This window comes from Kitasatospora sp. NPDC001159 (genome assembly GCF_053598235.1).
Genome location: NZ_JBSFJV010000044.1, coordinates 1 through 56,675, shown reverse-complemented (window position 1 = coordinate 56,675; position 56,675 = coordinate 1). Strand labels below are relative to the sequence as shown.

Here is a 56,675-nt window from a genome sequence, read left to right as displayed (position 1 = left end):
TCGCCGGCGCTCCAGCGGGTGTGGGACGACGTCGCCGCCTACGCGCCCTACTACGGCAGCGTGCACCGCGGCGCCGGGTACCTCTCCCAGCTGTCCACCGACCTGTTCGAGCAGAGCCGCCGCACCGTCGCCGAGTTCCTCGACCTGCGCGGGGGCGACCAGGTGGTCTTCACCCGCGCCACCACCGACTCGCTCAACCTGCTGGCCTCCGCCGTTCCGGCCGGCACCCGGGTGTTCGCCTTCGAGACCGAGCACCACGCCTCGCTGCTGCCCTGGGCGCACGCCGGGCTGGAGGTCGACTACCTGCGGGCGCCGCGCTCGCGGGCTGAGGCGGTGGCCGCGCTGGACGCCGCACTCGCCGGGGCGCCCGAGGGGCCGAAGCTGCTGTGCGTCACCGGGGCCTCCAACGTGACCGGCGAGCTGTGGCCGGTCGCCGAACTGACCGCGACCGCGCACCGGCACGGCGCCCGGGTGGTGCTGGACGCCGCCCAGCTGGCCCCGCACCACCGGGTCTCGGTGCGCGAGCTGGACGTCGACTGGATCGCCTTCTCCGGTCACAAGCTGTACGCACCGTTCGGGGCCGGGGTGCTGGCCGGGCGGACGGACTGGCTGGACGCGGCCGACCCGTACCTGGCCGGCGGCGGGGCGACCCGGACGGTGGCGCGGGAGGTGGACGGCTCGGTGGCCGTCCAGTGGCACACCGGCCCGGCCCGGCACGAGGCCGGCTCGCCGAACGTCATCGGCGCCTACGCGATCGCCTCGGCCTGCCGGGCGCTGACCGAGGCCGGCTTCGACGCGCTGGAGGCCCGGGAGCGGCAGCTGGTCGAGCGGCTGACGGCGGGGCTGGCGGAGATCCCGCAGGTCAGGGTGCTCAGCCTGTTCGGCGCGACTGGTGACGTTCAAAGCGCCGCCCGGGTGGGCGTGCTGTCCTTCGTCGTCCAGGGCTGGAACAGCTCGCACTTCTCGGCCGCGCTGTCCGCCGAGTACGGCATCGGGGTTCGCGACGGACTGTTCTGCGCCCACCCGCTGGTACGCACCCTGCTCGGGGAGGAGTCTGGGGTGACACCCGGTCCAGTCCCCGTGTGCGGGGCGCCCGAGCCCTCGCTGCCGGGCGAGCGCAGCCTGAACGCGATCCGGGTGAGCTTCGGCGCCGGGACGCCGGACGAGCACATCGAGCGCTTCCTGACCGCCGTCCGCGAGCTGGTCACGGACGGCGCGGCCTGGAACTACCGCAACGAGGGCGGCCGTTGCGTCGCCACTGTGCAGATCGACAGGGGCCGTCGCGAGGGCTGAGTCCTACTCGTCCAGGCCGAGGGCGAAAGCCGCTTCCAAGTCGTGCTGCGAGTAGGTGCGGAAGGCGATCTGGGTCTCGGTGTGGGCCACGCCCGGGACCTTGTTGAGCCGGCCCGGGATGACCTCGGCCAGGTCGTCGTGGCGGCGAACCCGGACCATCGCCACCAGGTCGTAGCCGCCGGTCACCGAGTACACCTCGCTGACGCCCTCGATGGCAGCGATGGCCTCGGCGATCTCCGGGATGCGGTCGACACTGGTCTTGATCAGGACGATGGCGGTGATCACTGTTCGGGCTCCTTTGTGGGGTGCGGCCAGGGTATCGGGCCTCAGTCGGGGCGTCTCGGGGGGCGGCCGACGACGGTGCACGCGTAGAGGAAGCCGGCCGAGAAGCCGATCACGTGGACCAGGTAGGCCACCCCGGGCCCGGCCGAGTGCACGGACCACCACTGCAGGGCGAACCAGAGGCCGAGCACCAGCCAGGCCGGGAAGCGCAGCGGGAGGAAGAGGAGCAGCGGGACCAGGGTGGTCACCCGGGCGCGGGGGTGGAGGCGCAGGTAGGCGCCGAGCACGCCGGAGATCGCGCCCGAGGCGCCGATCAGGACCCGGGTGGAGCCCGCCGAGTGCGCCTCGGCGAGCGCGAAGCCGTACGAGGCCAGGCTGCCGGCCGCCAGGTAGAAGAGGAGGAACCTGGCCCGGCCGAGTCGACGTTCGACGGTGGGGCCGAATACATAGAGGAAGAGCAGGTTGCCCAGCAGGTGCAGCCAGCCGGCGTGCAGGAAGAGCCCGGTGAGGGCGGACACCGCCGGGTGCTTGCCGGGGGTGGGGGCGACCGGGCAGCCGGGGACCGGGTCGGGGGCCTCGGCCAGCTGTTCGGCGGTCAGCGGGTGTCCGGCCAGCAGTTCGGCCGGGACGGCGCCCCAGCGCTGCTCGTACCGCTGTTCGGCACAGACCCGCGCCTGACCCCTGCTGTACAGCGGGTTGAGCCCGGCTGCCGGGCCGAGCAGGAAGACCAGGGTGTTGACCGCGATCAGGGCGTAGGTGACCGCCGGGGCGGTCACCGCCGGGCGGCCGTCCCGCGCGTCGGTGTGGTCGGGGGCCGCGAGTGCCATGGGGCCAAGCATCCCTCCGGATGCTGCAGGTGACACGGCGGTTTACGGCAGGTGGACTACCCCTCGTGTTCCGGTAACCGGTGGTCGTGGTGGTTGCCCCAGGCAATAGGCTGGGGGCGGGCATTCCCGCCTCCCGCCGCCGACGCCGGGGCTCCGGGGGGAGCGCCTAGCCCACCCAGGGACCAGCCGAGAGGATCCCCGATGACTGTCCCCGCTCTGACCGCCGAGACGCGCTGGCGCTGCACGCTGTGCGGCAACCTCACCCGCTTCGACGTGACCCGCACCGCGCGGGTGACCGAGTTCCTGCACTTCGACCTGGCCGGCGAGTCCAAGGTCGAGGAGACCGAGGTGCTCAGCGAGACGATCGAGTCGGTGCGCTGCCGCTGGTGCAACGCGGTGGACCAGGTCGAGCTGGTGGCCCGTCCGGGCGCCGAGGGCGCGGAGGCCCACGCCGAGCAGGGCTGATCCCCGCCGGTGCGGTGGGCGGTGCGCGACGCGCCCGTCCGCCGCACGGGACAATACAGACAAGACGCACGGAGCGTGACGACAGGGGCGGCCGCGGCCGCACCCGCTGGACCAGGATCGGAGCCGAGGACGTGGTGGACGCAGCGAAGGAGCCCGCCGAAGCGCAGGGGCTTCAGCCCGCTGCGCCGATATCGGAGCCGGCCGCCGAGGCGGCCCCGTCCGGGGCCCCCCTCCCGGAGGGGGCTGACCCGGAGACCGCCGGTTCCGGTGAGTCCGGAGCCCCGGACGCCGCTGCGGAGCGTGTGGTCGAGAAGCTCGACCGGCCGCTGCCCGAGGGGGTGCGCCGGCGCGTGGTCGGGCTGGCCTCGGACGCGCTGGGCGGACTGCCGTCGGCGGAGCTGCCGCAGAGCCTGCGTCAGTACGTCAAGTTCACTCCCGCGCGCCGGGCCAAGTACGCGGCCACGGCGCTGGCGGCGGCGCTGGAGTCCGAGCCGGCCTTCCGGGGGCGCATAGCGGAGCGGCTGCGACTGGGCCAGCCGGACCTGGTGAAGGCGCTGGAGTCGGGCACCGTTCCCAGCGCCGCTGATCCGATGGACGTCGCGGCCGCCGCCTACCTGGTGCGCTCGGTCGGCTGGAGCCGACTGGTCACCGAGGCCGGCGAGGAGGCCGAGCGGGCCGGCGCCGAGGACGCGGCCGCGGAGGCCGGCCGACTGGTGGAGAAGCTGCAGGCCGAGCTGGCCGAGGTGCGGGCGGCCGCGCGGGCCGACCTGGACCGGCAGCGCGCGGAGTTCGAGGGCGTCCGGCGGGAGGCCGAGTCGCTGCGCAAGAAGGTGCGCTCGCTGGAGAGCGACACCCGGCGGGCGCAGGCCGAGACCCGGCGGGTGGCCGGGGAGTTGGAGGCCGCGAAGGCGCAGGCGGCGAGCGAGCGCGGCGCGGCCGAGAGCGAGGCGCGCCGGCTGCGGCACCGGGTCTCCGAGCTGGAGAACGTCGTGGAGCAGGGCCGCCGTTCGGCCCGCGAGGGGCGCAGCGTCGAGGACATGCGGCTGCGGCTGCTGCTGGACACCGTGCTGCAGTCGGCGCAGGGGCTGCAGCGGGAGCTGGCGCTGCCGGTCTCCCAGATCCGCCCGGCGGACCTGGTCGAGGCGGTGGTGCCGGGGGCGGCCTCACCGCACGACGTGGCCCGGCGCGGCCTGGCGGAGGACGACCCGGCGCTGCTGGACCAGCTGCTGGCGATCCCGCAGGTGCACCTGGTGGTGGACGGCTACAACGTGACCAAGACCGGCTATCCGACGCTGCCGCTGGAGCAGCAGCGGATCCGGCTGCTGGGCGGGCTGGCGATGCTGGCCCAGCGCACCCAGGCGGAGGTCACCTGTGTGTTCGACGGGCAGGACCTGGACGTTCCGGTGATCATGGCGCCGCCGCGCGGGGTTCGGGTACGGTTCAGCCGGACCGGTGAGACCGCGGACGAGCTGATCCGTCGTCTGGTGCGTGCCGAGCCGCAAGGCCGTCCGGTGGTGGTGGTGTCCACCGACCGGGAGGTGGCGGAGGGCGTGCGCAAGGCGGGCGCGCGCCCGGTTGCCTCGGTGCTGCTGCTGAACCGGCTGGCCCGGCCCTGACCTCGGTCCGGGCGGGGTGACACCTGGTCATTGCCCGTTTTGCGAGGGTGTGCGGATCCCGTGAAGTCAGCGTGGGAACCGGACTTCACGCCTTCGGGGGAGTGGCAAAACGGATAGATCTTCACTAGGGTCTGGCGTCAAACCTATTTTCCGGAATCTCACCCGATCTGGTGAGTCCGTTGGAAGAAGGAGCCGGTCCCTTGGCCTCCCACCGCCGTCCCAAGCAGCCGAGCCGCGCGCGGGTCTCCGTGCTCACCGCTGCCGCTGCGACCGCGGTCGCCCTTTCCGCCCAGGTGGCCGCGCACGCCGCGCCGCAGCCGAACAAGGCTGACGTCAAGGCGCAGATCGACCAGCTCCAGGAGGAGCAGGAGCAGGCGGCGGAGAAGTACAACGGCGCCAAGGAACGGGCCGACCAGCTCCGCAAGCAGGCCGACCAGCTGCAGGACCAGGTGGCCCGCAGTCAGGAGCAGATGACCCAGCTGCAGACCGGCCTGGCCGAGGTGGCGGGCGAGCAGTACCGCACCGGTGGCATCGACCCGTCCGTCCAGCTGATGCTCTCCTCCGACCCGTCCGGCTACCTGCAGAAGGCCTCCAGCGTCCAGCAGGCCAGCGCCAGCCAGACCGAGGCGCTCAAGGGCCTGCTCGACCAGCAGCGCCGACTGGACCAGGAGAAGGCCGAGGCCGCCGCGGTGCTGGCCTCGCTGGACTCCACCACCAAGGACCTGAACCAGGCCAAGGCCGACGTCAACCAGAAGCTGCAGGCCGCCCAGGACCTGCTGAACTCGCTCAGTGCCGCCGACCGTGCCGCACTGAAGGCCCAGCAGCAGCAGGACGACCGCGCCTCGCGCGGCAGCGCCCGGGTCGACCTCAGCAGCCTGCCGCCGGCCAGCGGCTACGCGGCCGTGGCCGTGGCCAAGGCGATGAGCAAGCAGGGCTCGCCGTACGTCTGGGGCGCCACCGGGCCGAGCACCTTCGACTGCTCGGGCCTGATGCTCTGGTCGTACGCCCAGGCCGGGGTCTCGCTGCCGCGCACCTCGCAGGAGCAGGGCAACGTCGGCACCGCGGTGCCCTCGCTGGACCAGGCTCAGCCCGGCGACCTGGTCATCTACGGCAGCGACCGGCACCACGTCGGGATGTACATCGGCAACGGCATGGTGGTCCACGCGCCGCACACCGGGGACGTGGTGAAGGTGATGAAGGCCGACGCGATGCCGATCAACACGATCCGCCGGGTCTGACGACCCGACACGCCCGAAGGGCCGGCTTCCGGCCCTGTGATCCGCGCCACCCTCCGACCGGGGGTGGCGCTTCGGGTTTACGGGTTCAGCGTCCGGCTGGTGAGAACAGATCAGCTTTGTGTGCAGCAGCGATCACCATCGGTCATTTTCACAAAAGAACATGGGCAATCTTCCGACTTTTTTCTGACAAGGATTTGAACGGATCACGGTTCAGTTACTAGGGTCGTGCCCCGAACCACCGCACTGTCGATCACCCAGCCTGGGTGGCGGCGGTGGTTTCCGTCGAGTTCGCGAAACAGCGGGGCAGGTCGAAGCGACTGTCCGGCAGGGGAGCCCAGTGGTCGGGGGCGCTGCGGAGCGGAGCCGGGGAACCACGTTCCTCCGGGGTGAATCGGCGCCAGGCCGGCCGGTGGAACGGCCGTGAGGCGTCGTAGGGCATGCTTCCGGCCCGAACCCGTCAGCTCACCCGGTAGGCGGACTAGGAAGAAGGAGTCCGCCTTCGTGGCGTCCCATCGTCGTCCCAAGCCCGCCAGCCGCGCCCGTGTCTCGATCCTGACGGGTGTCGCCGCGGCAGCCGTCGCCCTCTCCGCGCAGTCCGGCGCGCACGCCGACCCGCAGCCGACCAAGGAGCAGGTCAAGGAGCAGGTCGACCAGCTCAACGAGCAGGCCGAGCAGGCGACCGAGAAGTACAACGCCGCCCAGGAGAAGCAGCAGGCGCTGGAGAAGCAGGTCTCCGGCCTGCAGGACCAGGTGGCCCGGCAGCAGTCCCAGGTGACCGACCTGCAGGGCGGGCTCGCCGAGATCGCCGGGGAGCAGTACCGCAACGGCGGCATATCCCCGACCGTCCAGCTGATGCTCTCGTCCAAGCCGGACAACTTCCTCAACCAGGCCGGTGCGCTGAACCAGGCCGGTGACACTCAGAAGAACCAGCTGAAGGAGCTCCAGGAGCAGCAGCGCAAGCTCGACCAGGACCGCACCGAGGCCCAGGGCAAGCTCGCCGAACTGGAGTCCACCACCCAGCAGCTGAAGGCCTCCAAGGAGGAGGTCCAGAACAAGCTGAAGGCCGCCCAGGACCTGCTCAACACCCTGACCGAGCAGGAGCGCCAGGCGATCCGCCAGGCCGAGGAGAAGGCCGCCGCCGACGCCAAGGCCCAGGCCGACGCCGCCGCGAAGGCCGCCCAGCAGCAGGCCGCCTCGGACCGCGCCTCGCGCGACAGCGGCCGCACCGACATCAGCTCGGGCTCCTCGTCCTCGCCGGTCGTCAAGCCGGCCGCGCCCGGCAGCTCGCACGGTGCCGCCGCGCTGGCCGCCGCCGCCAGCAAGGTCGGCAGCCCGTACGTCTGGGGCGCCACCGGCCCGAGCTCCTTCGACTGCTCCGGCCTGATGGTCTGGGCGTTCAACCAGGTCGGCGTGTCGCTGCCGCGCACCTCGCAGGAGCAGGCCGGCGCCGGCACCCGGATCGGCTCGGACATCTCCCAGGCCCAGCCCGGCGACCTGCTGATCTTCTACAGCGACGCCCACCACGTCGGCATCTACGCGGGCAACGGCCAGGTGCTGCACGCGCCCAAGCCGGGTGCCTCGGTCCGCTACGAGGCGGTCTCCAACATGCCGCTGGCCTCCATCGTGCGGGTCTGATCCCCGCCCGGGCCGTTCCGGGCCCGGTCCTCCATCACGGAGGGCCGGGCCTGCGGCTTTTCCGGCGGCTCGGGCGAATGTCCGATTTGGGGTCAAATATTCGAGTAGGCGGGGGTTTGGACTCACTTGCCCGGACTCGCTAACGTCTGCCACCGGACTCCCGCTCGACGGCCGCCCGCTGGGGCGCGGCCGCGGGCCGCGCCGCAGGATTGGAGCCGCTGCCGCCATGCCCGTGCACCGCCGTTCCCAACTGCTCGCCCGTGCGCTGGTACTGACCGCGGCCGCCACCACGGCCCTGGGCGTGGCGACCTGCGGCAGCGCCCAAGCCGCTCCGGGTGGGCCGGACACCCCCGACCGCAGGGGCGTCAAGGCGCAGGTCGAGCGGCTGTACGACGAGGCCGAGCAGGCGTCCGAGAAGTACAACGCCGCACAGGAGGCGCAGAAGCGGCTCCAGGGCGAGACCGCCACCCTGCAGGGCGAGGTGGCCGCCGCCCAGGACCAGCTCAACCAGTTGCGCGGGGACCTCGCGACCGTGGCGGGGGCCGAGTACCGCGGCGGCGGGATGACCCAGACCGCCCAGCTGATGCTCTCCAGCGACCCCGAGTCCTACCTGGCCCGCGCCCGCACCCTCGGCCAGGCCGCCGAGCGACAGCAGGAGACCCTGCGTGAGCTGGTCGGCCGTCAGCGCCGACTCGACCAGCGCCGCGCCGAGACCGCGGGCAAGCTCGCCGAGCTGGACCAGGCCCGGCGCTCGCTGGCCGAGAACAAGCAGCAGGTCCAGCAGCGGCTGGACACGGCGCAGAAGCTGCTCAACAGCCTGGACGCGGCCGAGCGGGCCCGGATGGTCGTCCAGGACGCCAAGGACGCCGAGCAGCGCGCCACCCGCGGCACCGACCGGCTGGACCTCGGCACCACCCCGCCCGCCTCCGAGCGCGGGGCGGCCGCGCTGGCCGCCGCGGTCCGGATGATCGGCTCGCCGTACGTCTACGGAGCCACCGGGCCCCGCGCCTTCGACTGCTCCGGTCTGATGTACTACAGCTGGCGGCAGGCCGGAGTGACCCTGCCGCGCACCTCGCAGGCCCAGGCGTACGCCGGGCAGCGGGTCAGCCTCTCCGAAGCGCGGCCGGGAGACCTGGTGATCTTCTACCGGGACATGCACCACGTCGGGATGTACGCCGGCGGCGGGGTGATGGTGCACGCCCCCTACCCGGGCGCCAAGGTGCGGTACGAGAGCGTCAGCGCGATGCCGGTGTCGGGGGTGGTCCGGCTCTGAGCGCGACGCCCTCCGGTCCGGCCGAGCCCCGCTCGGTAGACCCGGCCCGCTGCGTGCTGTCCCGGCGCGGCGCGCTGCTGTTGGCGGTCGGCGGGCTGGCCCAGCTGTCGCTGCCCCCGGCCGCCCCGGCGGCACCCGCCAGGCGGGCGGCGGACCAGCGCGCCGAAGTGGCGGAGCTGCTGGTGGCGCGGGCGCGCTCACTGCCCGCGTGGTCCGGGCTCACGGGGGCCGGGGCGCTCTACCGCAACCTGGTGCTGTCGCCCGATCAGGGGTCTTCGGCGGCCGACGGGCCGGACCGGCTGACCGCCTCCGCCGAGCTGGCGGTGCGGATCGCCGGGTACGACGAGTACCCGGTGGTGTACCCGCGCCGGATCGCGCTGGTCCGGGACGCGGGCGGCTGGCGGGTCGAGCGGGAGGAGGCCGCGAGCGGGCCCCCGGCGCTGTGGGACCTCGGCCCCGCCCGTACCGCTCCCGGAGAGCACTGCCTGGTGCTCGGCCTGGCCGAAGGGCCCGACCCGGCCGGGCTGGTGGCGGTCGGGGACAAGGCGGTGCCGGCCGTCAGTGCGGTCTGGGGCGGTGGCTGGCCCGGTCGGCTGCTGCTCGAACTGCCCGCCGACGAGACCCAGTTCGCCCGGCTGCTGGAGGCCGACCCGGCAGGCTGGACGGGCATGGCGGCGGTCACCGTGGCCGCCCCCGGCGCGCCCTGGCACACCCCGGCGGACCGGGTGGTGGTCAACCCCGAGGCGTTCGGGCGGCTCAGCGACTTCGGCCGGCAGGTGGTGGTCACCCACGAGGCCACCCACGCCGCGACCAGGGCCGACACCCGGGCCTGGACCCCGCTGTGGCTCTCCGAGGGCGTCGCCGACTGGACGGCCTACCGGGACTCCGGCCGCCGCGCCCAGCAGATCGCCCCCGAGCTGGCCCGGGACGTCGCGGCCGGGAAGCTGCCCACCGCGCTGCCCGCCGACCGGGACTTCACCGCCGGCGCCACCGGCATCGCCCAGGCCTACGAACAGTCCTGGCTCGCCTGCGACCTGATCGCCCGCCGCTGGGGGCCCGACCGGCTGGTCGCCTTCTACCGGGCGGTCGGCGCGGGCGACGGGCAGAGCGAGGACCGGGACCACCGGATCGACCGGCTGCTGCGTGGTGAGCTGGGCGTCGGGGCGGCCGAGTTCACCACGCTCTGGCTGACCGAGGTGTCGACGCTGAAGGGCTAGGGCCTGTCCGAGAGACGGGCCCTAGCGTCCGAGAGGCGGGCCCTCAGCGCCCGGCCGGGCCCGAGGGTCAACGGCCAGCCGGGTGGTCGATGCCGTCCAGCAGGTCCTGTTCGTACGCGATGCCGGGGCGGACCGGGTAGGAGGAGGCGGACGGCAGCGCCGGGGTCTCGCCCAGCACCACGGTGGGCGGCAGGGCCGCCGAGGCACGGGTGGAGCGCCAGAGCCGGATGCCGGAGAGCACGGCGGCGGTCAGCAGCAGCAGGTTGCGCAGGGTCAGCACCGTGATCGCCAAGGGGTCGCTGGCGAGGATCTGGGTGAACATGGTCGGGAACTCGACCAGGGTCAGCGGACAGGCGATCAGGATCAGCAGGGCCACCGGCCGCTGGCTGGTGCCGCGTACGGTCAGGCAGACCGCGGCGACGCCGATCAGCCAGACCAAGTACTGCGGGCTGATCACCCGGCTGGTCACCACGAAGATCAGCAGCGCGCACAGCGCGGCGTCGTACATGGTGGCCGCGTTGCGGCGGCGGGCGGTGAAGCGCCACAGCAGCAGCCAGAGGAAGCCCAGCACGGTGCCGGCCATCATCACCTTGCTGATCACGCTGACCCACGGCCCGAGCATCTCGGGGGAGCCGTAGTTCATGGTGACCCTGCCGTCCCAGGCCCCGGCGATCCGGGCGAAGTGCAGCGGCAGTGCGCCGACGGACTCGACCTCGATGCCGCGGTCCGCCTGGAAGGTCAGGAAGTCGAAGGCGCCGTTCATCCCGGCGGCGAGCAGGAAGCCCACCGAGACGGCGGTGGCGGCGGCCAGCGTCCAGGAGCGGCGGGTGCGGCGGCCGGAGGGGGTGCCGATCAGGCCGATCAGCGGCCAGATCTTGACGATGCCGCCCAGGCCCAGCAGCAGCCCGCCGACGGCCGGGCGGCGGACCAGCGCCAGCAGCCCGGCCAGGGCGAGCGCGGTGACCAGGATGTCGAAGCGGTTGTAGATCATCGGGCCGAGCAGCGGCACGCCGGCCACCCACATCCAGGCGCCGGTCAGCGCCCGGCCCTTGCGCAGGCCGGTGCGGACCAGCAGCGCGGCCGCGGCGGCGTCGGCGATCCCGCAGATCACCCAGAAGGAGACCAGGTACGACCAGGGCAGCAGGCCCGGCAGCAGGATGATCAGGGCGGCGCCCGGCGGGTACTGCCAGGTCACGTCGTCGAAGGGGAAGGTGCCGGTCTGCAGCACCCCGTACCAGGCGTGGTAGATCATCCACACGTCGGCGGTGACGTCGCCGCCGGGCGCCTTCAGCACGCCGGTCATCAGCAGCACCAGCAGGGTACGGGTGGCCACCCAGGTCGCCCCGAGGGCGGCGAGCGCCCCGATCGGGCGGCCGAGGCGGCCGCGCGGAGAACCGGGCTCGGTGGCCGGGGCCAATTCCACTGCGCTCCCTCGTTCGTCTCGGACGTCCTCACCGGAGGCGTCGTACTGACGGACGCCCGGGCCGCCGCGTCGCGGCCTAGGTACTAGGACTGACCCGGGGGTCAAACGGTTGCCGTGCGCGGTTCCGTTCCCGGCGGGTCATGGTGTTGACCTATCGTACGGATCACCCAGCGGTACACCGAGCACCCCCCGACCGAGCGAGCCGTGGCCTGATGCACAGAACCTTGATCGTCACCAATGACTTCCCACCCCGCCCGGGCGGCATCCAGGCCTTTGTGCACAACATGGCTGTCCGTCAGCCCGCCGGGAGCGTCGTGGTGTACGCCTCGACCTGGCGGGACGGCAGCGAGGTGCGGCGCTTCGACGCCGAGCAGCCGTTCCCGGTGATCCGGGACCGAACGAAGGTGATGGTTCCCACACCCCGGGTCACCCGGCGGGCCGCCGAGATCCTGCGCGCGGAGAAGTGCGACTCGGTCTGGTTCGGCGCCGCGGCCCCGCTCGGCCTGATGGCGCCCACGCTGCGCCGGGCCGGGGCCGGGCTGCTGCTGGGCATGACCCACGGGCACGAGGCCGCCTGGGCCCAGCTGCCGGTCTCCAGGCAGCTGCTGCGGCGGATCGGCGCGGGCACCGACGTGCTCACCTACCTCGGCGAGTACACCCGCTCGCGGATCGCCGCCGCGGTCGGGCCGCAGGCCGCCGCCCGGATGGTGCAGCTGCCGCCGGGCGTGGACGAGACGACGTTCAACCCCGGGTCCGGGGGTGCGGAGGTGCGCCGCCGGCTCGGGCTGGCGGACCGGCCGGTGGTGGTCTGCGTCTCCCGGCTGGTGCCGCGCAAGGGCCAGGACACCCTGATCGAGGCGATGCCGCAGATCCTGGCGGACGTGCCGGACGCGATGCTGCTGATCGTCGGCGGCGGCCCGTACCGGGCGGACCTGGAGAAGCTGGCGGAAGCCAAGGGCGTACGAACCTCGGTGCGCTTCACCGGCTCGGTGCCGTGGGAGGAACTGCCCGCCCACTACGGGGCCGGGGACGTCTTCGCGATGCCCTGCCGGACCAGGCGCGGCGGGCTGGACGTGGAGGGCCTGGGGATCGTCTACCTGGAGGCCTCGGCGACCGGCCTGCCGGTGGTCGCGGGGGACTCCGGCGGCGCGCCGGACGCGGTGCTGGAGGGCGAGACCGGGTACGTGGTGCCGGGCGGCTCGGCCGCGGCGGCCGCGGAGCGTATCGTCCGGCTGCTGCGGGACGAGGAGCTGCGGCGGCGGATGGGCGAGGCCGGGCGGCGCTGGGTGGAGCGCTCCTGGCGCTGGGACCTGCTGGCCGGGCGGCTGACCTCGCTGCTGGCGGGCTAGGACGGGCCGACACGGCGAAGGCACCGCCTCCTTCTCGGGGGAGGCGGTGCCTTCGCCGTGTCACCGCTGCTTCTTGCCACGCCTGCTTCTTGCCGTGCTCACTTCTTGTAGAGGGCCTCGACCTCGGCGGCGAAGTCCTTCAGCACCACGTTGCGCTTGAGCTTGAGCGAGGGCGTCAGGTGGCCGCTCTCCTCGGAGAACTCGGTGTCCAGCAGGCGGAACTTCTTGACCGCCTCGGCGTGCGAGACGGCCGCGTTGCCGTCGTCCACCGCGGACTGCAGGGCGGCCAGCAGGTCCGGGTCGTCGGCGAGTTCGGCGACGGTGGCGGTGGCGGGTTTGCCGTTGAGCTCCTTCCACTTGGGGAAGAAGTCCGGGTCGACGGTGATCAGACAGGCGATGAACGGCTTGCGGTCGCCGACCACCATGACCTCGCCGACCAGGGCGTGGGCCCGGATCCGGTCCTCGATCACGGCCGGGGCGACGTTCTTGCCGCCCGCGGTGACGATGATCTCCTTCTTGCGGCCGGTGATGGTCAGGTAGCCCTCGGAGTCCAGCGAGCCGAGGTCGCCGGTGGCGATCCAGCCGTCCTTGAGGGTGTCGGCGGTGGCCTGCGGGTTGTTCCAGTAGCCGGTGAAGACGTGCGGGCCCTTGAAGAAGACCTCGCCGTCCTCGCCGATCCGGACCGAGGCACCGGGAACCGGCTGGCCGACCGTACCGATCTTCGGCTTGTCCCACGGGTTGAAGGCGGTGGCCGCGCAGGTCTCGGTCAGGCCGTAGCCCTCCAGGACGGTGAAGCCGATACCCCGGTAGAAGTGGCCCAGCCGCTCGCCGAGCGGGGCGCCGCCGGAGATGGCGTGGGTGGCCCGGCCGCCCAGGGCGGCGCGCAGCTTGCTGTAGACCAGCTTGTCGAAGACCGCGTGCTTGATCCGCAGGCCCAGGCCCGCGCCGCCGGCGTCCAGCGCCCGGCTGTAGGCGATCGCCGTCTCGGCGGCCCTGTCGAAGATCTTGCCCTTGCCGTCGGCCTGGGCCTTGGCGCGGGCGGTGTTGTAGACCTTCTCGAACACCCTGGGCACGCCCAGGATCAGGCTCGGCTTGAAGGCTGCCAGTTCGGCGGTGACGTCCTTGATGTCGGAGACGTGGCCCAGCTTGATCGGGGCCATCGCCGGGGCGATCTCAGCGATCCGGCCGAGCACGTGGGCCAGCGGCAGGAACAGCAGGACGGAGCTCTCGCCGGTGCGGAACAGCGGGGTCAGCCGCTCGACGATGTTGCCGCACTCGGCGAGGAAGTTGCCGTGCGTCAGCTGACAGCCCTTCGGGCGGCCGGTGGTGCCCGAGGTGTAGACGATGGTGGCGACCGAGTCGGGGCCGGCGATCGAGCGGCGCTCCTGGACCGTCGCGTCCGGGACGTCCTTGCCGGCCTCGGCCAGGGCGGCGATCGCGCCGCGCTCGATCTGCCAGAGGTGCTTCAGCTCCGGCAGCCGGTCGCGGACCTCCTCGACCACCTTGCGGTGCTGGTCGGTCTCGGCGAGGACGCCGACCGCGCCCGAGTCGCCGAGGATCCACTCGACCTGCTCGGCGGAGGAGGTCTCGTACACCGGCACGGTGATCGCGCCGGCCGTCCAGATCGCGAAGTCCAGCAGCGTCCACTCGTACCGGGTGCGGGACATGATGCCCACCCGGTCGCCCGGCTGGATGCCCGAGGCGATCAGGCCCTTCGCGGCGGCGTGCACCTCGGCGAGGAACTGGACCGCGGTCAACTCCTGCCAGTGGCCGTCGACCTTCCGGCTGAGCACCGCGACATCCGGGTGCTCCTCGGCGTTCCGGTGCACAGGGTCGGAGAGGTTACCGCCGCTCGGTACCTGGTAGAGGGCCGGAAGGCTGAAGTCGAGCAAGACTGCTCCTCGTTCGCGACGCTGCGGGACGGCAGGACGTTACTGCCCGGTAGGCAGCTTCGACCAGGGGGGTCGGCCCCGGTGTTCGAAGTGTCACACCCGGCCGGTCGGACCAGGTGGTGACCGGGTCGTTCGACTGGCACCCTACGGCAGCGCCCCGGTGACCGACCGGTAGCATGCCCCGCCGCCCGGCCCGTACGGTCCGTGGCCGGTGCCCGTGCGGCCGAGTCGATCGCCGGTCGCGATAGCCTGCTCCGGGCGGATCGGGTCGAGCGCGCCTCGACCGGACCGGCAGGCAGAGGGACGAGGCGGAGGGCCATTCCATGGCGGAGCACACCAGGTCGAGCATCACCATCGACGCGACCCCGGCCACGGTCATGGCCGTGATCGCCGACTTCGCCGCCTACCCGGCCTGGACCGGCGAGGTGAAGGAGGTCGAGGTCCTGGAGACCGGTGAGGACGGCCGCGCCGCTCAGGTCCGGCTGCTGCTGGACGCCGGCGCGATCCGCGACGAGCACGTCCTCGCCTACACCTGGGACGGCGACCGCGAGGTCGGCTGGACCCTCGTCCGCAGCCAGATGCTCCGCTCGCTGGACGGCTCCTACACCCTCGCCGCGCTGGCCGGCGGCCGCACCGAGGTCACCTACCAGCTCGCCGTCGACGTCAAGATCCCGATGCTCGGGATGATCAAGCGCAAGGCCGAGAAGGTCATCATCGACCGCGCCCTGGCCGGTCTGAAGAAGCGCGTCGAGGGCTGACCGTCCCGGGGCGTGTCCTGCGGATCTTCGCCGGGTCCGCGGGCCTGATCCGACAAGATCCACAAGACGCGCCCTAGCGGCGGAAGGGGGCTGAACGGCATGACGGCGACACGCACCATCCTGGTCAGCGGCGACGCGGGCGCGCCCACCGTGGCCGCTGCCACCGCCCTGCACGCCGCGCGGCGCGGCCACCGCACCTGGCTGCTGGCCGCCGACGACCCGCACCGCGCCCTGGACTCCGCCCTCGGCACCCGCCTGGAACCCGAACCGCTCCGCTACGCACCGGGCCTGACCGTCTCCCGGATCGACGAGCAGGCAGCCTTCCGCTACGCCGTCGGCGAGCTGACCGGCCGACTCAAGCCCGCCCTCGACCTGCTCGGCGCCGAGCAGCTCGACCCCGAGGAGCTGACCGCCCTCCCCGGCATCGCCCGGCTCGCCCTGCTGCGCGCCCTGCCCGCCGCCGACCAGGACGTCCTGGTGGTCCTCGCCCCGCCGCCCGCCGAGCTGATCGCCACCCTCGCCCTGCCCGAGCAGCTGACCCGCTACCTGGACCGGCTGGTCCCCGAGCAGCGGCAGGCCGCCCGGGCGCTGCGCCCGCTGCTGGCCGGCCTGGCCGGCGTCCCGATGCCCGCCGAGTGGTTGTACGAGGGGCGCACCAAGGCCGCGGCGGTACTCGCCGAGTCCCGCGCCGCGATCAGCGACCCCGGCACCAGCGTGCGCCTGGTCGTCCCGGCCGACGGCCACCCGTACGAGGGGCTGCGCCGGATCCGGGCCGGGCTCGCGCTGTACGGCCACCGGCCGGACGCGATCGTGGTGCACGGCGCGCTGCCGCCCGCCGCCCTCGCCTCGCCCGACCCCTGGCTGGCCGAGCTGGCCCGCCGCCGCCGGGAGGAGCTGGACCGGCTCGCCGCCGACACCGACGCCCCGGTGCTGGTCTCCGGCCTGGCCGAGGGCACCCTGGAGGCGGTCGCCGACCACCTGTACGGGGACGGACCAGGCCCCGAGCGGCTCGCCCCCGAGCCCTGGACGGTCGAGGACCGGCTCGCCGAGGAGGGCCTGCTGGTCTGGCACCTCGACCTGCCCGGCGCCGACCGCGCCGAGCTGGACCTGGTCCGCCGGGGTGACGACCTGGTGGTCGGCCTCGGCGCCCACCGCCGGGTGCTCGCCCTGCCGGCCGCGCTGCGCCGCTGCACGGTGGCCGGGGCGGGGCTGCACGAGGGAGTGCTCTCGGTGCGGTTCGCCCCCGACCCTTCGCTCTGGCCGCAGGGCTGACGGACTTTCCGCTCTTTTCGGGCTGCCGGGCCGGTCGGGTAGCGTCGGGCCGGAGGGCCGCGGGGTGCGGCCACGGCTGAGGAGGCGCCCGCGATGACCAGCACCGACGACCGCACCGAGCCCGGCGACGACCGCAGCGGGTCGGACGGCGGGCAGTCCCACCCGTTCGGGCCGGAATTGGGCCCGCTGGTGGACGAGGTGCGCCGGTTCGCCACCGCCCTCGGCGAGAAGGCGCAGGAGACCAGCGCCACCACCCTGATCACCCTCTCCGGGCTGGCCGACCGCCTGCGCACCCAGCAGCCGGAGGTCTACTCCCACCTCGCCGCGGCCGGCTCCGGGCTGGCCGCCGCGGGCGCCGAGCTGCTGGCCGCGTACCGCGCCGCCGTGGCCGGGCACGAGCAGCGCTGGACGGCGGGGGAGGGGGCGTCGGTGGAGAAGATCGACCTCGATACGCCGGGCGCGGCCGAGGGGACCGGCGAGGCTGAGGGGCTGTCCGCCAAGCAGTGAATCCGTAAATTCCGCAGCGTGATCGCGCTGCGCTCGTACGTCACGAAGGGGGAGATTAGATACGACTTTTGAAGCGTCAGGGCCTGCTTGTCCCAAAAATGTCTTCGGATAATGTATGCGAGGCTGTGTACGGGAGCAGGGTTGGGCGGTACCGTTCCGTCCAGCGGGAACGAGTGAATAGCTGAGGGACACATGGCTCTGACCATCGGCGTCGATGTCGGCGGGACCAAGATCGCGGCAGGCGTGGTCGACGATGAGGGTGCGATCCTGGCCCGGACCCGGGTGCCCACCCCGGCCGACCCCCAGTGGGCGGTCGACGCCATCGCGCAGGCCGTGCGCGAGCTCAAGGAGCAGCACCCCGACGTCACCGCGGTCGGCGTCGGCGCCCCGGGCTTCGTCGACAGCAACCGGTCCACGGTGATCTTCGCGCCCAACATCGACTGGGAGAACGAGCCGCTGCGCGGCCGGGTCGAGGAGCTCACCGGTCTGTCCACGGTGGTCGAGAACGACGCCAACTGCGCCGCCTGGGCCGAGTTCCGCTTCGGCGCGGCCGCCGACCACCACGACATGGTGCTGATCACCGTCGGCACCGGCATCGGCGGCGGCATCGTCCTGGACGGCCGGCTGCACCGCGGCCGCTTCGGCGTGGCCGGCGAGATCGGCCACCTCAACATGGTCCCGGACGGTCTGCAGTGCGGCTGCGGCGGCAAGGGCTGCTGGGAGCAGTACGGCTCCGGGCGGGCACTGCGCCGCTACGGCCGGGAGAAGGCGGCGGCCGACCCGGTGCGCGGCCGGCGGATGCTGGAGCTCAACGACGGCGTCGCCGAGACCATCCGCGGCATCCACATCACCGAGGCGGCCGAGGAGGGCGACCCGCTCGCCCTGGAGTGCTACGCAGAGCTGGCCGACTGGCTGGGCCGCGGCATGGCCGACCTCGCCGCGCTGTTCGACCCGGGCGTCTTCGTCCTCGGCGGCGGCGTCTCCGACTCCGGCCGCCTGCTGCTCGACCCGGTCGCCAAGGCCTTCGAGCACTACCTGACCGGCGGGGTGCACCGCCCGCGCGCCGAGGTCGTGCTCGCCTCGATGGGCTCCGCGGCCGGCATCGTCGGCGCGGCGGACCTCGCCCGTACCGCCTAGCTGTTTACACCCCCCTTCGCCGCCGGGGCGCTCGTACCCGGTGCCGACGGTCGTCGGGCGCCGCGCTCCTCCTGCGTCAGGAGCTTGGCGCTCCCCCGTTCGGCGCCGGCGCGCCCCATCGGCTCAGGGGAACCTTCAAGCCCGCCGGCGGCGGTGCGACCGGGCCCCGACCAATCCCGGACGCGCCGCCGCCGTCGCATTACCGTCCTCCCTAGTGACACCGCACAGGGGGGCACCATGACCGTCGCACCGCCGCCACTCGGCCCGCGCCGACTGCGCCTGCTCAGCTACAACATCCGCTCACTGCGCGACGACCGCCGGGCGCTGGTGCGGGTGATCCGGGCCTGCGCGCCCGACCTGGTCTGCGTCCAGGAGTCACCGCGCTACTGGCGGCCCGAGGGCCAGGCCGCCTGGCTGGCCCGGAGCACCGGGACCGTGGTGCTGGCCGGCGGCGGACGCACCGCCGCCGGGCCGCTGCTGCTCGGCCGGCCCGGCACGGTCGAGGTGCTGGGCGTGCACGACCGGCTGCTGCCCAAGACCCGCGGCCTGCACGCGCGCGGCTTCGCCAGTGCTCTGCTGCGGCTGCCCGGCACGGCGCCGTTCACCGTCACCAGCTGCCACCTCAGTCTGGACGCCGAGGAGCGCCACGGGCAGTTCGAGCTGCTGCTCGACCAACTCGCCATCGCCGACCAGGGCATCGTGGCCGGGGACTTCAACGAGCACCCGGACGGGCCGGGCTGGCGGCTGCTGGCCTCGCGGCTGTGGGACGGGTACCCCACCGCGCCCTGGGGCGGGGAGTTCACCTCCGTCCCCGAGAACCCCTACCAGCGGATCGACGCCGTCTTCGCCACGCCCGGGATCACCGTCCTCGGCTGCGGGGTGCCGCACGGGCTGCCCGGCGTCACCGGGGCCGACCTGCGGGCCGCGACCGACCACCTGCCGGTGCTGGCCTTCCTCGAACTGCCCGAAGGCTAGGCCCTAGACGACCGCGCCGTGGTCCGGGTCCTCCGGCTCGTCCTCGTCGCGGTCCTTCATCCGGGCGACCAGGGTGACGAAGCCGCCGAGGAAGGCGGTGATCCCGACCCAGGCCGGCCAGCCGGAGATCTCCCGCCAGACCACCGCGTCGACCAGCAGCAGCGCCGGGCCGCCGAGCACGGCCAGCCAGGCGAACTTGGCGGTCACGTCGGCGGCGGGCAGCGGCGGGGGCTCCGGCGGGACGTAGTGCCCCTCGTCGGTCTCCTCGGCCAGCTCGAAGTCGCGCGGGCCGGAGGCGGCGGCCGGCAGGACGGGCCGACCGGAGCGGGAGCGGGGCTGCGGAGCCAGGTCGGAGAGGTCGTCCGGGGCGGCCTTGGGGCCGACGCCGTCCTTGAAGCCGCCCTTGAGCTCGTTCTGCGCCCGGAGGTTCTCGATCTCCGGCCAGTTGGGGTTGGTGAGGTCCACCGGGTCGTCGAACTGGGCCACCAGCGCGGCGAAGATCGCGTCCTGCTCGGCCTGGCTGCGTTCGGGAGTGTGGCGCGGGCGGGACTCCGCGGGGGCGGCGGCACCCGGTTCGGCGGGGCCCCCGGCGGGCTTCGCGGGCGCGGCCGCACCCGCCTCCGTACCGTCCGTCCCCGTACCGCCCGCCGGGCCACCCATGGCGCCGTCCCCCTGGACGGTGCCGTCCTTGGGCGCGCCGTCCGTCGGCGCGCCGTCCTCGCGGGGCTTCTCGTTCCCGCCGCCCGCCGTGCTGCTCTCGTGCACTTCCGGCCCTTCAGCCCTGGTGATCGTCGGATTCGGCCCTGCCCCCCGCCGCGTGCGCGGGGGCCAGCCGTCGGATGAAGTCCAGGCTCGCCGCGAATATTTCCGCCGCGTCGTGGTCCAGCGTCGCGACGTGGAAGCTGCGCTGGCACAGCCGCTCCGTCACATCGGTCGAGGATATCCGGGCCAGCACCAGTTCCGAGTTGGCCGGCGAGACGACGTGGTCCTGCGGACTGTGGAGCAGCAGCACCGGCTGGGTCACCTGCGGCAGCCGCCGCTGGACCTCCTGCCACAGCCTGGCCAGTGACCACGCGGCGTGCAGCGGGGTGCGGTCGTAGCCGAGCTCCGTCACGCCCGGCTTCCGGATGTCGTCGGTGATCCCGGGCAGGCTCGGGACGAGGTGCCGGAGCACCGGAAGCAGCACACTCGCGGGGTTGTCGGAGCGAACCGACGGGTTGACCAGCACCAGTCCGGACACCTTCGGGCCGTGCAGCGCGGCCAGCCGCAGCGCCAGTGCGCCGCCCATCGACAGCGCGCAGACGAAGACCTGCTCGCACTCCTCGGCCAGGGTCAGCAGCTCGCGCTCGACCTCGGCGTACCAGTCCTCCCACCGGGTGACCTGCATGTCCTGCCAACGCGTGCCGTGCCCCGGCAGCAACGGCAGCGAGACGGTGAACCCGGCCGCCGCCAGCTCCTCGGCCCACGGCCGCAGCGACTGCGGCGACCCGGTGAAGCCGTGGCACAGCAGCACTCCCACCGGTCCGCCGCGGTGGCGGTACGGTTCGGCGCCGGGCAGCAGCGACATGGCGGACTCCTTCGCGGGCGGGTGGCGCTGGGGGAGGGGACGCTTGATGAGGAAGAGCTGCAGGGATCCGCATCGTCCCACGCTCCGCGCCGGGACGTACACCCCCTGCGGCGGGGCCGGGCACAGCCGACGGCCGCGGGGCATTAGGATCGACCGGTCCGCATAACAGGAGGCCCGGGTTGTTCTACCGACTGATGAAGATGATCGTCGCGCCACTGCTTCGGATCTTCTTCCGGCCGTGGCTCGAGGGTGAGGAGAACATCCCCACCGAAGGCGCGGCGATCATCGCGAGCAACCACCTGTCCTTCTCGGACTCGTTCTTCTTCCCCGCGCTGATCAAGCGCCGGGTGACCTTCATCGCGAAGGCCGAGTACTTCAACACCCCGGGCCTCAAGGGCCGGCTGACCGCCGCCTTCTTCAAGGGCGTCGGCCAGCTGCCGGTGGACCGCTCGGGCGTGCGCGGCGCCGGCGAGGCCGCGATCCGCAGCGCCATCGCGGTGCTGGACCGCGGTGAGCTGTTCGGCGTCTACCCCGAGGGCACCCGCTCGCCCGACGGCAAGCTCTACCGCGGCAAGGTCGGCGGCCTGGCCCGCGTCGCGCTGGCCACCGGCGCCCCGGTCATCCCGGTCGCCATGATCGACACCGAGAAGGTGCAGCCGCCCGGCCAGGTGATCCCGAACTTCGGCATCCGCCCGGGCATCCGGATCGGCCGCCCACTGGACTTCTCCCGCTACCACGGCATGGAGAACGACCGCTTCATCCTCCGTTCGGTGACGGACGAGGTGATGTACGAGATCATGCGGCTCTCCGGCCAGGAGTACGTGGACATCTACGCGACCGCCGCCAAGCGGCAGATCGCGGAGGAGAAGAAGAAGGCCGACGCCGAGCGCCGCGCGGCCGCCAAGGCCGAGAAGGCGGAGGCCGCCGAGGCGGAGAAGGCGGAGAAGGCCGCCGAGGCCGACGGCGCCGACAAGCAGGAGCACAAGGAGGCCGGGTCGGCCTGACCGACCCGGGCCGGGTCCGGGGAGGGGCTGGGGGATGGCGGAGGGCGTGAGAGCCAGCACGGTCGGCGGCACGGTGGCGGCCGGCGGGATGTCCGTCGAACTCCCGCTGTGGAGGGCCATCTCCTACTTCCGGGTGCTGGCCCTGTGCTACGCGCTGCTGCGATACTTCAACTCCTACCTGCACTTCCTGCACCCGGTCGCCGGCTGGATCTTCCTCGGCGCGCTCACCCTGTGGACGCTCGCCAGCACCCGGGCCTTCGCCAACCCGCAGCGCTGCACCTGGTTCGTGCTGGGCTTCGACCTCACCCTGGCCGTGACCGGCATCGTGCTGAGCGGGATGACCGACGCCCCGGCCCGGATCAGCCACGGCGCGCCCACCCTGCCGACCATCTGGGCGGCGGGAACGGTGCTCGGCTTCGCCGCCAAGGGCGGCTGGCGCCCCGCGGCGGCGGCCGGCTCGGTGATCGGTGTGGCCAACATCCTCGGCCACGGCGGGCCGACCGGCGACAACATCCACAACATCGTGCTGCTGCTGGTGGCCGGGATCGCGATCGGGTACGTGATCGAGCTGGCCCGCGCCAGCGAGGCCACCCTGACCCGGGCGCTCCAGGTCGAGGCGGCCACCCGGGAACGCGAGCGGCTCTCCCGGGACATCCACGACGGCGTGCTGCAGGTGCTCGCGCTGGTCCAGCGCCGGGGTGCGGAGCTGGGCGAGGGTGCCGGCGGCGGTGCGGACTTCGCCGAGCTGGGCCGGCTCGCCGGTGAGCAGGAGCGCGCGCTGCGGGCGCTGATGACCGGCGGCCCGATCCCGGCCCAGCGGGCCGTGGACCTGCCGGAAGCCGCCGCCGACGAGCCGGGCGACCTCACCGTGCTGCTGCGCCGGTACGCCGACGAGCGGATCACGCTCTCCGCTCCCGGCACCCCGGTGCTGCTGCCGGGCCCGGCGGCCGGCGAACTGGCCGCGGCGGTCGGCGCGGCCGTGGACAACGTGCGCAGGCACGCGGGGGAGCGGGCCCGGGCCTGGATCCTGGTGGAGGACGAGCCGGAGGCCGTCACCGTCAGCATCCGCGACGACGGGCCGGGCTTCGCCCCCGGTCGGCTCGGCGAGGCGGAGCGGGCCGGGCGGCTCGGCGTCTCCCAGTCCATCCGCGGCCGGCTGCTGGACCTCGGCGGCACGGCCGAGCTGTACTCGGCGCCCGGGGAGGGCGTCGAGGTCGAACTGCGCGTCCCGAGGAAGGGTTCTGTTGACCTCCGCCCCGCGTGAACACGGGGAGTTCCGACCCTCACGGGTTGGGTTTTCTGTTTCACAGCCGTTTGCCGACCTGGGATTACCGGCGGAGGGACGGCGTGCCGCCCATCGGACTTACATCAGCTCCACAGACTTGACGTCCCGCCGGCCCGGCGGTAGGCCCGGTCGGCTTGGTTTTCGCCGACCGGGCACGACCGGCGCTACAGCTGCTTGGAGCCGCTCGGTGCCGGTTCGGCGGTGTTTCACCCAAACGGGCGAAACAGCGCTTCTGGCCAAGCTCGTAGGAGACCGGATTTCTTCCCTCGGCCGAAGCCGGGGTTCCTCGGAGGTGACTGATGACCGATCAGCCGACGACTGACCGGCCGGTGCGGGTGATGGTGGTGGACGACCACCCGATGTGGCGGGACGCCGTCTCGCGCGACCTGGCCGAGTCCGGGCTGGACGTGGTGGCCACGGCGGGCGACGGCGAGGAGGCCGTGCGCCGCGCCCGCGCCTGCTCGCCGCAGGTCGTCGTGCTGGACCTCAACCTGCCGGGCCTGCCCGGCGCCGAGGTCTGCCGCCAGGTGGTCGCGCACGACCCGGCGGTGCGGGTGCTGGTGCTGTCGGCCAGCGGTGAGCACCAGGACGTGCTGGAGGCCGTGAAGTCCGGCGCCACCGGGTACCTGGTGAAGTCGGCCGGGCGGGACGAGCTGCTGGACGCGGTGCGCCGGACGGCCGTCGGCGATGCGGTGTTCACCCCGGGCCTGGCCGGGCTGGTGCTCGGCGAGTTCCGCCGGCTGGCCGCGGAGCCGGCCCCGGCCTCGGCGCCGGCCGTCCCCCAGCTGACCGCCCGGGAGACCGAGGTGCTGCGGCTGGTGGCGAAGGGTCTGTCCTACCGGCAGATCGCCGACCGGCTGGTGCTGTCGCACCGTACGGTGCAGAACCACGTGCAGAACACGCTGGGGAAGCTGCAGCTGCACAACCGGGTGGAGCTGGTCCGGTACGCGATCGAGCAGGGGCTGGACGAGGAGCTGTGAGGCGGGTACCGGGCGCGCGCCGCCCAGGACCCGCCCAACTCCTCAGCGCCGTACGGTCGTTGCCTGCTTCAGCAGGGCCGCCACGATGTCCACGCCGTCCCGGGTGAGCACCGACTCCGGATGGAACTGCAGGCCGGCGAAGCCGGGGCCGCGCAGGGCGTGGACGTCGCCGGTGACGGCGTCCCGGGCGACCTCGACGCCCCCGGCGGCCAGCCGGGCCGCGTCGGCGTCCGAGCAGCGCGCGGTGAAGGTGTTGTAGAAGCCGACCCTCCGCCGGCTGCCGAACAGGTCGATGCTCTCCTGCGCCCCCTGGTACGGGACGGCCTTGCGGCCCAGCGCGAGCCCGAGCTCGGCGGAGAGCAGCTGGTGACTGAGGCAGACCGCGAGCAGCGGCGCGGTCCGGGCGCCGGAGCGGACGGCGGCCAGGGCGTCCGCGACGATCGGGCGCAGCACCGCCATCTTGGGGTCGTCGGTGAGTGCCGGATCGCCCGGGCCGGGGCCGAGCACCAGCGGGCCGCGGTGTGCGGCGACCAGCTCGCGCAGGCCCGGCTCGTCGTAGCGGACCACGGTGACCCGGTGGCCGAGTGAGGTCAGCAGGTGGGCGAGCATCGAGGTGAAGGTGTCCTCGCCGTCCACGACCAGGGTCGGTTCGGTCTCGGTGACCTCGGACGGCGACTGCATCCGCAGCCAGAACGGGGCGAGGTCGGCCCGGCGGGAGTCGAGCGCGGCCTGCACCCGGTGGTTGTCGGCGTGCCGGGGCCCGGTGGGGCTGGGCAGCCGGGCGGGGGCGGGTCGGGCGCCGATCGCGGTGAGCACCCCGGCGGCCTTGGCGTGGGTCTCGGCCACCTCGGACTCCGGGACGGAGTGCCGGACCAGGGTCGCGCCGACCCGGACGACCAGCTGCCCGGTGGCCGGGTCGATGTCGGCGGTGCGGATGCAGATCGGCGAGTCCAGCAGCTGCCCGCCGCTCGCGGAGCGGCCGATCAGGGCGAGCGCGCCGGAGTAGTAGCCGCGCCCGGTGGGCTCGTAGCGCTTGATCACCCGGGTGGCGTTCTGCACCGGGCTGCCGGTCACGGTGGCGGCGAACATCGTCTCGCGCAGCACCTCGCGGACGTCCATGGAGGTCTGCCCGCGCAGCTCGTACTCGGTGTGGGCGAGGTGGGACATCTCCTTGAGCCGGGGCCCGAGCACCTGGCCGCCGAGGTCGCCGACCGTGCACATCATCTTGAGCTCTTCGTCGACCACCATGGTCAGCTCCTCCAACTCCTTGGGGTCGTGCAGGAATTGGAGCAGCGAGTCGAGGTCGGCGCCGCCGGCCGGATAGCGGTAGGTGCCGGAGATCGGGTTCATCACGACGGTGCCGCCGCTCTGCCGGACGTGCACCTCGGGGGATGCGCCGACCAGGCAGCGACCAGGCTCGCCGCCGGCAGGACGTTCCCCGGTGTGGACCAGGAAGGTCCAGTAGGCGCCGCGCTCCTGCTCCAGCAGCCGCCGGAACAGCGAGAGGGCCAGCTCGGGGGAGAAGTCGTCCAGCGTGGCGTGGAAGTCGCGCCGGATCACGAAGTTGGCGCCCTCGCCGTTGCCGATCTCGTCCTCGATCACCCGGCGGACGATCGACGCGTACTCGGCGTCGTCGACGTCGAAGGCGCCGCCGGTCAGCGACACCGGCAGGTGCGGCAGGGCGGCGGTGAAGTCGGCCAGCGGCAGCGCGTACTGCTCGGCCACCGCGAGGGCCTGCAGCGGGGTGCCGTCGTCGTGCGCCTCGAAGCCGCGTTCGCGGATCTGCCGGTACGGGACGAGCGCGAGCAGGTCGTGGACCGGGCCGGCCGACGGGATGCCGCTGCGGACCGGCAGGTCGGAGAGGCGGTCGTAGCTGCCGACGGTGCCCAGCAGCACCTCGACGGTGTCCGGGGCATGCCGGGGGGTGCGGCGGTGCAGCAGGGCGAAGGCCGGGGCGCCGGGGGCGGTGAGGCGGGCGAGCAGCTCGGCGGGGGTGGTCACGAGTACGGCTTCCTTCCGGGGAGGAATGGCGAGGGCGGGACTGGGTTCCGCTCCCGGAGGGCCGTCTGCTCAGACGCCGACGGCCGCCCCGAGGGGCGGCCGTCGTGTTCGTCTAGGAACGCGCGATCTGTGGGCCACCCATGGGGGAGGCCCACCACCAGGAACGGGTGTGGGGCGCGTGCATGGGTCGAGCGTATCGGATGCTGCCGACCGGGTGAGGCCGCGACCGGCTTTGTCCGAGACGTGTCTCATCCCTCGGGCAATGGTCACGAATCGCGCGTGCCACCCCGTAGCCTTGGCGATGTGACCGCAACGACTGAGACATCTAGGACTGGCCACTCCTGGCAGTCCCTGCCCGCGGCGCAGCAGCCTGAATGGCCGGACCACGAGGCTCTGCGCAAGACCCTTGCTGAGCTCTCCTCCTATCCGCCCCTCGTCTTCGCCGGCGAGTGTGACCAGCTGCGCGCCCGGCTCGGTGCCGTGGCACGCGGGGAGGCCTTCCTCCTCCAGGGCGGCGACTGCGCCGAGGCCTTCGACGGCGTTTCGGCCGAGCACATCCGCAACAAGCTGAAGACCCTGCTGCAGATGGCCGCCGTGCTGACGTACGCGGCCTCGGTTCCGGTCGTGAAGGTCGGCCGGATCGCCGGTCAGTACTCCAAGCCGCGCTCCAAGTCGACCGAGACCCGTGACGGCGTGACCCTGCCGGTCTACCGCGGCGACTCGGTGAACGGCTTCGAGTTCACCCCCGAGTCCCGCATCCCGGACCCGGAGCGCCTGAAGCGGATGTACAACGCCTCCGCGGCGACGCTCAACCTGGTGCGCGCCTTCACCACCGGTGGTTACGCCGACCTGCGCCAGGTGCACGCCTGGAACCAGGACTTCGTGCGCAACTCGCCGGCCGGTCAGCGCTACGAGCAGCTCGCCCGGGAGATCGACAACGCCCTGGCGTTCATGAACGCCTGTGGTGTGGCGCCGGAGGAGTTCAAGACCGTCGAGTTCTACTCCTCGCACGAGGCGCTGATCCTCGACTACGAGACCGCGCTGACCCGCGTGGACTCGCGCACCGGCGACCTGTACGACGTCTCCGGCCACATGGTGTGGATCGGTGAGCGCACCCGCCAGCTGGACCACGCGCACATCGAGTTCGCCTCCAAGATCCGCAACCCGATCGGGGTCAAGCTCGGCCCGACCACCTCGGTGGACGAGGCGCTCACCCTGATCGAGAAGCTGGACCCGGAGCGCGAGCCCGGCCGCCTCACCTTCATCACCCGGATGGGTGCGGGCAAGATCCGCGACCACCTGCCCACCCTGGTGGACAAGGTCACCGCCTCCGGTGCCAAGCCGGTGTGGATCTGCGACCCGATGCACGGCAACACCTTCGAGGCGTCCAGCGGTCACAAGACCCGCCGCTTCGATGACGTGCTGGACGAGGTCAAGGGCTTCTTCGAGGTGCACCGCGCGCTCGGCACCCACCCGGGCGGCATCCACGTGGAGCTGACCGGCGACGACGTCACCGAGTGCGTCGGCGGCGGCGACGAGGTCCTGGTGGACGACCTGCACCAGCGCTACGAGACGGCCTGCGACCCGCGGCTCAACCGCAGCCAGTCGCTGGACCTGGCGTTCCTGGTGGCGGAGATGTACCGCGGCCAGTAGGTCCTGCCAGCGTCCCGCCCCGAGCCGAAGGGCCGCGCCGGTGCCGAAGGCGACGAGCGACTGGCGACGAAGGAGCGCCGGAGCGTGGGCGCACCTCCCGGCCGCCAGGCCGGGGGAGAGCGTCGGCCCGGGGCAGGAGCGGCTCGGAAGCGAGCGGGCGAGCAACTGTGACGAAGGCCCCTCCGGATTCGGGACTCCCGAGCCCGGAGGGGCTTTTTCACACGCGGATCGCCAGGTAAGGTGAGGCTTAGCGAACTAAGGCAAACCTTAGTCAAGATCCACTCCGCGCGCTTCACCCCGGGAGAGACCGCGATGTACGTGTGCATGTGCCATGCGGTCACCGAGGACCAGGTGAAGATGGCGATCGACGGGGGTGCCAGCACCCCTCGCCAGATAGCCAAGGGCTGCAAGGCCGGCACGGACTGCGGGTCCTGCGTCCGCCGGATCCAGGCGCTGCTCGGCGAGCACGGCGCCCGGCCCTGCCCGACCGCCCGGCTGGCCGCGAAGCTCGGCCTCGACCCGGAGGTCCGGGCCGCCCCCGCCGCTCCGGCCTCGACCGCGGCCCCGGCGTCGATGGCGCCGAACGCCCCGGTGGTCCCGCTGCGGGTGGCCTGAGCCGGTAGCCGGGGGCGGGTCTCAGGACTCCGGCTGCTCGATCACCTGGGCGATGTAGAGCGCCTCGCCGAGCTTGTCCAGGAGCTCCAGCTGGGTGTCGAGGTAGTCGATGTGGTGCTCCTCGTCCGCCAGGATGGACTCGAAGATGTTCGCCGAGGTGACGTCGTTCTTGGCCCGCATCACCACGATCCCGCGCTTGAGCCGGTCGATCGCCTCGACCTCGATCTGGCGGTCCGCCTCGAACATCTCCTTGACCGTCTGGCCGATCCGGACGTGGAACAGCCGCTGGTAGTTGGGCAGACCGTCCAGGAGCAGGATCCGGTCGGTGAGCGTCTCGGCGTGCTTCATCTCGTCGAACGATTCGTGCCGGGTGTACTCGGCGAGCTTCGTCCAGCCGAAGTTCTCCTGCATCTTGGCGTGCAGGAAGTACTGGTTGATCGCGGTGAGCTCGGCCGTGAGCTGCTCGTTGAGGAACTCGATGACCTCCGGGTCGCCCTGCATGGTGCTGCCTCCCTGCGCTACGTCCTGCGGTGAGTCCTGCGTTGCGCATCCTGGCACCGCATTGGGAGGAAATTCCAGTAAGTTCACACTCACCATGAGATGTGGCGGAATGCCCGATTTGGGGCGAACTCAAGGGGTGTGCGATCGACCATTGGTCCGTGCGGACGGGGCGTGAACCGCGCGTGAAGGGGCGCGCGCTGTGGCTTGGCCGCCGTCTGTCACCATGGAGCCATGGGTCAGTCCGAACAAGAGCAGCTTCCGCCGTCTGACCCGAGGCTCCCCCCGGGGCAGCACGCGCAGCGCGGCTGGCCCGCCCTGCACTACGGGCCGGTGCCCCGCTTCAAGCCCCTGACCTGGGACCTCCAGGTGTTCGGCGCCACCTCCTCGGCGGAGAAGCGCAGCTGGGACTTCGAGGCCTTCAACGCCCTGCCGCGCACCACCGTGGTCGCGGACCTGCACTGCGTCACCAAGTTCTCGCTGCTCGGCAACGAGTGGACGGGCGTGCCCGCCGCCGTCCTGCTCGACCTGGTGCCCCCGGCGCCCGGCGTCACCCACGTCATGGTCTGGGCCGAGTACGGCTACAGCGCCAACCTGCGGCTGGCCGACTTCGCCGACGAGCACACCCTGCTCGCCACCCACCGCAACGGCGAGGCGCTCACCGCCGAGCACGGCTTCCCGGTCCGGCTGGTGGTCCCGCGGCTCTACGCCTGGAAGGGGCCCAAGTGGGTGCGCGCGGTGGAGTACATGCGGGCCGACCGGCGCGGCTTCTGGGAGGAGCGCGGCTACCACAACCTGGCCGATCCCTGGCGCGAGCAGCGCTACTCCTACCAGGAGGAGCCGGGCGACGGGCCGCTCCGCTGAGGCGCGACGTCGTCCAGGGGAACTCGCTCAGAAGAGGGAGAAGTTGACCGTCACCACGGTCTTCTGCGGGTGCCGCTCGCCGGCCGCCGGGGACTGGCTGCCCACCTTGCCGATGCCGAGGGTCCAGTCGGTGGAGGCCTTCATGGTGAAGCCCGCCGCCTGGAGTGCCTTCTGCGCGTCGTCCCGGCTCATCCCGGTGACGTCCGGGACCGGCACCATGCCCTTGCTGACCACCAGCGAGACCGCGGCGTTCTCCTGCAGCAGCTGCCCGGCCGCCGGCGAGCTGCTGATCACCGAGCCCTCCGGCACGCCGTCGCTGTAGGTCTGCGTCACGGCGCCCTTGGTCAGCTGGGCGGCGGCCAGCGCGGCGGCCGCGTCGTCCGCGCTCTTGCCGGTGACGTCCGGCACCGCGATCCGCTTGGGGCCCTTGGAGACGGTGACCGTCACCGAGTCGCTCTTGCGGGTGCGTGCGCCCACCCCGGGGTCGGTGGAGATCACCTGCCCGGCCGGGACGGACTCGCTGTACACCTCGACGAACTTGCCGTGCATGCCCTCCTTGTCCAGGATCCGCTGGGCCTCGCCCCGGTCCTTGCCGAGCATGCCCGGCACCGAGCCGTACAGCCCCTCGGAGATCCCGTAGGTGGCGCCGCCGACCGCCATCACCAGGGCGGTCAGCGCGGCGGCCCAGATCATCGGCTTGCGCGGGAGGCGGCGCAGCCGGCTCGGCCGGCGGGACCGGACCGGGGTCGGCTCGTCGTACGGGCGCGGTTCGACCAGCAGCTGGTCCATCAGCTCCGCTGGCACGTCCAGCACGCTGGTGCGCTCCGGCGGCGGAGGGGCGTCGGCGGGCCGGGGCAGCGGCTGGATCACCGAGGTCGGTTCGCTGGTCGGGTAGCGCGGGCTGGGCCGGGTGGAGGCGGGCGGTTCGGCGTCCAGCTCCTCCGGGGTGAGGGTGCGGCGGACCCGTTGGAGGGCGGCGAGCAACTCGACCGCGTCGTACGGGCGGGCGTCGGCGGCCCGGGCGCAGGCGCTGGCCACTATGGCGTCCAGCGCCGGGGCGACGGCGGGGGCCACCAGCGAGGGGGCGGGGACGTCCTCGTGCAGGTGCTTGTACATCACCTGGACGGGGTTGTCGCCGGTGTGCGGGCGACGGCCGGTGAGCATCTCGTACAGTAGGATGCCGGCCGCGTAGACGTCCACCCGCTGGTCGGTGGGGGCGTCCGGGAGGATCTGCTCCGGGGCCAGGTAGGAGACGGTGCCCATCACGGTGCCGCCAGTGGCGGTGCTGGTCGAGGTGGGCGCGCCGTCGGCGCTGCCGAGCACCCGGACCAGGCCGAAGTCGGCGACCTTGACCAGGCCGCTCTCGGTGATCAGCACGTTCTCGGGCTTGACGTCCCGGTGGACCAGCCCGGCCCGGTGGGCGGCGCCGAGGGCGGCGAGCACCGGCTCCAGGACGTCCAGCGCGGCCCGCACCGACAGGGCGCCGCGGTCGCGCAGCAGGTCGCGCAGGGTGCGGCCGGGGACGTACTCCATGGCGAGGAAAACGTTTCCGCCGTCCGCGCCCTGGTCGAAGACGTTGACCACATTGGGGTGGGTGAGCTTGGCGACCGCCTTGGCCTCGCGGATGAAGCGGGCGGTGAAGCCCTCGTCCCCGGCGAGCTGGGGGTGCATCACCTTGAGGGCGACCACCCGGTCCAGCCGGGTGTCGGTGCCCTTGTAGACGGTGGACATCCCGCCGGTCGCGATGCGCTGCTCGACCCGGTACCTGTTGTCGAGCAGGGTACCGATCAGGGGATCTGACAATGCGTGCACCATTGGACTACCATCGGTGACCTGTCTGCGGGCGGCGGTCCGGGCTTGGCCCTCATGAGGGTCTTCGGATCCGGGTGAGAAGCCCTCTCGCTTGCGAGGGGGAGGAGTCACGTCCACCCGGCGAGTCTAGTGAGGTGTGGACCGGAAGACCCCGGAGGACATCGCCTCCGGGGCCATCTGTGCCCGGCTTGTGACGCGTCGTGCCCCTAGAACGCCGGACGCTCGCGGGTGTCGAGGTCGGCGCGGCCGGCCATCGCGGAGGAGGCCTCGGCGTGGAAGCGGCGTGGGATGCGGCCGGCCCGGCGGGCGAGCCGGCCGGCCTCGGCGGCGTGCCGCATCGCCTCGGCCATCAGCACCGGGTCCTGAGCGCGGGTCACCGCGGAGGCGAGCATCACCGCCGAGCAGCCCAGCTCCATCGCCAGCGCGACGTCGGAGGCGGTGCCGGCGCCCGCGTCCAGGATCACCGGGACGCCCGCGCTCTCCACGATGAGCTGGAAGTTGTGCGGGTTGCGGATGCCCAGGCCGGAGCCGATCGGCGAGCCCAGCGGCATGATCGCCGCACAGCCGACGTCCTCCAGCTTGCGGGCCAGCACCGGGTCGTCGTTGGTGTACGGGAGCACGGTGAAGCCGTCGTCGACCAGGGTCTCGGCGGCGTCCAGCAGCTCGATCGGGTCGGGCAGCAGGGTGCGCTCGTCGGCGATCACCTCCAGCTTCACCCAGTCGGTGCCGAGCGCCTCGCGGGCCAGTCGGGCGGTCAGCACCGCCTCGCCGGCGGTGAAGCAGCCGGCCGTGTTGGGCAGCACCCGGATGCCGTTGCGGGTCAGCACGTCCAGGACGGAGCCCTGGGTGGTGGCGTCGACCCGGCGCATGGCCACCGTGGTCAGCTCGGTGCCGGAGGCGAGCAGCGCGCGCTCCAGGATCTCCAGGCTGGGCGCGCCGCCGGTGCCCATGATCAGCCGGGAGGAGAAGGTCGTCCCGGCGATGGTGAGAAGGTCGTCGGCCATGGCTCAGCCTCCCTGGACGGCGGTGAGGATCTCGACCCGGTCGCCGCTGTTCAGCGGCGTGTCGGACCACGAACTGCGAGGTACCACGGCCTCGTTGAGGGCGGCGGCGACTCCGGTGTTGGCCTTGCTGACGGTGGCCACCACCTCGGCGAGGGTCGTGGCGGCGGGCAGCCGGCAGGGCTCGCCGTTGACGGTCAGGGCGATCTCGGTCATGCGGAGGCCTTCGTGGTGGAGTGGTCGGGGGAGAACCGGGTGGGCGTGAACGGCCTTGCGAGGTCCGGGACTTCTCCGGTGTCCAGATACTCGGCGACCAGGTCGGCGGTCACCGGGGTGAGCAGCACGCCGTTGCGGTAGTGACCGGTGGCCGCGACCAGTCCGGGCAGCGGGGTCGGGCCGAGCAGCGGGGCGTTGTCCGGCGAGCCGGGGCGCAGCCCGGCGGCGGTCTCCACGAGTGGGAGTTCCGTGATACCCGGCACCAACTCGTGGGCGTCGCGCAGGAGTTCGTACACACCGCCGGCGGTGACGGTGGTGTCGTAGCCCTGCTCCTCGGTGGTCGCGCCGATCACCAGCTCACCGTTCTCGCGCGGCACCAGGTACAGGTGCTGGCCGCGCACCACCGCGCGGACGTTGCGGGAGAGGAACGGCCGGTAGGCGTCGGGGATTCGGAGCCGCAGCACCTGCCCCTTCACCGGGCGGATCGCGGGCAGCACGCCCTTGGGCAGTCCGGGCAGCCGGTGGCTGTGCGGTCCCGCGGCGAGCACGATCTGATCGGCGGTCACCGTCTCCCCGGTGCTGAGCCGGGCGCCGGCCGCGCGGCCGTCCTCGACCAGCAGCTCGACGGCCTCGGCGCGCCGCCCGACGACGCCCGCGCGCTCACCGGCCAGCAGCAGTGCGGTGAGCAGCCGCCGGGGATCCACCTGGTGGTCGTTCGCGACGTGCAGGCCGCCGCGCACGCCGGGGGCCAGCATCGGCTCCAGCCTGCGGGCCTCCCGGCCGGTCAGCCAGCTCGACTCCAGGCCGAGCCGCTGGTGGAAGGCGTGCAGTTCGCGCAGTTCCTCGCGGTCGTCGGAGTCCAGCGCGACGGCGATCGTGCCGCACCGGCGATAGCCGGTGTCCTCGCCGCCGCTCGCCTCGGTGAGCTCGGCGGCGAAGGCCGCGTACCGCTCGTTCGAGGCCATGCCGAGGCGCAGCAGCGGCTCCTCGCCGTACTGCAGCTCGGTGACCGGGGCGAGCATCCCGGCCGCGACTGCGGCAGCCCCGCGGCCGGGGGAGGGGTCGACCACGATCACGTTCCGCAGACCGCGCTGCGCGGCGCGCCATGCGACGGCGAGGCCGACGATGCCCCCGCCGATCACCAGCACGTCGGCGTGGGCGCCTGATGGCAAGCGTGACAAAGCTGCTCTTCTCCCTTCGCCGGTATGACCCGGATCAGGTTCGGACGGTCGCGGGCCGTGTCAGCCCGCCTCTCAGCCCGGTACGCCGGGCTCCCGTGTGGTGCACCCACCTTAACGCCGGGGGTCGGCCCGGCCGAAGGGCCGTGGGAGGGGTGGACGGCCGCCGGGTGCCCGTGCGGCGCTGAGTACAGTGACGGGCGTGGCAGAGCTGAGCGGAACGGATCGGGTGGTCGTCGTCGGAGCCGGGCTGGCCGGGGCGCAGTGCGCCCTGAAGCTGCGGCAGGGCGGCTGGCGGGGGCGGATCACACTGGTCGGTGAGGAGCCGCACGCGCCGTACGACCGGCCGCCGCTCTCCAAGGACGTGCTGCTCGGCAAGGCCGACGCCACCACCTTGGACATCGACTACGGGCAGCTCGGCATCGAACTGCTCACCGGCCGCCGCGCCACCGGCCTCACCCCCGGCGTGCTGCACACCGACGGCGGCGACCTCCTGTACGACTCGCTGGTGATCGCCACCGGCGCTGTCCCGCGCGCCCTGCCCGGCGCCGAGCGCGCGCACCTGCTGCACACCCTGGACGACGCGCTGGCGCTGCGCGTGCTGCTGCGCCCGGGGCTGCGACTGGTGCTGGTCGGCGCGGGCTGGATCGGTGCCGAGGTGTCCACCGCCGCGCGGCAGGCCGGCTGCGAGGTGACCGTGGTCGAGGCCGGCCCGGCGCCGGTGCCGGGCGCGCTGCCGACCGAGGTCGGCTCGGCGATGGCCGCCTGGTACGCCGAGGCCGGGGTCGAGCTGCGCTGCGGGGTCGGCGTGGCCGCCGTCGAGCCGGGGGCGGTGCTGCTCGCGGACGGCTCGCACCTGCCCGCCGACGAGGTGGTGGTCGGCGTCGGCGCCCGGCCCGCGACCGGTTGGCTGGCCGGCTCGGGCATCGAGCTGGACGGGACCGGCGCGGTCGTGGTGGACGAGGGACTGCGCACCAGCCTGCCCGGTGTCTTCGCGGCCGGGGACTGCGTCAGCTACCCGTCGGCCCGCTCCGGCGTCCGGCTGGCCGTCCAGCACTGGGACCACGCGCTGCAGTCGGGCGACGCCGCGGCCGCCGCCGTGCTCGGGGCGGACGCGCCGTACGACCCGGTGCCGTACTTCTGGTCCGAGCAGTTCGGGCGGATGGTCCAGTACGCCGGCCGGCACGCCGAGGGGGACGAGCTGCTGTGGCGCGGCAGCCCGCAGGACGCCTCCTGGTCGGTGCTCTGGCTGCGCGACGGGGTGCCGAGCGCGCTGCTGGCCGTGGACCGCCCGCGTGACCTGACCCAGGGGCGGAAGCTGATCGAGCGCGGTACGGCGCTGGACCCGGCCCGCGCGGCGGACCCGAACGTGCCGCTGAAGGCTGCCACCAGCTAGGGGGCATGTGCGTGGCGGGGGGCTGAGGTGGCAGTCTGGTGCCGTGAGTGAGATCGAAGCCAAGACTGAAGCCCTGGTCCCCGAGTGGCTGTACCTCCCCGACATCTCCGAGCGGTGGGGTGTGGTGGTCACCGAGGTCCGCAACATGGTCAAGCACGGTGACCTGATCGCGGTCCGCCGCGGTCCCAACAAGTCGCTGCAGGTCCCGGCGGCCTTCATCGACGAGACCGGCCCGGTGAAGCACCTCATCGGCCTGCTGACCGTGCTGCGGGACAGCGGGTTCTCCGACGAGGAGATCATCGAGTGGATGTTCACCGAGGACCCGACGCTGCCCGGTACCCCGGTGCAGGCGCTGCGGGAGAACCGTGCGACCGAGGTCAAGCGCCGCGCCCAGGCCATGGCGCTGTGACGACCGACCTGCGCTCCCGCCTGGCCGACGCCCGGCTCTACCTGTGCACCGACGCCCGCCGTGAGCAGGGCGACCTCGCCGAGTTCCTGGACGAGGCGCTGGCCGGCGGGGTGGACGTCGTCCAGCTCCGCGACAAGGGCCTGGAGGCCAAGCAGGAGCTGGAGGCCCTGGAGGTCTTCGCCGACGCCTGCCGTCGCCACGGCAGGCTGCTGGCCGTCAACGACCGCGCCGACGTCGCCCACGCGGCCCGGCCGGACGTGCTGCACCTCGGCCAGGACGACCTGCCGGTGCCGGCCGCCCGGGCGATCCTCGGTGAGGACGTGCTGATCGGACGGTCCTGCCACGCCGAGTCCGAGGTGGACGCGGCGATCGCCGAGCCGGGCGTGGACTACTTCTGCACCGGCCCGGTCTGGCCGACCCCGACCAAGCCGGGCCGCCCGGCGCCGGGCCTCGGCCTGGTCTCGTACACGGCGAAGCAGCCCACCGACCGGCCGTGGTTCGCCATCGGCGGGATCGACCTGGGCAACCTGGACGAGGTGCTGGCCGTCGGGGCCCGCCGGATCGTCGTGGTTCGGGCCATCACCGCGGCGGAGGACCCGCGGGCGGCCGCCGCCGAGCTGTCCCGTCGGGTGCGCGCGGCGCGTTGACCCGTTCCGGGGCCGCCGCCGTCACTCAGTACTTGCGGACGGTAGCGGCCTCGGCCAGCGCCAGCAGCACCGCACGGGCCCGCTCGTCGGCGAGCGGCGCCGTCTCCAGCGCGGCCAGCGACTGCCGCATCAGCTCCTCGATCCGGCGCTCCACCAGCTCGGGCGCGCCGCTGCGGGCGACCAGCTCGCGCAGCTCGGCGACCTCCTCGGCGGCCAGGTCCGGCGCGCCGAGCCGGGCGTCCAGGTGCTGGGCGTCGGCGGCCGGCAGGGCGCGCATCGCGTGCGCGACCAGCAGGGTGCGCTTGCCCTCGCGCAGGTCGTCCCCGGCCGGCTTGCCGGTGACGGCCGGGTCCCCGAAGACGCCGAGCAGGTCGTCCCGCAGCTGGAAGGCCTCGCCCAGCGGCAGCCCGAACGCCCCGAGGGCCTCGACCAGCTCCGGCCCGGCCCCGGCGAGCAGCGCGCCGACCTGCAGCGGCCGCTCGATCGTGTACTTCGCCGACTTGTAGTGCAGGACGGTCTGCGCCCGGTCCAGCGCCCCCTCGTCGGTGGAGTCGCCGGCCACCGGCTCCAGCACGTCCAGGTACTGGCCGACCATGACCTCGGTGCGCATCAGGTCGAACACCGGCTTGGCGGCCAGCACGGCGGCCGGGTCCAGGCCCGAGCGCAGGAACAGCTCGTCGCACCAGATCAGCAGCAGGTCGCCGAGCAGCACCGCGGCCGAGGCGCCGTACTGCTCGCGGTCGCCGCGCCAGCCGCTGTCCCGGTGCAGGGCCTCGAAGCGGCGGTGGACCGAGGGTAGGCCGCGGCGGGTGTCGCTGCGGTCCATCAGGTCGTCGTGCACCAGCGCGCTGGCCTGCAGCAGCTCCAGCGCGGCCGCCGCGTTGGCGATGCCCTCGCTCGCGGCCGGGCCGCCGGCGCCGCGCCAGCCCCAGTAGCAGAAGGCCGGGCGCAGCCGCTTGCCGCCGTCCAGCAGGAAGTCGCGCAGCGCGTCGGAGGCGGGCACCAGCTGCGGCGAGATCTTGCCGAGCAACACGGACTGGCCGTCCATGAACGCGGCGAGGGCGGCGTTGACGCGCGCGCGGACGTCCTCCACGTCAATGGGGTTGGCCGGCCGGTTGCTGGACGAGGTCACGATGCTGCTCCGCTGGTTCGCTGGGGTGCAGCAAGCGTAGCGGGGGAGCCGGGAACGGGCGTGCGAGCAGGCCCGCGGGGATGCCCGGGGCACAAGCGAAACAAGGTCCACCACTTGTCCCAAATCGTGGGATCGAGTTGTCCGGCCCCTTCGAAGGCCCGATAGCCTGCCAGCATGGCACTCGGCATCGCTTCCACGAGACCGGACCGCGCACAGACGGTACGCGAGCTCCTGGCGGCCGGAAAGCGCTCCTTCTCCTTCGAGTTCATGCCGCCGCGCAGTGAGGTCGGCGAGCAGAAGCTCTGGGACGCCATCCGTCGGCTCGAACCGCTGGACCCCAGCTTCGTCTGCATGACGTACGGCGCCGGCGGCTCCTCGCGCGAGCGCACCGTCAACATGGTCGGCCGGATCGCCACCGAGACCACGCTCACCCCGGTCGCCCACCTGACCGCGGTGGACCACTCGGTCGCCGAACTGCGCAACATCATCGGCCAGTACGCGGACCAGGGGGTGCGCAACGTCCTCGCGGTCCGGGGCGACCCGCCCGGCGACCCGATGGGCGAGTGGGTCAGCCATGCGGAGGGCGTCACCTACGCGTACGAGCTGGTGGAGCTGATCAAGGGCATCGGCGACTTCTGCGTCGGCGTCGCGGCCTCGCCGAACATGCACCCGCGCTCGGACAACTGGGACGACGACATCCGGCACTTCGTCGCGAAGGTCCGATCCGGCGCGGACTACGCGATCACCCAGATGTTCTTCGAGGTGGACGACTACCTGCAGTTCCGCGACCGGGTCACCGCCGCGGGCTGCGAGACGCCGATCATCCCGGAGATCATGCCGGTGACCAACGCCAAGCAGCTGGAGCGCTTCCCGCAGCTCAGCGGCTCGGCCTTCCCGGCGGAGCTGGAGGCCCGGCTGCGGGCGGCCATCGACGACCCGGCGGCGCTGCGGGCGATCGGCATGGAGCACGCCACCGCGATGGCCGAGCGCCTGCTCGCCGAGGGCGCGCCCGGCCTGCACTTCATCACGCTCAACCACTCCACGGCGACGCTGGAGATCTACCAGAACCTGGGGCTGCACCAGCGCTAGGAGCCGGTCGGGCGCGTTCTTGGGCGAGCGTTCAGGAGCCCGTCACCGCATCGACGGTGGCGGGCTCGGTCGTGTGCGGCCGGTGCCGTCGGCGGCGGGAACGCGATGCGGCACCCCGGCCGTTGAGCGGGTACAGTCGCCGCACACGCGCGGCGCGCGCGGGCACGCGACTGGAGGTAGCGCGCGGATGGGCATCGGATTCCTGCTGCTGTACGTCGCGTTGGCGGTGGTGGCGCTCTGGCTGATCGCCGAGGTGCTGCTACAGAACCGGGCGCCGCTGCACTGGCGGGTGCTCGCCCTGGTCGGCTTCCTCGGCGTAGCCGCCGGGATGGCCCTCGGCTCGGTCGTGGTGATCGGCGCCGGAGCCGGACTGTTCGCGGTGGGCCAGGCCTTCGTCACCCTCTCGGTCAAGCGCGGCCACCAGAACGGCTGGTCCCTGCGGAAGGCCGACGGCGGCCTGCCCGGCCCGCTCGCCAAGGTGCCGCTGCTCGGCGCCCTGACCGGCGGCGCGGCCACGGTCGCGGCCGTCGTGGCGACCGAGGAGCGGGTCGGCGAGGTCAGCGCGGTCGAGGAGACCCCGGTCCCGGAACCGGTCACCGAGGAGGTCCCGGAGGTCGAGCAGACCGCCGCGTTCGAGATGCAGGAGCTGGCCCAGGACGGCGTCTACGCCCCCGCGTACTACGAGCAGCAGCAGGCCGAGCCGCAGCAGGACCCGTACGCCGCGGCCTACCAGTCCGGCTACGACCAGCAGCAGTGGCAGACCCAGCAGCAGCCCGCCTACGCCTACGACCAGCAGGGCTACGGCGGCTACCAGCAGGCGCCGGACCCGTACGGCGGCTACCAGCAGGCGCCGGACCCGTACGCGGGCTACCAGCAGCAACAGCACCAGCAGCAGGCCTGGGACCCGAACGCCCAGCAGCAGCACGAGCAGCAGTGGCAGCCCCACCCCGAGCAGCAGGGCCAGGGCATCCCCCAGCAGCCGGCGTACGACCAGAGCGGCTACGTCTACCAGCAGCAGAACACCTGGCCGTCACACGGGTGAGTGGAATTTCCGCGAACCGGCCCCAAGGCCGTACCTGACCGATACTCTGTGCGCGTATCTGCGCCGGAGGCTGATCGCAGCCAGGGAAACGGCGCCTATCCTCGGGGGCGACGCATGGATCCGATCAGCACTGCGGCACTGGCAGGTGCCACGCTCGCCGCGACCGCGGCACTCCAATCCGTGGGCGAGGAGGCCGGCCGCTCCTCGTGGACGGCGACGTCCCGTCTCATGGAGCGCATCCGGAACCGGTTCTCGGGCAACCGCGAGGCCGAGGGGGCGCTGGCCCGGGCGTGTGGCAGCCCCGACGACGAGGCCGCAGTGGGTGAGCTGCAGCGCGTGCTGCACGAGTACATGCTCCGGGACTCCGAGTTCTCGCAGGAGATCCGTCGGCTGGTCGACGAATCGGTCCGGTCGGCCGGCGGAGTGGGCGGGGTCAACGCGGCGGTCATCAAGAACGTTCAGGTGAACCAGGGGGCGGTCAAGGTCGCGGGTGACCTCAACTTCTCCTGACCGCTGCTCCTGCTGACCGCTGCCGAGGCGGCCCCAGGGCGGCATGAGGCTTGTGTGAAAGATCCAGACGTTGAGTGACGAAGCGACGGCGTCCCATGCCGAGCGCGGCACCGCCGGTCCGGCCGTGGCGGACCGTTCCGAACCGGCGGCCGACGCGGCCGCCGAGAAGCATCCGGCCCCCGCGAAGGCGGCCGAGGAGGGCGAGGGGCCGCTGAACGAGGCGGCCGCCCTGGTGGCGCTCAGCAAGGGCGCCGACGACCCGCAGGAGTGGGCGGACAGCGGGAGGGCTGCGCAGATCGCAGACCTGATCGCTCACCGTCTGCGGGACGCCCCCTCCGGGCTGAGCATCGGCACGCTCGCCATGTTCCACGACACCGTGAGCTTCGGAGGCGGTTTCAACGCCCACGGCCGCACCTCCGGGCACGCCGGTGTGCCGACCTCCTCGAGCGGTTCTCTGGTGCGGGTCGAGCCGGACGAACAGAACGGCCATCTCGCCTGCTACGTCTCGCCGCGTGGCTACAAGTCCGCGCTGGAGCTGCTGCAGGAGTGCCATCTGATCGTGCTGGCCCAGCCCCCGGGGACCGGCCGGGCCGCGGCCGCGGTCAACCTGCTGGTGGATGCGCTGATCGACGCGGGGGCGGCGGACGGCGGCAGTTGCTACCGGTCGACCGACCCGTCCGCCGTGTTGAGCGGCACCTGGGCGCCGCCGTACGAGAACGCGGGCTACCTGGTGGAGCTGGACGATCGCTCGGCCCGGGGCAGCGCGGTCTACGACGCCGTTGACTCCGGATGGCTGACCGCCGCCGCCTCGACGCTCAAGACCGGGAACAGCTTCATGGTCGTGATCACCGGCCCGCCCCGCGGGGTGCTCGCCTGGGCCGCGGACCGCACCCCGTACGTGTTCTCGGACCTCGGCACGGTCGACGCCACCGAGGTGCTGGAACGCCATGCGCTGGGGTCGGGACCGGACGAGGCGGAGCTGAGGGAGCTCCGGGAACGGCTGGCGAGGTCGGGCGCCGCGGAAGCGCTGCGCGAGCAGCCGGAACCCGCGATCGCCGTGGACCTGGCCAGGACGGTTCGAGCAAGACGTGATCTGGCGGAGCGCGTCGCACTGCTGCGTGACCCGAGCGAACTGGTCCGGCAGTGGTTCAGTCGCCACGAGGACCTTGAGTCGCTGTGCTTCGCGGTCGCCGCCGCCGTACTGGAGGGGGCCAGCTATCTGACCGTGTCCGACGCCGCGATCCAGCTGCACACGGCCCTGGTCCGGGACCCGTACACGCTGACCGGCCTGCGCTACCGGGACCGCCTGGGACATGACCAGCCGTGGATCTCGGTGAGCGGCTCCGCGGAGGGCAGGGCAACGCGGGCGTTCGGACCGCCGACGGTCAGTTTTCGAAGCCCGCTGGTCCGGCAGGCCGTCCTGGCCTACGCGTGGTCGTACCTGGACGGGATGCGGAACGAGTTGCTGGCGTGGCTGCGCCGACTGCTGGTCCACAGCGATGTCGAGGTCCGGGCACGGGCTGCCGTCGCCGCGGGCGTGATGGCCTGGAGCGATCACGAGCACGCTCTGCACAGGTATCTCTCGTCCTGGTCCGGCAGCACGGTGTGGCCGGTGCGGCAGGCCGCCGCCACGGCGCTCGGCGTCATCGGCGGGCAGCCCGAGCTGAGCGAGGCGGTCTGGGCGAGGCTCGACAGATGGGCCGTCGAGGGGACGTCGGCGGCCGCTCGGCGTCAGGCGAAGACCGCCGCCACCGCGGTCGGTGGCCTGCTCGGCCGTGACGACCCGGACCGCGCGCTGGCAGTCCTGCGCACCGCGCTGGCTTGGAAGGACGACTGGAGCAACCTGGTCCCCGTGGCGTGGAGCATCGTCCGGCTGAACGACCAGGGCCGTGCCGACTCGGTGTTGGCGGCACTGCTGGAGTGGTCGAAGGCACAGGACCTCTCGCCGATAGTCGCCAAGTCGCTGTCGGTGTTCCTGTTCAGCGCCGAGCGGACCCACCCGGCCACGGCCGGCGACCCGGACCGCCCGTCGGCGCTGTGGAGCGGGGCCGGCGAACTCAGTGCCCCGCTCGAGGAGTTGTGGGCGAGGGCGCTGGCCCGCAAGCCGATCCAGGAGCAGGCCCTGGCCACCCTTCGTACGTGGCTGACGGACTACGCCGAGCAGGATCCGAGGCGACTGTCGGTGGTGCGGGAGATGCTGATCGGCATAGCCCGTCGGCCGGGGAAGCACCGTGAACGCCTCGTGTACTGGCTGGGTGTCTGGTCGGCGGACCGCGAACGCCCGTGTCGGGCGGCCGCGTCACTGCGCGAGGCAGTCGTCGCGGCGACCTCGCGGTGACCGAGCCGTCCTTTTCAAGAGCGTTGTCGAAGGAGCCCTCGATGGACAGTTCGACGTACGACCCGGTGCTGGCGGAGGAGCGGCTCGCCTGGCTGAGGCTGCTGAACCCGCTTCGGCCGCCGGCCCCCGGCCGGGCCCTCGTCCTGGTGCCGAACGACGGTCCGGCACTCACCGTCCGTCCGGGCGAGGAGATCTCCGACGCATGGGTCGGCCGCTACCAGACCGCGTACACCGTGGACACCACGGAGCACCGACTCGTCCTCCACATTCCGCTGCTCAGCCGGGATCCCACGTTCGCCTTCCGGAGCGAGGTAGCGCTGGTCTGCGCGGTGGTCGACCCGGCGGAGGTGGTGGCCCGGGGGATCCGGGACATGACCAACGCCCTGTTCGACCACATGCGGCGCATGCTGCGTGCGGTCTCCAGGGACTACGACATCGCGGAGTTCCACGAGGCGGAGTCGGCGCTCAACCGGAGGGTCCGAGACTTCACCGGGGACAGCGCCGTCCGGCTGCGGAACGTTCACGTCGAACTGCTGGTCGACGAGGAGGAGGTGGCGACCAGTGGTCGGACGTACCGGGACGTGGAGCGCGAGACCCGGCTGGCCGGCATGCGCCGGCAGCGGCACCTGGACATGCTGCGGGCCGACGGCTTCGAGGGCCTGATCGCGGAGATCATGGAACGGGAAGGGCCGCGGGCGGCGCAGGAACTCATCGCGAAGGCGGAGGCCGAGGAGCGTGAGGAACTGATGCGCACCTTCAAGCTCGTCATGGAACGCGGTGACGCGGACCGGGAGCCCTTCGAAGTCGCCAACACCGAGCGGATGGTGCTGGGCCGGCTGCTGGGCGGGAGTGAGGCTCCGTTCGGCGGCACCCGGGCCAGCCGGGTCCGCGGTAGCGGAGTCGCGGACCGGGCGGTCGAGGACCGGCCGAGCGGATGGGCCGAGGTCAGGCCGGCCACGGTCCTGCCCGGGGAGGTCGTCCCGCCGTCGATCGGCGGCCCTCCGGAGGACGAGCCGTTGGCCGGCAAGGTGCCGTTCGAGGCGCCGACCGGTGCGGACGACGGGTACGACGCAGGGCGGCCGGGCCCCGGCCCGCGGCCGGACCGCCGGAGCGGTTCGTCCGAGGGCGAGACCGAGCCGCCCAGGGCGAGTCGTGTCCGGGGCGTCCAGCGGATCCGCCCGGTTGACGGAGGCGGCCGGTGACCGCACCACCGCAGGGCGTACCGCCGGTCCCGTCCGTGCCTCCGGTCCCGTCGGCGTCGCCCGGTCCGGCGGTGCCTGCGGAGGAGTCGACGACGGCGGTGACGCATGCCGTCGGGCATGCCGCGCACCCCGGGTTCGGCGCGCTCAGCGTGTGGACCGAACGCACGGCGGGGGCCGGTGAGGACGCGGATCCGCTGGTCCTGCACCACGTTGCGAGCCGCACGGGCCTGGTGGCGGTCTTCGACGGCGCGGGAGGCGCCGGGTCGGCCTCGAGCTGGACCAACGGCCGGGGCCTCGCCCGCAGCGGGGCGTGGACCGGATCCAGGGTGGCCCGACTGGCCGTGGAACTGTGGTTCCGCGACTGCGTCGAACACCGGCGGGCTCCGGAGGTTCGCGCACTCGAACACCGGCTGCGGGAAGCCCTCGACGCGGCTCGCCCTGAGGTCCGCAGCAAGGTGGTCGGCACCATGCGCCGGCAGCTCCCCACCACGATGGCGTCGATCTGGTACCGCATCGAGGGCGCGTGCGTGACGGTGAACAGCCTGTGGGCCGGTGACTCTCGCGCGTACGTCCTGACGCCGGGCGAGGGACTCCAGACGCTCACCCGTGACCACACCGACGAAACCGATGCGCTGGTGCAGCTCACGCAGGACCCGCCGATGACCAACATGGTCTGCGCCGACCGCCCGTTCACGGTCGAGTCGCACGGCGTCGACCTGATCGTGCCGGGCGTACTGCTCTGCGCGACCGACGGCTTCTTCGGGTACCTGTGGACGCCGGGAGACTTCGAACACGTGCTGCTGGAGTCCTTGCAGAGATCCTCGGACGAGGCCGACTGGGCGGACCGGCTGAGCCGGAAGGTCCAGAAGTACACGGCTGACGACGCGTCACTCGCCCTGGTGGCGATCGGATTCTGCGACTTCCGCGAACTCCGCGATGCGTTCACGGACCGGTACCGCAGGAGCTGTGAGCGATACCGAGGAAGCCCGGACGGCTCCGACGAGGACGCCCTGCGGCACTGGCGTGAGCAGGACTGGCTCGCGTACCGAACCGAGTACGAACGGTGCATGCCCGTGGTGCGGGAGGCTGGCGCATGAAGCTGGGCGAGGAGATCAACGGCTACCGGATCACCACCACGCCGACCAACAACAACGGTGGGAAGTGCGTCTGGGCGTTCGCCGAGAAGGACGGACGCCCGTACTTCATCAAGCAGTTCCTGGAGCCGAAACGCCCGAGGCCGGACTCGCCGGGCAGCGAGCGCAGCAAGCGCATCCGGCAGGAGGTGTGCCGGGAGTTCGAGGACCGTCACCGCGGCGTGATGTCACGGCTCACGCCCGACATGCGCGGTGGCGGGAACCTCGTGCTGGCCGAGGACTTCTTCGCCGACGGCAGTACCTACTACAAGGTCACCGCGCGGATCGACACCTCCACCCTGGAACGGCCCCAGGTGCTGGAGCCCCGGCAGAAGTCGGTACTGCTGCGGACGCTCGCCGTGAGCCTCCAACTCCTGCACGGCATCGGCATCGTGCACGGCGACCTGAAACCCGCCAACGTGTTGGTGCAGGAGAACCTGGGCAACTCCCTCCACATCGCGAAGCTGATCGACTTCGACGACTCGTACCTCTCGGGCAGTCCTCCCGGCCCGCACGACATCGCCGGAGACTCCCTGTACGGGGCTCCCGAGTGGCGCCGCTACGTGCAGGAGGACCCGACGGTCGACGCCCGCATGCTCACCACCGCGGCGGACATGTTCGCCCTCGGGCTCATGGCGCACTACTACCTGACCGGCTCGCTGCCGAGGTACGACGCCCGGTACGGCTCCCCGGCGGACGCGGTCAACGCGGGGGAGGAGCTCCGGCTCGATCCGAGGCTCTCCCCCACTGTGAGGGGCCTCGTCACGGCTCTGACCGGGCGGGCCCCGGAGAGCCGCCCGAGGATCGCGGCCTTCCTCGCGGCACTCAAGGATCCCGAGGCCTGTGCCCTGCGGCACGTCCGGCCGGGCACCACGGGTCCGTCCGTCGGCGCCCCGGCCTCCGCTGTTCCCGGCCCGGCCTCGCCGGAGGGCACCGAGGCCAGGGTGAGCAGGCTGCGAACGAACTTCGGCGGAGGCGCTCGCAGTCGTCCGGCCACCGGGCCGGTGAGCACACCGCCCACCCCGTCCGACACCTCGACGACGGAGCCGACACCCAGGGTGTCGAGAGTCCGGATCAACCTCGGCGACCGCCGCACGTAGCCGCCGATCGTCCGTCGTCGGTACCGATCGGTCCCTCATCATTCGACAGGAGAACCTCCTTGAGCTCCGCCCAGACGCCCTACCAGGGCAACCTGCAGTACGCCGTCGACATCGTGCTGTGCATCGACGCCACGGCCAGCATGGGCCCGGTCCTCGAATCCGTGAAGGCCAGCGCACTCTCCTTCCACCAGCGGTTGGAATCCGTCATGGCGGCGAAGGGCAAGTCGATCAGCCAGCTGAGGATCAAGACCATCGCCTTCCGGGACTTCGGCGACCGGGCCGACGACGCCCTCGAAGAGACGGACTTCATCCGCCTCCCGGATCGGGCCGATGAATTCGAGGGTTTCCTGAAGGGGCTGGAGGCCGCCGGCGGCGGTGACATCCCGGAGTCCGCGCTGGAGGCGCTCGCGCTCGCAGTGGGTGCCCCCTGGGAGACCGGGCTGGACCGGCGCCGACACGTGATCGTGATGTTCACCGATGCTCCGGCCCACCCGTTGGGCAGCTCCCACACGACGGTGCCCGGGTACCCCCAGTCGATTCCGCGCAGCATGGACGAGCTCTTCGAGCAGTGGGGGTACGCCCGGAGCCAGGAGGCGGTCATGGAGCAGTCGGCGAAGCGCCTCGTGCTCTTCGCCCCCGATCAGCAGCCGTGGACGGGCGTCGCCGAGGACTGGGACCTCACACTGCACTTCCCCTCGAAGGCGGGCGACGGCCTCCAGGAATTCGAGATGGACGAGATCATCGACACGATCGCCAACAGCCTCTGACCACGAGGTGGAATCCCTACCGATGAGGCGTCTGCGATGCGTCGGGGCCGAGGTCGTTCACCGGGACGGCTGGCTGACCCTGATCTGGGACGACGGCGGGCGACTGCACGCGCCGCTCGACTCGTGCGTCCAGCTGGACATCCAGCAGATCGAGGACGGCCCGTGCACCCAGATCGTGCTGTCCTTCACACCGCTGACGGAACGCGGGACACGCGGAGCGGGCCGGATCAACGTCCGGCTCGAGGTGACCGCTGAACACGCCGTGGACGCCCATGGGTTCATTCGGCTCATCAGCCGGCGGACAACGGCGGAGGAACAGGCGGCTGCCGGACCCCCGACCGGTCCACGCCGAAGCGGCGAGGACGACTGGATCAGCTTCCCGCCCTCCGACGAGGCCAGGGAACTGTACGACCAGGTACTGCAGCGGACCGGTGGCCGACTGCTGTGACGGAGAGTTCTGGAAGGAGCGCACCACGTGGCGGGTTCCACCTGGCGTTGCACGTCCTGTGACACGTTCAACGCCGCGAGCCGCCGCGTCTGCATGGTGTGCGAGGAGAAGCGACCGTCGGCGCCGAAGGGGCCGCAGCCGCCCAAGGAGGGCTGGAAGTGTACGGAGTGCGAGGTGCAGAACGGTCCGGCTGATCGGAACTGCCTCGCCTGTGACACTCCCTGGCGGCCCCAGGCGCCGCGTCGACCTGAGCGGCCGGGCCCGGCCGGTTCCGCCGCGCCGAAACCGGTGGCCGGGCCGCGTCCGCGGGCCGGCACGACCGGCCGCACGGCGAGGCCGGAACCGCCGACGAAGAGCACCTACCGGCCGCGGACCCCCGGCAGCGGCGAGGCGCGGGGGACCGCGACGGAGCCGCCGCACCGGACCTCGACGGTGACCACCTCGACGGAAGGCCTGTTCTTCCCGAGGGCCGAGTCCGGCGGGCGGCCGGGCAGCGCCTCTTCCTCCTCAGCCCCCGCCCCGGCGGCATCGCCACCGCCGACGTGGACCCCGCCCCCGTGGACGGCGCCGCCGCCGGCTCCGCCGCGCACGGCTCGGCGGCCCGCGCCCACCCGGGCCCGGGGCGGTGGCTGCCTGCGGGCGGGGCTGGCCCTGCTGGCGGTGCTGCTCTTCGGCCCGAGCCTGCTCCGCAGCTGCGCGGAAGCATTCGATGACGGGAGTCGGAACGGTCCCTCCACCGTGCCGACCACGAGCGACCAGGCCTCGGATTCCCCGGCGGCGGCGAGCTGTCCGTCGCGGATCGCGGAGGAACTCCCCGAGGGCGGCAAGGCGGCCCTGGTGGTGGCGTACCGGACGAAGGACAAGCAGATCACCCTCTGCCGGACGGCCGCGGGAAAGCTGTACTACTACGGCGAGTTCATCGGCCGCCCCGACACCGGGGTCGCCATGCCCGCCAGCCAGACGCCCGACGGGTTCGTCGCCCACAACGGCGAGTACACGTACGAGATCAGCGGAAGCACGGTGACGGTCACCCTGAACGGCCGTCAACTGGGGCGGGAGAACCTCTCGGGAGTCGGCTCACCCAGCTGAGTGGCGGCCTGCCGGGCTCGGGCGTGTCTGACGGTTCCCGCCGGGCGCGGAACGCCGGGGGCACGCACCTCGCCGCGTTGTCGTCGGTCGCTGATGGCCCCGGCTTCCGGCCAGGAGGTGCCCGCACCGCATGGACGCCCTCCTCCCCCTCGCGATGCACGCACCCCAACGCCGCGTGCTGATCCGACGCGAATCGTCGGGCAGGCCTCAGGCGGGGCCGATGAGGCCGGCCGCGATGCAGGCCGACATGCCGACCCGGGAGAGTCCGCCGCCGGGGTGGGCGTTGCCGCCGATCAGGTGGAGCCCGGGGACGGGGGACTCGTTGGCGGCCTTCAGCCACCAGCCCGAGGATCCGGCCAGGACCGGCCGGGCGACCGCGCCGCCGAGCGCTCCGGTCTCCCGGCGGGTGTCCTCCGGGGTGCGCACGACCCGCCACAGCACCCGCTCGCGCAGGCCGAGGCCGGCCGCGTCGACGTGGGCGAGCAGCCGGTCGGCGTAGTGGTCGGCGATGCCGGGGGCGGTCCAGTCGAAGTCGCCCTGGGCCGGGACGGTGGCGGTCAGCACCACGCTCTCGTGGGCGTCGTCGGGGCGCAGCGCCGGGTCGTCGGGGCGCAGCACCTGGACGGTGGGGCGCCCGCAGGGCGGCGCCGAGAGGGTCAGGGCGTCCGCCTCGGCGGCCGGGTCCGCCGCGTGCACCACCGTCCGGTGCGCGGTGCCCTCCGGGCGCGGCCCGCGCAGGGCCAGCAGCACGCTGAACCGGCCGGGTACCTCCCGGGGCTCCCAGTTCTCGGCCGGCCTCCCCGGCCACATGGCGAGACGGTTGCGGTAGAGGGCGTTGGCGTCCATCGCCGAGATCACCAGGTCCGCATCGATCCGGCCGTCCGTGGTCTCGACCCCGCTCGCCCGGCCGTCCTCGACCACCACCCGGGTGACCGGGGTGTCGAAGCGGAACTCCACCCTGCGCAGCTCACAGCGCCGGTACACGGCCTCCGCGAGGGCCCGCAGGCCGCCCCGGACGTACCAGACGCCGAAGGACTGCTCCATGTACGGCAGCACGGTGGCCCCGGCCGGGGCCTGCCCCGGGGTGAAGCCGTGGCGCACCGCGGACTCGGACAGCAGGGCGGTCAGGCCGGGGTGGCCGCCGAGCTCGCGCCGCGCCACGTCCGCCAGGGTCCACGGGCGCGGGCGGCGCAGCCGGGCCAGGCCGGTGGGGGCCGGGACGGGGTACGGGTCAGTGCCCAGGAAGCCCCGGTCGGCCGGGAGCGGCTCCTCCAGCAGCGGGCGGCGGGTGGCCTCCCAGACCGTGCGGCCGTGGTTCATCACCTCACTCCAGCGGGCGCCGGAGCCCGCGCCGAAGGCGGCGTCGAGGGCCTGGCTGACACCGCCGCGCGAGGCGTTCGGCAGGGTGACGGCGGTGCCGTCGGGGAACAGGTGCCGGCTCTCGGGGTCCACCGGGGCCAGCTCGACCAGCTGCTCCAGCGGCTCCTTGCCGGTCTTCAGCGCGAGGTCGCGGTAGACGGCGGGCAGCGGGAGCAGGCCCGGACCGGTGTCGAAGGCGAAACCCTCGCGCTCGTACCGGCCGACCATGCCGCCGTACGTGCCACCCGCCTCGCAGACCGTCACCCGGTGGCCGAGGGTCGCCAGCCGGGAGGCCGCCGCGAGCCCGCTCATTCCTGCGCCGATGATGACGATCTTTGCCATGGCACCCGATCCTAGGGCTGCGCGAACGCATCCTGCGCGGCCGCCCGGGCGGCCCTGCGTTCGCGGCGGCGGGCCCGGAAGGCGCGGATCCTGCTGATCGTCAGCCAGACCAGCAGCAGGCCGACGGCCAGGAGCACGGCGGCGATCGAGGCGGCCAGCCAGGGGTGGAAGATCGCCAGGGTGACCAGGCCGGCCACCGAGAGGTCCTCCAGCAGGCTGACCACGATGTTGCTGGCCGGTTCGGGCGAGGTGTTGACGGCCATCCGCAGCGAGGCCTTCACCAGGTGGCTGACCAGCGCCGTGGTGCCGCCCATCGCGCCGGCCACGACCTCGCTGAGCGAGCCCGGGTCGTTGCTCGCGATCAGCACGCCCACGACGGCGCCGGCGATCGGCCGGATCACCGTGTGCACGGCGTCCCAGACGGTGTCCACGTACGGGATCTTGTCGGCCACCGCCTCCAGCAGGAACAGCACCGCCGCCGCGATCAGCACATCGGTGCGCTCCAGCGCGTGCGGCACCGACTCCGCGCCGGCGAAGCGGCCCAGCAGCCCGAGCAGCAGCACCACCGCGTACGCGTTGATGCCGCTCGCCAGACCGCTGGTGAAGATCAGCGGCAGGATCGTCATGCGCTTCCCCCTCCTCGCAATCCCGGGATTCGAGAAACCCCGGCCGGGCAGCTCCGGCACGGCGTACCGTACCGGGACCCGGGACGTCGCGGGCCACCGCCGCGGTTCCGGACCCGGCGGAGGCCGGTGGACTGAGTACGGATACTCAGATCCACGGTTGAGTACCTCAGCGGATGGCCTCCGACCTGCCGGCCCGAGCACGGCCTGACCACCGAGGGGTGGCCGCAGCGCGGCGGGCTGTCGGTGCCGATCGGCGTCGTCGACCGGCCGTTCCAGCAGATGCGCGACCTGCTCACCGCCGACCTGTCCGGCGCGGGCGGCCACGTCGGCATCGCCGGCGGCCCGCAGAGCGGCAAGAGCAACCTGCTGCGCGCCCTGATCACCGGCCTGGCGCTCACCCACTCACCGCGCGAAGTGCAGTTCTACTGCCTGGACTTCGGCGGCGGAGGCCTCTCGGCGCTGCGCGGGCTGCCGCACGTCGGCGGGGTCACCGGGCGGCACGACCCCGAGCGCGTCGGCCGCACGATCGCCGAGATCAACGCCATCATCGCGCGCCGCGAGCAGAGTTTCGCCCGGCTGGGCATCGACTCCGCCGCGTCCTTCCGACGGCGCCGGGCGGCCGGCGACCCGGAGCTGGCCGACGACCCGCACGGCGACGTCTTCCTCGTCGTGGACGGCTGGAACACCCTGCGCCAGGAGTTCGGCGAACTGGTCCAGGTACTCGGCCTGATCGCCGGCCGCGGCCTCAACTACGGCGTCCACCTGGTCATCACCGCGACCCGCTGGGCCGAAATCACCAGCGCGCTGCGCGACCAGCTCGGCACCAAGTTCGAGCTCCGGCTGGGCGACTCGGTCGATTCCATGATCAACATGCGGGCCGCCGCCACCGTCCCCAAGGTGCCCGGCCGCGGCCTGACCGACGAACAACTGCACTTCCTCACCGCCCTCCCGCGCATCGACGGCACCGGCGACCCGGACGACCTCGCGGACGGCGTCGCCGACCTGGTCGAGGCCGTCAACGACCACTGGACCGGTCCCCGCGCGCCACAGGTCCGGATGCTGCCGCTGCTGCTGGAGGCGGCCGCACTCCCGGCGCCCGAGGGCCGGCTGCGGATCGCCCTCGGCCTGGAGGACCGGGAGATCTCCCCGCTCTGGCACGACTTCGAGGAGTCGCCGCACCTGATGGTGATGGGCGACAGCGAGACCGGCAGGACCAACCTGCTGCGCCACCTGGTCAACGGCATCACCGCGGCCTACAGCCCAGCCGAGGCCAGGATCATGCTGATCGACTTCCGGCGCGGCCTGTTCGACCTCGTCCCGGAGGAGTACCGGCTGGGCTACGCGGTCGCCGTGGACGTGCTCAAGCAGATCGTCCAGGGCGCGGCACGGGCCATGGAGGGCCGGGTGCCGGGCGAGCACATCAGCCCGGCCCGGCTGAAGCTGCGCGACTGGTGGACCGGCGCGGAGCTGTTCATCCTCGTCGACGACTACGACCTGATCTCGGCACCGCTCACCGGCCACCCCTTCGCCCCGCTGCTCGACCACCTCGCCCAGGGCACCGAACTCGGCCTGCACCTGATCGTCGCCCGCAGCGCCAACGGCGCCGGGCGGGCCATGAGCGACCCGCTGCTGCGCCGGCTGCAGGAGGTCAACACCCCGGTGGTGCTGCTCTCCTGCCCGCCGAGCGAGGGCGTGCTGTTCGGCAACGTGAAGCCCCGCCAACTGCCGCCGGGCCGGGCGCTGCACATCACCCGCCGGCGCACCGTACAGCTCCAGACGGCGCTGGTGCCCGAGCCGGAGGAGGCGGAGGGGCCCTGAGGACGGGTGGGGCGCGGGCCCAGTGGAGCGCAGGAGGGGCGGGGCGCAGGACCGGTGAACCGCGGGCCGCACCGGCGCCGTATAGGTGGCCGGGACGCCGCTCGTGCGGGTCCCGACGATCGAGCAAGGAGGCGTACGCCCATGGCTGAAGTGGAGCCTCGCCCGTCATCCGCCGGAGCCCTCGTGCCCAGCCCGGGAGCCGCGATGAGCGAGCGCAGCGAGCTCACCATCAAGAGGTGCGCGTTGCGCGAAGCGCCTGCCGAGCGGTGGGGGTACCCCCGGCCGGAGGCTGGGGGAGAGGTGGGCGCATGAGCGAGCGCAGCGAGCGAATCATCAAGAGGTGCGCGTTGCGCGAAGCGCCTGCCGAGCGCAGCGAGGTGGGCGCATGAGCGCGGCGCATTCCGGGGCGGCGGCCGAACCGGCCCTGCGCCGCCGGCTCGGCCGCCGGAACACACCGCCCGCAACGCCGCCCGCCCCCGCGCGCCGCACGCCGTCCCGCTCCGTCCTGCGGCCGTTCGGCCCGCACTACGTCATCGCCCCGCGCGAGGTGAGCGACGCCGAACTGTCCGCCGCCATGGGCAGCCTGCGGCCGGTGCCGAACGCCCTCGTCGTCGTGGCCGCGGCAGCCGACGCCGCCCCGGTCCTGCGCGAGCAGATGGCCGAACTCGGCCTGATCGCCTGGACCCGCGGCGCGTCCAGCCTGATCTTGGCGGCCTCCGGCCTCGCCGCGCTCGGCCCCGGCGGCCGGCGGCCCGCCGAGGTGGTGGCCGACAAGGCCGGCATCCCGGTGGTCGCCCCGGACGGCCTGGTCTCCATCCAGCCCGACGGCACCCTCAAGGTGACCGCGCCCGAGAGCTCCCCCGAGCCCGCGACCTGGTGGAACTGCCCTCCCGGGGGCCGCCCCCACCGACTGCGCGAGACCGTCGAGGCCACCACCGCGCTCCCGGCCGGGCAGCCGCAGCCGGAAGCCGGGCCCTGGCCGGCACCGGCCGGCCCCGCGCGCACCGCCACCGAGGGCCGGTCCTGGCCGTCGCCCGCCGTCCCCTCCCGGACCGTCGCCGCGCCCGGACCGACCGCGCTGCCCGCCTCCGTCGCCGTCCACCGGCTGGCCACCGGCTTCTGGCTCAACCACGTCACGGCCCGCCCCGAACCTGCGATGCCGTTCCTGCGACAGCTCGCCACACCGCCCGGCACGACGCCGCTGCTGGTCGGCACCCCTGCCCAACCCGTGCTCGCCCCCGAGGAGTTCGCCGACGCCGCGCTCTCCCTGCCGACCGGCTCGGACCAACTCGTGGTCAGCGCGCCCTGGGCCGACCCGGGCGCGCTCGCCGTCCTCTCCGGCACACTCGCCGAGCGGCTCGGCCGGCCGGTGCACGCCTCGGTCGGCCTCCCCGTCGCCCACGAGGGCGTCTACACCGCGCGGATGCTCGACCACCGCGGCGCCACCACCTGGGAGCCGTACCTGATCCGGCTGACCTCCACGGGCCGCCACGACACCGTCGGCGCCGCCTGGCGCAACGGCGGCGCCGCCTGGCGGACGGTGGGCCCAGGGCTGTTCGACGCCTTCCCGTTCTGGTGCCTGGAAGCCGTCCCGGCCGGTCTCTGGCTGCGCCCCGAGCCGCCGTACGCGTGGGCACCGCGACTGCTGCGCCCCGACCCGGCCCGCCCGCTGCTCGTGGTGGGCGAGCGGGCCCGGCTGATCACCCACGACGTGTGGGAGCAACTGTCGGCCCTGCTCGACCAGTTGCCGACCCCGGGCGTCCGGGGGTTCGGGCTGCTGCTGCACGGCCTGGTCGACTCGGCTTCGGAGAGCAGCGCGCGCTTCTTCGCCCGGATGCACGGGCTGGTGTGGCTCAACCCTCCCGCCCACGCGAAGGGCGGTCAGCCGGGCGGGATCGCCGGCCCGGCCCTGGCCTTTCCGACCACCTACGCGGTGGGCGGCGGCTTCGGCGCGCCGTCGGTGCCGGAGCGGTTCACCTTGGCGGCGGGTGGGGGCGCGGGTTTCGCGACGGGGCCGGTGCGGCCCGCCGGTGCGGGTCTGCCCTCGGCTGCCGACCCGGGCGTCGCCGCGTCCGCCGACCCGGGCCTGCTCCCGCCGGCGGCTCCGCCGGCCGGGCTCGCCACCTGCAGTGGCGGGGCCCCGGTGAGCGCGCCCGCCACTGCCGAACCGGCCACCACTGCGGGGCCGTTCGCCGCCGAGGCGACGGCGACGACCGCCTCCGCTTCGGCCGGGACTCCCGTCGTCGGGCGCTCGTCCGAGCGGCCCACCTCCTCCGTGGAGCCGACTCGCGGGCCCGCTCCCGAGCCGGCCGCCGAACCGGCCCCACCGGTGGTCGTCGAACCGGCCGTCCCGGCAACGGAGTCGGCCCCGGCCCCCGGGCAGCCCGTCGAGACCGAGTCGTCCGAGGAGGCTCCGGCGCCCGTCGACGCCGAGGCGTCCGAGGAAGCCGAGCAGCCCGAGCAGGCCGCCGAAGCCACCGAGGCGCCTGCTCCCGCCGAGCCCGCCCCGTCGCTCGCCCTCACCGCGCGCTACTTCGGCGCGGCGGACGCCCTGCCACTCGCCCCGGTGAGCAGCGCCGCCGACCGGGACGCCTTCCGCGCCCTCCTCGGCGAGCATTACCAGCGCGGCGCCGGGCGCGTCGAACCCGCCGTTACCCGGCTCCCGGGCCTGCGGTCGACCGGCAGGGACGACTTCAAACCCGACCTGGTCGCCGTCCTGCTGCACCACGAGGGCGCGGACGTGCCCGCCGGGCGGACCGCGGTGATCGCCGAGGCACGCGGCGGCGCCCCCGGCCCGCTCGCCCCGTACTTCGCCTGCCTGGCGTCCGGTCTGCGCCGGCTGCCGAGCCATCACGGCGCGGTCCTGCTAGGCACGGACCTCCCGCCGGAGGTGCTGGAGGCGTACCCGCCCGGCCTGGCCCTCGTCGAACCGGCGCCGGTCACCGGCCTGTCCTCGCCCGCGGCCGACCTCGGCACCGAGGTCGAGTTCGTCGTCTGGTCCACGACGGGGCGCCGGACCGCCGTGTTCGGCGTCGACGGCGAAGTGCCGCAGGTCACCTTCGGCCCGGGCACCGGCTTCGTCGTGGTCGAGACCGTCCCCGGCGACGGCGCGGCCCGGCCCGCCCGGGTGCTGTTGCGCGAGACCGGCGGCACGGCCGCGACCGCGCCGGACGCCGAACGGGACCGCAGCGCCCTGGACCGGCTGCGGGCGTGGCTGGAGCGCCGCGACAAGGTCGCCCCGGCCGACCGCCGGACGGTCGCCCGCCCGGAGCGCTTCCGGCTGACCCCTGGCGCGGCCCTTCCCGAACCCCGTCCCGAACCGCTTTCCGTCCGCGCCGATCCCGACCCGGAGCCAGCTGCCGAGGCCTGACCGGACGACGGACGTCCCCTCCCCTCCCATTCGACCCCGGAGCACGCATGCCGCCCGCCCACGCCCGCAAGTCCCGGCCGAAGGCCCTGCACGTCGCCATGGCCGCCGTGCTGATCACCGCCGTCACCGCGACCGTGGCCAGCGCCCGCCCGCACCGCACCACCCAGCCCCAGCCCGCCGCGACCGGCTCCACGGCCGGTCCGGGCGCGGCCGCCGGCCTGAACGACCCCCATCTGAAGGACATCGCCCAGCAGCTGGTCTCCAGCGCCGAGAACTCCTCGCTGAACTGGAAGGCCCAGTTCGCGTACATCGAGGACATCAAGGACGGCCGCGGCTACACCGGCGGCATCATCGGCTTCTGCTCGGGCACCGGCGACATGCTCGACCTCGTGCAGCACTACGAGCAGCTCAAGCCGGGCAACGCCCTCAGCAAGTACCTCCCGGCGCTCCACAAGGTGAACGGCTCCGCCTCGCACTCCGGCCTCGACCCCGACTTCGCCGGGGACTGGAAGAAGGCGGCCCAGGACCCGGCGTTCCAGCAGGCCCAGCAGGATGAGCGGGACCGCGTCTACTTCAACCCCGCCGTCATGCAGGCGCAGACCGACGGCCTGCGCGCCCTGGGCCAGTTCATCTACTACGACACCATCGTCATGCACGGCCCCGGCGACGAGCCGGTCAGCTTCGGCGGGATCCGCGCGGCCGCTATGCGCAAGGCCAAGACACCCGCCCAGGGCGGCGACGAGAAGACCTATCTCGCGGCCTTCCTCGACGCCCGCCGGGCCGCGATGAAGACCGAGGCCGCCCACGAGGAGACCGACCGCGTGGACACCGAGCAACTGGTCTTCCTGCGCGCGGGCAACCTTGACCTCAACACCCCGCTGGTGTGGAAGGTCTACGGCGAGTCGTACCACATCGACCACTGACGGCGCACCACGCGCAGAGGGGCGGCCGTCACCCTGACCAAGGTGCGCCAACAGGGCTGGGCGCAGAGTCTGGGGGCGGGCGAGCTGGGCTTCGGCGCGGCC

50 protein-coding genes, 1 pseudogene and 2 riboswitches (1 of these 53 running past the window's edge) are annotated in these 56,675 nt (G+C 73.1%); of the genes and pseudogenes, 35 read left to right on the top strand and 16 right to left on the bottom strand.

Annotated elements, in window-relative coordinates:
* Positions 1 to 1,293: the 3' portion of an aminotransferase class V-fold PLP-dependent enzyme gene (locus tag ACWC9T_RS22695; protein WP_449822864.1), read on the top strand. 159 nt of this gene lie to the left of the window's left edge; the window shows 1,293 of its 1,452 coding nt (coding positions 160–1,452); its start codon lies off the left edge, out of view; the stop codon is at positions 1,291 to 1,293.
* A gap of 3 nt (positions 1,294 to 1,296) precedes the next feature.
* Here ACWC9T_RS22695 and ACWC9T_RS22690 read toward each other — a convergent pair whose 3' ends face one another.
* Positions 1,297 to 1,578 carry an Lrp/AsnC ligand binding domain-containing protein gene (locus tag ACWC9T_RS22690; protein WP_030240061.1) on the bottom strand — a complete coding sequence of 94 codons (282 nt, stop codon included), beginning with the start codon at positions 1,576 to 1,578 and terminating at the stop codon, positions 1,297 to 1,299.
* A 41-nt stretch (positions 1,579 to 1,619) separates the two neighbouring features.
* Positions 1,620 to 2,402 carry a rhomboid family intramembrane serine protease gene (locus ACWC9T_RS22685; RefSeq protein WP_449822863.1) on the bottom strand — a complete coding sequence of 261 codons (783 nt, stop codon included), beginning with the start codon at positions 2,400 to 2,402 and terminating at the stop codon, positions 1,620 to 1,622.
* A 201-nt stretch (positions 2,403 to 2,603) separates the two neighbouring features.
* On the opposite strand from ACWC9T_RS22685, the gene ACWC9T_RS22680 reads away from it, so the two are divergent.
* The 6 genes from ACWC9T_RS22680 (at position 2,604) to ACWC9T_RS22655 (ending at position 9,846) form a co-directional block, all read left to right on the top strand.
* Positions 2,604 to 2,867: a hypothetical protein gene (locus tag ACWC9T_RS22680; protein ID WP_355673341.1), complete on the top strand. Its 264-nt coding sequence runs from the start codon at positions 2,604 to 2,606 to the stop codon at positions 2,865 to 2,867.
* 302 nt (positions 2,868 to 3,169) lie between these two features.
* The gene (locus tag ACWC9T_RS22675) at positions 3,170 to 4,483 is read left to right on the top strand and encodes an NYN domain-containing protein (RefSeq protein WP_449822870.1); all 1,314 of its coding nucleotides are present in this window, start codon (positions 3,170 to 3,172) and stop codon (positions 4,481 to 4,483) included.
* Positions 4,484 to 4,683: 200 nt separating this feature from the next.
* Positions 4,684 to 5,721 (top strand): NlpC/P60 family protein, encoded by a 1,038-nt coding sequence (locus tag ACWC9T_RS22670; protein ID WP_449822862.1) that lies wholly within the window; start codon positions 4,684 to 4,686, stop codon positions 5,719 to 5,721.
* 338 nt (positions 5,722 to 6,059) lie between these two features.
* Positions 6,060 to 6,212, top strand: a riboswitch (cyclic di-AMP (ydaO/yuaA leader).
* A gap of 10 nt (positions 6,213 to 6,222) precedes the next feature.
* Entirely contained in the window at positions 6,223 to 7,356 is a 1,134-nt protein-coding gene (locus ACWC9T_RS22665) for an NlpC/P60 family protein (protein WP_449822861.1), read from the top strand.
* Positions 7,357 to 7,582: 226 nt separating this feature from the next.
* A complete protein-coding gene (locus tag ACWC9T_RS22660) occupies positions 7,583 to 8,629 on the top strand; it encodes an NlpC/P60 family protein (protein ID WP_449822860.1) in 1,047 nt (348 codons plus the stop codon).
* 53 nt (positions 8,630 to 8,682) lie between these two features.
* Positions 8,683 to 9,846, top strand: coding sequence for a hypothetical protein (locus ACWC9T_RS22655; RefSeq protein ID WP_449822859.1), 1,164 nt, complete (start codon positions 8,683 to 8,685; stop codon positions 9,844 to 9,846).
* A 67-nt stretch (positions 9,847 to 9,913) separates the two neighbouring features.
* On the opposite strand, the gene ACWC9T_RS22650 is transcribed toward ACWC9T_RS22655, so the two are convergent.
* Positions 9,914 to 11,269, bottom strand: coding sequence for a glycosyltransferase 87 family protein (locus ACWC9T_RS22650; protein WP_449822858.1), 1,356 nt, complete (start codon positions 11,267 to 11,269; stop codon positions 9,914 to 9,916).
* Positions 11,270 to 11,481: 212 nt separating this feature from the next.
* Between ACWC9T_RS22650 and ACWC9T_RS22645 the strand changes: the two genes are divergently transcribed.
* Entirely contained in the window at positions 11,482 to 12,618 is a 1,137-nt protein-coding gene (locus tag ACWC9T_RS22645; RefSeq protein ID WP_449822857.1) for a glycosyltransferase family 4 protein, read from the top strand.
* Positions 12,619 to 12,716: 98 nt separating this feature from the next.
* Here the strand turns inward: ACWC9T_RS22645 and ACWC9T_RS22640 are convergent, their stop codons facing one another.
* Entirely contained in the window at positions 12,717 to 14,510 is a 1,794-nt protein-coding gene (locus ACWC9T_RS22640; protein ID WP_449822856.1) for an AMP-dependent synthetase/ligase, read from the bottom strand.
* Positions 14,511 to 14,833: 323 nt separating this feature from the next.
* Here ACWC9T_RS22640 and ACWC9T_RS22635 point away from each other — a divergent pair, with 323 nt between their 5' ends.
* From ACWC9T_RS22635 to ACWC9T_RS22615, 5 genes are all read left to right on the top strand, one after another.
* Positions 14,834 to 15,268 (top strand): SRPBCC family protein, encoded by a 435-nt coding sequence (locus ACWC9T_RS22635; RefSeq protein ID WP_449822855.1) that lies wholly within the window; start codon positions 14,834 to 14,836, stop codon positions 15,266 to 15,268.
* Positions 15,269 to 15,367: 99 nt separating this feature from the next.
* The gene (locus ACWC9T_RS22630) at positions 15,368 to 16,540 is read left to right on the top strand and encodes an ArsA-related P-loop ATPase (protein WP_449822854.1); all 1,173 of its coding nucleotides are present in this window, start codon (positions 15,368 to 15,370) and stop codon (positions 16,538 to 16,540) included.
* A 93-nt stretch (positions 16,541 to 16,633) separates the two neighbouring features.
* Positions 16,634 to 17,047, top strand: a complete 414-nt coding sequence (locus ACWC9T_RS22625) for a DUF5304 family protein (RefSeq protein WP_449822853.1) — start codon at positions 16,634 to 16,636, stop codon at positions 17,045 to 17,047.
* Positions 17,048 to 17,239: 192 nt separating this feature from the next.
* A complete protein-coding gene (locus ACWC9T_RS22620; RefSeq protein WP_449822852.1) occupies positions 17,240 to 18,184 on the top strand; it encodes an ROK family glucokinase in 945 nt (314 codons plus the stop codon).
* A gap of 237 nt (positions 18,185 to 18,421) precedes the next feature.
* On the top strand, positions 18,422 to 19,159 hold the full coding sequence (locus ACWC9T_RS22615) for an endonuclease/exonuclease/phosphatase family protein (RefSeq protein ID WP_449822851.1): 738 nt from the start codon (positions 18,422 to 18,424) through the stop codon (positions 19,157 to 19,159).
* A 3-nt stretch (positions 19,160 to 19,162) separates the two neighbouring features.
* Here the strand turns inward: ACWC9T_RS22615 and ACWC9T_RS22610 are convergent, their stop codons facing one another.
* Both ACWC9T_RS22610 and ACWC9T_RS22605 read right to left on the bottom strand, forming a co-directional pair.
* Positions 19,163 to 19,924: a hypothetical protein gene (locus tag ACWC9T_RS22610; protein WP_449822850.1), complete on the bottom strand. Its 762-nt coding sequence runs from the start codon at positions 19,922 to 19,924 to the stop codon at positions 19,163 to 19,165.
* Between the two features lie 10 nt (positions 19,925 to 19,934).
* Positions 19,935 to 20,726 (bottom strand): alpha/beta hydrolase, encoded by a 792-nt coding sequence (locus ACWC9T_RS22605; RefSeq protein ID WP_355673356.1) that lies wholly within the window; start codon positions 20,724 to 20,726, stop codon positions 19,935 to 19,937.
* Positions 20,727 to 20,905: 179 nt separating this feature from the next.
* On the opposite strand from ACWC9T_RS22605, the gene ACWC9T_RS22600 reads away from it, so the two are divergent.
* The 3 genes from ACWC9T_RS22600 (at position 20,906) to ACWC9T_RS22590 (ending at position 23,995) form a co-directional block, all read left to right on the top strand.
* A complete protein-coding gene (locus ACWC9T_RS22600; protein WP_449822849.1) occupies positions 20,906 to 21,730 on the top strand; it encodes a lysophospholipid acyltransferase family protein in 825 nt (274 codons plus the stop codon).
* Between the two features lie 34 nt (positions 21,731 to 21,764).
* A complete protein-coding gene (gene macS / locus ACWC9T_RS22595) occupies positions 21,765 to 22,994 on the top strand; it encodes a MacS family sensor histidine kinase (protein WP_449822848.1) in 1,230 nt (409 codons plus the stop codon).
* Positions 22,995 to 23,314: 320 nt separating this feature from the next.
* Complete coding sequence (locus tag ACWC9T_RS22590; protein WP_449822847.1) at positions 23,315 to 23,995, top strand: response regulator; 681 nt, start codon at positions 23,315 to 23,317, stop codon at positions 23,993 to 23,995.
* A gap of 42 nt (positions 23,996 to 24,037) precedes the next feature.
* Here ACWC9T_RS22590 and ACWC9T_RS22585 read toward each other — a convergent pair whose 3' ends face one another.
* Complete coding sequence (locus ACWC9T_RS22585) at positions 24,038 to 25,996, bottom strand: anthranilate synthase family protein (RefSeq protein WP_449822846.1); 1,959 nt, start codon at positions 25,994 to 25,996, stop codon at positions 24,038 to 24,040.
* Between the two features lie 303 nt (positions 25,997 to 26,299).
* Here ACWC9T_RS22585 and ACWC9T_RS22580 point away from each other — a divergent pair, with 303 nt between their 5' ends.
* Together ACWC9T_RS22580 and ACWC9T_RS22575 are read left to right on the top strand one after the other, a co-directional pair.
* Positions 26,300 to 27,649 carry a class II 3-deoxy-7-phosphoheptulonate synthase gene (locus ACWC9T_RS22580; RefSeq protein WP_355673361.1) on the top strand — a complete coding sequence of 450 codons (1,350 nt, stop codon included), beginning with the start codon at positions 26,300 to 26,302 and terminating at the stop codon, positions 27,647 to 27,649.
* Between the two features lie 312 nt (positions 27,650 to 27,961).
* Positions 27,962 to 28,264, top strand: a complete 303-nt coding sequence (locus tag ACWC9T_RS22575) for a (2Fe-2S)-binding protein (RefSeq protein ID WP_449822845.1) — start codon at positions 27,962 to 27,964, stop codon at positions 28,262 to 28,264.
* 21 nt (positions 28,265 to 28,285) lie between these two features.
* Here the strand turns inward: ACWC9T_RS22575 and bfr are convergent, their stop codons facing one another.
* Positions 28,286 to 28,765 (bottom strand): bacterioferritin, encoded by a 480-nt coding sequence (gene bfr, locus ACWC9T_RS22570; RefSeq protein WP_449822844.1) that lies wholly within the window; start codon positions 28,763 to 28,765, stop codon positions 28,286 to 28,288.
* Between the two features lie 231 nt (positions 28,766 to 28,996).
* Between bfr and ACWC9T_RS22565 the strand changes: the two genes are divergently transcribed.
* Positions 28,997 to 29,626, top strand: a complete 630-nt coding sequence (locus ACWC9T_RS22565; protein WP_449822843.1) for a sulfite oxidase-like oxidoreductase — start codon at positions 28,997 to 28,999, stop codon at positions 29,624 to 29,626.
* 27 nt (positions 29,627 to 29,653) lie between these two features.
* On the opposite strand, the gene pknB is transcribed toward ACWC9T_RS22565, so the two are convergent.
* The 4 genes from pknB to thiO all read right to left on the bottom strand — a co-directional run bounded on the left by pknB (position 29,654) and on the right by thiO (position 33,827).
* Positions 29,654 to 31,429: a Stk1 family PASTA domain-containing Ser/Thr kinase gene (gene pknB / locus ACWC9T_RS22560; RefSeq protein ID WP_449822842.1), complete on the bottom strand. Its 1,776-nt coding sequence runs from the start codon at positions 31,427 to 31,429 to the stop codon at positions 29,654 to 29,656.
* Between the two features lie 215 nt (positions 31,430 to 31,644).
* A complete protein-coding gene (locus tag ACWC9T_RS22555) occupies positions 31,645 to 32,442 on the bottom strand; it encodes a thiazole synthase (protein ID WP_449822841.1) in 798 nt (265 codons plus the stop codon).
* A gap of 3 nt (positions 32,443 to 32,445) precedes the next feature.
* Entirely contained in the window at positions 32,446 to 32,655 is a 210-nt protein-coding gene (thiS, locus tag ACWC9T_RS22550; protein WP_449822840.1) for a sulfur carrier protein ThiS, read from the bottom strand.
* Positions 32,652 to 33,827 (bottom strand): glycine oxidase ThiO, encoded by a 1,176-nt coding sequence (gene thiO / locus ACWC9T_RS22545; RefSeq protein WP_449822839.1) that lies wholly within the window; start codon positions 33,825 to 33,827, stop codon positions 32,652 to 32,654. The genes thiS and thiO overlap by 4 nt, the downstream gene beginning before the upstream one ends.
* 3 nt (positions 33,828 to 33,830) lie before the next feature.
* A riboswitch (TPP riboswitch) is annotated at positions 33,831 to 33,943 on the bottom strand.
* Positions 33,944 to 34,026: 83 nt separating this feature from the next.
* Between thiO and ACWC9T_RS22540 the strand changes: the two genes are divergently transcribed.
* Genes ACWC9T_RS22540 through thiE form a run of 3 tightly spaced genes read left to right on the top strand, consistent with a single transcriptional unit; the run spans position 34,027 to position 36,285 of the window.
* Positions 34,027 to 35,229: an NAD(P)/FAD-dependent oxidoreductase gene (locus ACWC9T_RS22540; RefSeq protein WP_449822838.1), complete on the top strand. Its 1,203-nt coding sequence runs from the start codon at positions 34,027 to 34,029 to the stop codon at positions 35,227 to 35,229.
* Positions 35,230 to 35,272: 43 nt separating this feature from the next.
* Entirely contained in the window at positions 35,273 to 35,638 is a 366-nt protein-coding gene (locus tag ACWC9T_RS22535; protein WP_449822837.1) for an Rv2175c family DNA-binding protein, read from the top strand.
* Positions 35,635 to 36,285, top strand: coding sequence for a thiamine phosphate synthase (gene thiE, locus ACWC9T_RS22530; protein ID WP_449822836.1), 651 nt, complete (start codon positions 35,635 to 35,637; stop codon positions 36,283 to 36,285). Before ACWC9T_RS22535 ends, thiE begins: the two co-directional genes overlap by 4 nt.
* Before the next feature lie 25 nt (positions 36,286 to 36,310).
* On the opposite strand, the gene ACWC9T_RS22525 is transcribed toward thiE, so the two are convergent.
* Positions 36,311 to 37,417 carry a polyprenyl synthetase family protein gene (locus ACWC9T_RS22525; protein WP_449822835.1) on the bottom strand — a complete coding sequence of 369 codons (1,107 nt, stop codon included), beginning with the start codon at positions 37,415 to 37,417 and terminating at the stop codon, positions 36,311 to 36,313.
* A 174-nt stretch (positions 37,418 to 37,591) separates the two neighbouring features.
* Between ACWC9T_RS22525 and metF the strand changes: the two genes are divergently transcribed.
* The 9 genes from metF to ACWC9T_RS22480 all read left to right on the top strand — a co-directional run bounded on the left by metF (position 37,592) and on the right by ACWC9T_RS22480 (position 47,046).
* Positions 37,592 to 38,506, top strand: a complete 915-nt coding sequence (metF, locus tag ACWC9T_RS22520; protein ID WP_449822834.1) for a methylenetetrahydrofolate reductase [NAD(P)H] — start codon at positions 37,592 to 37,594, stop codon at positions 38,504 to 38,506.
* Between the two features lie 187 nt (positions 38,507 to 38,693).
* Positions 38,694 to 39,548 carry a hypothetical protein gene (locus ACWC9T_RS22515; protein WP_449822833.1) on the top strand — a complete coding sequence of 285 codons (855 nt, stop codon included), beginning with the start codon at positions 38,694 to 38,696 and terminating at the stop codon, positions 39,546 to 39,548.
* 114 nt (positions 39,549 to 39,662) lie between these two features.
* Entirely contained in the window at positions 39,663 to 40,058 is a 396-nt protein-coding gene (locus tag ACWC9T_RS22510) for a hypothetical protein (protein WP_449822832.1), read from the top strand.
* Between the two features lie 70 nt (positions 40,059 to 40,128).
* Positions 40,129 to 42,396 carry a hypothetical protein gene (locus ACWC9T_RS22505; protein ID WP_449822831.1) on the top strand — a complete coding sequence of 756 codons (2,268 nt, stop codon included), beginning with the start codon at positions 40,129 to 40,131 and terminating at the stop codon, positions 42,394 to 42,396.
* 41 nt (positions 42,397 to 42,437) lie between these two features.
* A complete protein-coding gene (locus ACWC9T_RS22500) occupies positions 42,438 to 43,598 on the top strand; it encodes a hypothetical protein (protein WP_449822830.1) in 1,161 nt (386 codons plus the stop codon).
* 98 nt (positions 43,599 to 43,696) lie between these two features.
* Positions 43,697 to 44,695 carry a PP2C family protein-serine/threonine phosphatase gene (locus ACWC9T_RS22495; RefSeq protein WP_449822829.1) on the top strand — a complete coding sequence of 333 codons (999 nt, stop codon included), beginning with the start codon at positions 43,697 to 43,699 and terminating at the stop codon, positions 44,693 to 44,695.
* Positions 44,692 to 45,831 (top strand): protein kinase domain-containing protein, encoded by a 1,140-nt coding sequence (locus tag ACWC9T_RS22490; protein WP_449822828.1) that lies wholly within the window; start codon positions 44,692 to 44,694, stop codon positions 45,829 to 45,831. The genes ACWC9T_RS22495 and ACWC9T_RS22490 overlap by 4 nt, the downstream gene beginning before the upstream one ends.
* Before the next feature lie 59 nt (positions 45,832 to 45,890).
* Positions 45,891 to 46,598, top strand: coding sequence for a vWA domain-containing protein (locus ACWC9T_RS22485; RefSeq protein ID WP_449822827.1), 708 nt, complete (start codon positions 45,891 to 45,893; stop codon positions 46,596 to 46,598).
* Positions 46,599 to 46,620: 22 nt separating this feature from the next.
* Positions 46,621 to 47,046 carry a hypothetical protein gene (locus ACWC9T_RS22480; RefSeq protein WP_449822826.1) on the top strand — a complete coding sequence of 142 codons (426 nt, stop codon included), beginning with the start codon at positions 46,621 to 46,623 and terminating at the stop codon, positions 47,044 to 47,046.
* 359 nt (positions 47,047 to 47,405) lie between these two features.
* Here ACWC9T_RS22480 and ACWC9T_RS22475 read toward each other — a convergent pair whose 3' ends face one another.
* On the bottom strand, positions 47,406 to 47,636 hold the full coding sequence (locus ACWC9T_RS22475) for a hypothetical protein (RefSeq protein ID WP_449822825.1): 231 nt from the start codon (positions 47,634 to 47,636) through the stop codon (positions 47,406 to 47,408).
* Between the two features lie 148 nt (positions 47,637 to 47,784).
* On the opposite strand from ACWC9T_RS22475, the gene ACWC9T_RS22470 reads away from it, so the two are divergent.
* The gene (locus tag ACWC9T_RS22470) at positions 47,785 to 48,135 is read left to right on the top strand and encodes a hypothetical protein (protein WP_449822824.1); all 351 of its coding nucleotides are present in this window, start codon (positions 47,785 to 47,787) and stop codon (positions 48,133 to 48,135) included.
* A gap of 207 nt (positions 48,136 to 48,342) precedes the next feature.
* On the opposite strand, the gene ACWC9T_RS22465 is transcribed toward ACWC9T_RS22470, so the two are convergent.
* Complete coding sequence (locus ACWC9T_RS22465) at positions 48,343 to 49,836, bottom strand: phytoene desaturase family protein (RefSeq protein ID WP_449822823.1); 1,494 nt, start codon at positions 49,834 to 49,836, stop codon at positions 48,343 to 48,345.
* Positions 49,837 to 49,847: 11 nt separating this feature from the next.
* Positions 49,848 to 50,462, bottom strand: a complete 615-nt coding sequence (locus ACWC9T_RS22460) for a DUF4126 domain-containing protein (protein ID WP_449822822.1) — start codon at positions 50,460 to 50,462, stop codon at positions 49,848 to 49,850.
* A 192-nt stretch (positions 50,463 to 50,654) separates the two neighbouring features.
* Here ACWC9T_RS22460 and eccCb point away from each other — a divergent pair.
* The 3 genes and pseudogenes from eccCb to ACWC9T_RS22445 all read left to right on the top strand — a co-directional run.
* A pseudogene (gene eccCb, locus ACWC9T_RS22455) lies at positions 50,655 to 52,280 on the top strand (type VII secretion protein EccCb); the annotation flags it as partial.
* Between the two features lie 385 nt (positions 52,281 to 52,665).
* Positions 52,666 to 55,650 (top strand): hypothetical protein, encoded by a 2,985-nt coding sequence (locus ACWC9T_RS22450; RefSeq protein ID WP_449822821.1) that lies wholly within the window; start codon positions 52,666 to 52,668, stop codon positions 55,648 to 55,650.
* Between the two features lie 47 nt (positions 55,651 to 55,697).
* Positions 55,698 to 56,573, top strand: coding sequence for a chitosanase (locus tag ACWC9T_RS22445; RefSeq protein ID WP_449822820.1), 876 nt, complete (start codon positions 55,698 to 55,700; stop codon positions 56,571 to 56,573).
* Positions 56,574 to 56,675: the final 102 nt, after the last annotated feature.

What these genes read in the sequence shown, in the direction of transcription:
- ACWC9T_RS22685 (WP_449822863.1), bottom strand. Translation starts at nt 2,402, where the DNA reads ATGGCACTCGCGGCCCCCGACCACACCGACGCGCGGGACGGCCGCCCG.
- ACWC9T_RS22680 (WP_355673341.1), top strand. Translation starts at nt 2,604, where the DNA reads ATGACTGTCCCCGCTCTGACCGCCGAGACGCGCTGGCGCTGCACGCTG.
- ACWC9T_RS22660 (WP_449822860.1), top strand. Translation starts at nt 7,583, where the DNA reads ATGCCCGTGCACCGCCGTTCCCAACTGCTCGCCCGTGCGCTGGTACTG.
- ACWC9T_RS22645 (WP_449822857.1), top strand. Translation starts at nt 11,482, where the DNA reads ATGCACAGAACCTTGATCGTCACCAATGACTTCCCACCCCGCCCGGGC.
- ACWC9T_RS22635 (WP_449822855.1), top strand. Translation starts at nt 14,834, where the DNA reads ATGGCGGAGCACACCAGGTCGAGCATCACCATCGACGCGACCCCGGCC.
- ACWC9T_RS22630 (WP_449822854.1), top strand. Translation starts at nt 15,368, where the DNA reads ATGACGGCGACACGCACCATCCTGGTCAGCGGCGACGCGGGCGCGCCC.
- ACWC9T_RS22625 (WP_449822853.1), top strand. Translation starts at nt 16,634, where the DNA reads ATGACCAGCACCGACGACCGCACCGAGCCCGGCGACGACCGCAGCGGG.
- ACWC9T_RS22620 (WP_449822852.1), top strand. Translation starts at nt 17,240, where the DNA reads ATGGCTCTGACCATCGGCGTCGATGTCGGCGGGACCAAGATCGCGGCA.
- ACWC9T_RS22615 (WP_449822851.1), top strand. Translation starts at nt 18,422, where the DNA reads ATGACCGTCGCACCGCCGCCACTCGGCCCGCGCCGACTGCGCCTGCTC.
- ACWC9T_RS22605 (WP_355673356.1), bottom strand. Translation starts at nt 20,726, where the DNA reads ATGTCGCTGCTGCCCGGCGCCGAACCGTACCGCCACCGCGGCGGACCG.
- macS (WP_449822848.1), top strand. Translation starts at nt 21,765, where the DNA reads ATGGCGGAGGGCGTGAGAGCCAGCACGGTCGGCGGCACGGTGGCGGCC.
- ACWC9T_RS22590 (WP_449822847.1), top strand. Translation starts at nt 23,315, where the DNA reads ATGACCGATCAGCCGACGACTGACCGGCCGGTGCGGGTGATGGTGGTG.
- ACWC9T_RS22575 (WP_449822845.1), top strand. Translation starts at nt 27,962, where the DNA reads ATGTACGTGTGCATGTGCCATGCGGTCACCGAGGACCAGGTGAAGATG.
- bfr (WP_449822844.1), bottom strand. Translation starts at nt 28,765, where the DNA reads ATGCAGGGCGACCCGGAGGTCATCGAGTTCCTCAACGAGCAGCTCACG.
- ACWC9T_RS22565 (WP_449822843.1), top strand. Translation starts at nt 28,997, where the DNA reads ATGGGTCAGTCCGAACAAGAGCAGCTTCCGCCGTCTGACCCGAGGCTC.
- ACWC9T_RS22555 (WP_449822841.1), bottom strand. Translation starts at nt 32,442, where the DNA reads ATGGCCGACGACCTTCTCACCATCGCCGGGACGACCTTCTCCTCCCGG.
- thiS (WP_449822840.1), bottom strand. Translation starts at nt 32,655, where the DNA reads ATGACCGAGATCGCCCTGACCGTCAACGGCGAGCCCTGCCGGCTGCCC.
- metF (WP_449822834.1), top strand. Translation starts at nt 37,592, where the DNA reads ATGGCACTCGGCATCGCTTCCACGAGACCGGACCGCGCACAGACGGTA.
- ACWC9T_RS22515 (WP_449822833.1), top strand. Translation starts at nt 38,694, where the DNA reads ATGGGCATCGGATTCCTGCTGCTGTACGTCGCGTTGGCGGTGGTGGCG.
- ACWC9T_RS22510 (WP_449822832.1), top strand. Translation starts at nt 39,663, where the DNA reads ATGGATCCGATCAGCACTGCGGCACTGGCAGGTGCCACGCTCGCCGCG.
- ACWC9T_RS22500 (WP_449822830.1), top strand. Translation starts at nt 42,438, where the DNA reads ATGGACAGTTCGACGTACGACCCGGTGCTGGCGGAGGAGCGGCTCGCC.
- ACWC9T_RS22490 (WP_449822828.1), top strand. Translation starts at nt 44,692, where the DNA reads ATGAAGCTGGGCGAGGAGATCAACGGCTACCGGATCACCACCACGCCG.
- ACWC9T_RS22480 (WP_449822826.1), top strand. Translation starts at nt 46,621, where the DNA reads ATGAGGCGTCTGCGATGCGTCGGGGCCGAGGTCGTTCACCGGGACGGC.
- ACWC9T_RS22465 (WP_449822823.1), bottom strand. Translation starts at nt 49,836, where the DNA reads ATGGCAAAGATCGTCATCATCGGCGCAGGAATGAGCGGGCTCGCGGCG.
- ACWC9T_RS22460 (WP_449822822.1), bottom strand. Translation starts at nt 50,462, where the DNA reads ATGACGATCCTGCCGCTGATCTTCACCAGCGGTCTGGCGAGCGGCATC.
- ACWC9T_RS22450 (WP_449822821.1), top strand. Translation starts at nt 52,666, where the DNA reads ATGAGCGCGGCGCATTCCGGGGCGGCGGCCGAACCGGCCCTGCGCCGC.
- ACWC9T_RS22445 (WP_449822820.1), top strand. Translation starts at nt 55,698, where the DNA reads ATGCCGCCCGCCCACGCCCGCAAGTCCCGGCCGAAGGCCCTGCACGTC.